At 62.5% G+C, this 56,079-nt stretch carries 54 protein-coding genes and 1 pseudogene (1 of these 55 cut by a window edge); 17 read left to right on the top strand and 38 right to left on the bottom strand.

Features of this window, described 5'->3' with window-relative positions; translation table 11 throughout:
• A protein-coding gene (locus tag AC07OO_RS13495) for a hypothetical protein (protein WP_495082616.1) crosses the window boundary here: on the bottom strand, window positions 1-393 show its 5' portion. The gene continues 54 nt to the left of window position 1, outside the view; the window shows 393 of its 447 coding nt (coding positions 1-393); the start codon lies at window positions 391-393; its stop codon lies off the left edge, out of view.
• Window positions 394-498: 105 nt separating this feature from the next.
• On the opposite strand from AC07OO_RS13495, the gene AC07OO_RS13490 reads away from it, so the two are divergent.
• From AC07OO_RS13490 to AC07OO_RS13470, 5 genes are all read left to right on the top strand, one after another.
• Window positions 499-1,896 carry an ammonium transporter gene (locus tag AC07OO_RS13490; RefSeq protein ID WP_495082615.1) on the top strand — a complete coding sequence of 466 codons (1,398 nt, stop codon included), beginning with the start codon at window positions 499-501 and terminating at the stop codon, window positions 1,894-1,896.
• Between the two features lie 15 nt (window positions 1,897-1,911).
• Entirely contained in the window at window positions 1,912-2,265 is a 354-nt protein-coding gene (locus AC07OO_RS13485; RefSeq protein ID WP_495082614.1) for a hypothetical protein, read from the top strand.
• 103 nt (window positions 2,266-2,368) lie between these two features.
• Window positions 2,369-3,433 (top strand): sensor histidine kinase, encoded by a 1,065-nt coding sequence (locus tag AC07OO_RS13480; protein ID WP_495082613.1) that lies wholly within the window; start codon window positions 2,369-2,371, stop codon window positions 3,431-3,433.
• Between the two features lies 1 nt (window position 3,434).
• Window positions 3,435-4,223, top strand: a complete 789-nt coding sequence (locus AC07OO_RS13475; protein WP_495082612.1) for a LytR/AlgR family response regulator transcription factor — start codon at window positions 3,435-3,437, stop codon at window positions 4,221-4,223.
• An 89-nt stretch (window positions 4,224-4,312) separates the two neighbouring features.
• Entirely contained in the window at window positions 4,313-5,899 is a 1,587-nt protein-coding gene (locus AC07OO_RS13470; RefSeq protein ID WP_495082611.1) for a sensor histidine kinase, read from the top strand.
• 61 nt (window positions 5,900-5,960) lie between these two features.
• On the opposite strand, the gene priA is transcribed toward AC07OO_RS13470, so the two are convergent.
• The 4 genes from priA to AC07OO_RS13450 form a co-directional block, all read right to left on the bottom strand.
• Complete coding sequence (priA, locus tag AC07OO_RS13465; RefSeq protein ID WP_495082610.1) at window positions 5,961-8,204, bottom strand: replication restart helicase PriA; 2,244 nt, start codon at window positions 8,202-8,204, stop codon at window positions 5,961-5,963.
• A 371-nt stretch (window positions 8,205-8,575) separates the two neighbouring features.
• The gene (gene hemE / locus AC07OO_RS13460) at window positions 8,576-9,721 is read right to left on the bottom strand and encodes a uroporphyrinogen decarboxylase (RefSeq protein ID WP_495082609.1); all 1,146 of its coding nucleotides are present in this window, start codon (window positions 9,719-9,721) and stop codon (window positions 8,576-8,578) included.
• Window positions 9,722-9,811: 90 nt separating this feature from the next.
• Entirely contained in the window at window positions 9,812-12,097 is a 2,286-nt protein-coding gene (locus AC07OO_RS13455) for a protein-disulfide reductase DsbD family protein (protein ID WP_495082608.1), read from the bottom strand.
• 130 nt (window positions 12,098-12,227) lie between these two features.
• Window positions 12,228-12,542: a DUF167 domain-containing protein gene (locus tag AC07OO_RS13450; protein WP_495082607.1), complete on the bottom strand. Its 315-nt coding sequence runs from the start codon at window positions 12,540-12,542 to the stop codon at window positions 12,228-12,230.
• Between the two features lie 87 nt (window positions 12,543-12,629).
• On the opposite strand from AC07OO_RS13450, the gene AC07OO_RS13445 reads away from it, so the two are divergent.
• A complete protein-coding gene (locus AC07OO_RS13445; protein WP_495082606.1) occupies window positions 12,630-13,505 on the top strand; it encodes a creatininase family protein in 876 nt (291 codons plus the stop codon).
• Window positions 13,506-13,523: 18 nt separating this feature from the next.
• Complete coding sequence (locus tag AC07OO_RS13440; protein WP_495082605.1) at window positions 13,524-14,807, top strand: sensor histidine kinase; 1,284 nt, start codon at window positions 13,524-13,526, stop codon at window positions 14,805-14,807.
• A gap of 45 nt (window positions 14,808-14,852) precedes the next feature.
• Here AC07OO_RS13440 and AC07OO_RS13435 read toward each other — a convergent pair whose 3' ends face one another.
• From AC07OO_RS13435 to AC07OO_RS13395, 9 genes are all read right to left on the bottom strand, one after another.
• Complete coding sequence (locus tag AC07OO_RS13435) at window positions 14,853-15,911, bottom strand: formylglycine-generating enzyme family protein (protein ID WP_495082604.1); 1,059 nt, start codon at window positions 15,909-15,911, stop codon at window positions 14,853-14,855.
• A complete protein-coding gene (locus tag AC07OO_RS13430; RefSeq protein ID WP_495082603.1) occupies window positions 15,893-16,561 on the bottom strand; it encodes a histidine phosphatase family protein in 669 nt (222 codons plus the stop codon). Before AC07OO_RS13430 ends, AC07OO_RS13435 begins: the two co-directional genes overlap by 19 nt.
• A 62-nt stretch (window positions 16,562-16,623) precedes the next feature.
• Window positions 16,624-17,586 (bottom strand): threonine dehydratase, encoded by a 963-nt coding sequence (locus AC07OO_RS13425; RefSeq protein WP_495082602.1) that lies wholly within the window; start codon window positions 17,584-17,586, stop codon window positions 16,624-16,626.
• Window positions 17,583-18,266 carry a VOC family protein gene (locus tag AC07OO_RS13420; protein ID WP_495082601.1) on the bottom strand — a complete coding sequence of 228 codons (684 nt, stop codon included), beginning with the start codon at window positions 18,264-18,266 and terminating at the stop codon, window positions 17,583-17,585. Before AC07OO_RS13420 ends, AC07OO_RS13425 begins: the two co-directional genes overlap by 4 nt.
• A 2-nt stretch (window positions 18,267-18,268) precedes the next feature.
• Window positions 18,269-19,234 carry a PhzF family phenazine biosynthesis protein gene (locus AC07OO_RS13415; RefSeq protein WP_495082600.1) on the bottom strand — a complete coding sequence of 322 codons (966 nt, stop codon included), beginning with the start codon at window positions 19,232-19,234 and terminating at the stop codon, window positions 18,269-18,271.
• Between the two features lie 2 nt (window positions 19,235-19,236).
• The gene (locus AC07OO_RS13410) at window positions 19,237-19,893 is read right to left on the bottom strand and encodes a glutathione S-transferase family protein (protein WP_495083345.1); all 657 of its coding nucleotides are present in this window, start codon (window positions 19,891-19,893) and stop codon (window positions 19,237-19,239) included.
• A gap of 104 nt (window positions 19,894-19,997) precedes the next feature.
• Window positions 19,998-21,197: an aminotransferase-like domain-containing protein gene (locus AC07OO_RS13405; RefSeq protein ID WP_495082599.1), complete on the bottom strand. Its 1,200-nt coding sequence runs from the start codon at window positions 21,195-21,197 to the stop codon at window positions 19,998-20,000.
• 70 nt (window positions 21,198-21,267) lie between these two features.
• Window positions 21,268-22,203 (bottom strand): DMT family transporter, encoded by a 936-nt coding sequence (locus AC07OO_RS13400; protein WP_495082598.1) that lies wholly within the window; start codon window positions 22,201-22,203, stop codon window positions 21,268-21,270.
• The gene (locus AC07OO_RS13395; RefSeq protein ID WP_495082597.1) at window positions 22,200-22,799 is read right to left on the bottom strand and encodes a LysE family translocator; all 600 of its coding nucleotides are present in this window, start codon (window positions 22,797-22,799) and stop codon (window positions 22,200-22,202) included. The genes AC07OO_RS13400 and AC07OO_RS13395 overlap by 4 nt, the downstream gene beginning before the upstream one ends.
• A gap of 205 nt (window positions 22,800-23,004) precedes the next feature.
• Between AC07OO_RS13395 and AC07OO_RS13390 the strand changes: the two genes are divergently transcribed.
• Window positions 23,005-24,444, top strand: a complete 1,440-nt coding sequence (locus tag AC07OO_RS13390) for an aminotransferase-like domain-containing protein (protein WP_495082596.1) — start codon at window positions 23,005-23,007, stop codon at window positions 24,442-24,444.
• 35 nt (window positions 24,445-24,479) lie between these two features.
• On the opposite strand, the gene flgL is transcribed toward AC07OO_RS13390, so the two are convergent.
• The 11 genes from flgL to flgB all read right to left on the bottom strand — a co-directional run bounded on the left by flgL (window position 24,480) and on the right by flgB (window position 35,038).
• Window positions 24,480-25,730: a flagellar hook-associated protein FlgL gene (gene flgL / locus AC07OO_RS13385; RefSeq protein ID WP_495082595.1), complete on the bottom strand. Its 1,251-nt coding sequence runs from the start codon at window positions 25,728-25,730 to the stop codon at window positions 24,480-24,482.
• 23 nt (window positions 25,731-25,753) lie between these two features.
• Entirely contained in the window at window positions 25,754-27,721 is a 1,968-nt protein-coding gene (gene flgK / locus AC07OO_RS13380) for a flagellar hook-associated protein FlgK (protein ID WP_495082594.1), read from the bottom strand.
• 22 nt (window positions 27,722-27,743) lie between these two features.
• Complete coding sequence (gene flgJ, locus AC07OO_RS13375; RefSeq protein WP_495082593.1) at window positions 27,744-28,670, bottom strand: flagellar assembly peptidoglycan hydrolase FlgJ; 927 nt, start codon at window positions 28,668-28,670, stop codon at window positions 27,744-27,746.
• Between the two features lies 1 nt (window position 28,671).
• The gene (locus AC07OO_RS13370; protein WP_495082592.1) at window positions 28,672-29,832 is read right to left on the bottom strand and encodes a flagellar basal body P-ring protein FlgI; all 1,161 of its coding nucleotides are present in this window, start codon (window positions 29,830-29,832) and stop codon (window positions 28,672-28,674) included.
• Window positions 29,833-29,898: 66 nt separating this feature from the next.
• Window positions 29,899-30,603 carry a flagellar basal body L-ring protein FlgH gene (locus AC07OO_RS13365; protein WP_495082591.1) on the bottom strand — a complete coding sequence of 235 codons (705 nt, stop codon included), beginning with the start codon at window positions 30,601-30,603 and terminating at the stop codon, window positions 29,899-29,901.
• A 10-nt stretch (window positions 30,604-30,613) separates the two neighbouring features.
• On the bottom strand, window positions 30,614-31,396 hold the full coding sequence (gene flgG / locus AC07OO_RS13360) for a flagellar basal-body rod protein FlgG (RefSeq protein WP_495082590.1): 783 nt from the start codon (window positions 31,394-31,396) through the stop codon (window positions 30,614-30,616).
• Between the two features lie 45 nt (window positions 31,397-31,441).
• Entirely contained in the window at window positions 31,442-32,182 is a 741-nt protein-coding gene (locus tag AC07OO_RS13355; protein WP_495082589.1) for a flagellar basal body rod protein FlgF, read from the bottom strand.
• Window positions 32,183-32,208: 26 nt separating this feature from the next.
• The gene (gene flgE / locus AC07OO_RS13350; protein ID WP_495082588.1) at window positions 32,209-33,435 is read right to left on the bottom strand and encodes a flagellar hook protein FlgE; all 1,227 of its coding nucleotides are present in this window, start codon (window positions 33,433-33,435) and stop codon (window positions 32,209-32,211) included.
• Between the two features lie 44 nt (window positions 33,436-33,479).
• A complete protein-coding gene (locus tag AC07OO_RS13345) occupies window positions 33,480-34,136 on the bottom strand; it encodes a flagellar hook assembly protein FlgD (protein ID WP_495082587.1) in 657 nt (218 codons plus the stop codon).
• Between the two features lie 17 nt (window positions 34,137-34,153).
• Window positions 34,154-34,558 (bottom strand): flagellar basal body rod protein FlgC, encoded by a 405-nt coding sequence (flgC, locus tag AC07OO_RS13340; RefSeq protein WP_495082586.1) that lies wholly within the window; start codon window positions 34,556-34,558, stop codon window positions 34,154-34,156.
• Window positions 34,559-34,621: 63 nt separating this feature from the next.
• Complete coding sequence (gene flgB, locus AC07OO_RS13335) at window positions 34,622-35,038, bottom strand: flagellar basal body rod protein FlgB (RefSeq protein WP_495082585.1); 417 nt, start codon at window positions 35,036-35,038, stop codon at window positions 34,622-34,624.
• 219 nt (window positions 35,039-35,257) lie between these two features.
• On the opposite strand from flgB, the gene flgA reads away from it, so the two are divergent.
• The 3 genes from flgA to AC07OO_RS13320 all read left to right on the top strand — a co-directional run bounded on the left by flgA (window position 35,258) and on the right by AC07OO_RS13320 (window position 36,867).
• Window positions 35,258-36,001, top strand: a complete 744-nt coding sequence (flgA, locus tag AC07OO_RS13330; RefSeq protein WP_495082584.1) for a flagellar basal body P-ring formation chaperone FlgA — start codon at window positions 35,258-35,260, stop codon at window positions 35,999-36,001.
• A 106-nt stretch (window positions 36,002-36,107) separates the two neighbouring features.
• Complete coding sequence (gene flgM, locus AC07OO_RS13325; protein ID WP_495082583.1) at window positions 36,108-36,440, top strand: flagellar biosynthesis anti-sigma factor FlgM; 333 nt, start codon at window positions 36,108-36,110, stop codon at window positions 36,438-36,440.
• A gap of 46 nt (window positions 36,441-36,486) precedes the next feature.
• Entirely contained in the window at window positions 36,487-36,867 is a 381-nt protein-coding gene (locus tag AC07OO_RS13320) for a hypothetical protein (protein WP_495082582.1), read from the top strand.
• Between the two features lie 83 nt (window positions 36,868-36,950).
• Here the strand turns inward: AC07OO_RS13320 and AC07OO_RS13315 are convergent, their stop codons facing one another.
• Genes AC07OO_RS13315 through AC07OO_RS13295 form a run of 5 tightly spaced genes read right to left on the bottom strand, consistent with a single transcriptional unit; the run spans window position 36,951 to window position 43,146 of the window.
• Entirely contained in the window at window positions 36,951-37,667 is a 717-nt protein-coding gene (locus AC07OO_RS13315) for an RNA polymerase sigma factor FliA (RefSeq protein ID WP_495082581.1), read from the bottom strand.
• A complete protein-coding gene (locus tag AC07OO_RS13310; protein ID WP_495082580.1) occupies window positions 37,667-38,473 on the bottom strand; it encodes a hypothetical protein in 807 nt (268 codons plus the stop codon). Before AC07OO_RS13310 ends, AC07OO_RS13315 begins: the two co-directional genes overlap by 1 nt.
• A complete protein-coding gene (flhF, locus tag AC07OO_RS13305; protein ID WP_495082579.1) occupies window positions 38,466-39,917 on the bottom strand; it encodes a flagellar biosynthesis GTPase FlhF in 1,452 nt (483 codons plus the stop codon). Before flhF ends, AC07OO_RS13310 begins: the two co-directional genes overlap by 8 nt.
• Complete coding sequence (gene flhA / locus AC07OO_RS13300; protein WP_495082578.1) at window positions 39,914-41,995, bottom strand: flagellar biosynthesis protein FlhA; 2,082 nt, start codon at window positions 41,993-41,995, stop codon at window positions 39,914-39,916. Before flhA ends, flhF begins: the two co-directional genes overlap by 4 nt.
• A gap of 2 nt (window positions 41,996-41,997) precedes the next feature.
• Window positions 41,998-43,146 (bottom strand): EscU/YscU/HrcU family type III secretion system export apparatus switch protein, encoded by a 1,149-nt coding sequence (locus AC07OO_RS13295; RefSeq protein WP_495082577.1) that lies wholly within the window; start codon window positions 43,144-43,146, stop codon window positions 41,998-42,000.
• A 167-nt stretch (window positions 43,147-43,313) separates the two neighbouring features.
• Between AC07OO_RS13295 and AC07OO_RS13290 the strand changes: the two genes are divergently transcribed.
• Window positions 43,314-44,363, top strand: coding sequence for a glycosyltransferase (locus tag AC07OO_RS13290; RefSeq protein WP_495082576.1), 1,050 nt, complete (start codon window positions 43,314-43,316; stop codon window positions 44,361-44,363).
• Here the strand turns inward: AC07OO_RS13290 and AC07OO_RS13285 are convergent.
• The 7 genes from AC07OO_RS13285 to AC07OO_RS13255 form a co-directional block, all read right to left on the bottom strand.
• Complete coding sequence (locus tag AC07OO_RS13285) at window positions 44,350-45,042, bottom strand: class I SAM-dependent methyltransferase (RefSeq protein WP_495082575.1); 693 nt, start codon at window positions 45,040-45,042, stop codon at window positions 44,350-44,352. The two genes, AC07OO_RS13290 and AC07OO_RS13285, sit on opposite strands and share 14 nt — an antisense overlap.
• Before the next feature lie 184 nt (window positions 45,043-45,226).
• The gene (gene cheY, locus AC07OO_RS13280; protein WP_495082574.1) at window positions 45,227-45,616 is read right to left on the bottom strand and encodes a chemotaxis response regulator CheY; all 390 of its coding nucleotides are present in this window, start codon (window positions 45,614-45,616) and stop codon (window positions 45,227-45,229) included.
• A 61-nt stretch (window positions 45,617-45,677) separates the two neighbouring features.
• Window positions 45,678-46,622 carry a flagellar motor protein MotB gene (gene motB / locus AC07OO_RS13275; protein WP_495082573.1) on the bottom strand — a complete coding sequence of 315 codons (945 nt, stop codon included), beginning with the start codon at window positions 46,620-46,622 and terminating at the stop codon, window positions 45,678-45,680.
• 18 nt (window positions 46,623-46,640) lie between these two features.
• Window positions 46,641-47,501: a flagellar motor stator protein MotA gene (motA, locus tag AC07OO_RS13270; RefSeq protein WP_495082572.1), complete on the bottom strand. Its 861-nt coding sequence runs from the start codon at window positions 47,499-47,501 to the stop codon at window positions 46,641-46,643.
• A gap of 220 nt (window positions 47,502-47,721) precedes the next feature.
• A complete protein-coding gene (gene flhC, locus AC07OO_RS13265) occupies window positions 47,722-48,258 on the bottom strand; it encodes a flagellar transcriptional regulator FlhC (protein WP_495082571.1) in 537 nt (178 codons plus the stop codon).
• A gap of 33 nt (window positions 48,259-48,291) precedes the next feature.
• Entirely contained in the window at window positions 48,292-48,618 is a 327-nt protein-coding gene (gene flhD, locus AC07OO_RS13260) for a flagellar transcriptional regulator FlhD (protein WP_479608414.1), read from the bottom strand.
• A 401-nt stretch (window positions 48,619-49,019) separates the two neighbouring features.
• A complete protein-coding gene (locus AC07OO_RS13255; RefSeq protein WP_495082570.1) occupies window positions 49,020-49,829 on the bottom strand; it encodes a flagellin N-terminal helical domain-containing protein in 810 nt (269 codons plus the stop codon).
• Between the two features lie 344 nt (window positions 49,830-50,173).
• On the opposite strand from AC07OO_RS13255, the gene AC07OO_RS13250 reads away from it, so the two are divergent.
• The 4 genes from AC07OO_RS13250 (at window position 50,174) to AC07OO_RS13235 (ending at window position 53,396) form a co-directional block, all read left to right on the top strand.
• Complete coding sequence (locus tag AC07OO_RS13250; RefSeq protein ID WP_495082569.1) at window positions 50,174-50,971, top strand: flagellin N-terminal helical domain-containing protein; 798 nt, start codon at window positions 50,174-50,176, stop codon at window positions 50,969-50,971.
• Between the two features lie 129 nt (window positions 50,972-51,100).
• Entirely contained in the window at window positions 51,101-52,534 is a 1,434-nt protein-coding gene (fliD, locus tag AC07OO_RS13245; protein ID WP_495082568.1) for a flagellar filament capping protein FliD, read from the top strand.
• A 144-nt stretch (window positions 52,535-52,678) separates the two neighbouring features.
• Complete coding sequence (gene fliS, locus AC07OO_RS13240; RefSeq protein ID WP_495082567.1) at window positions 52,679-53,095, top strand: flagellar export chaperone FliS; 417 nt, start codon at window positions 52,679-52,681, stop codon at window positions 53,093-53,095.
• A gap of 1 nt (window position 53,096) precedes the next feature.
• Complete coding sequence (locus tag AC07OO_RS13235) at window positions 53,097-53,396, top strand: flagellar protein FliT (RefSeq protein WP_495082566.1); 300 nt, start codon at window positions 53,097-53,099, stop codon at window positions 53,394-53,396.
• A 1-nt stretch (window position 53,397) separates the two neighbouring features.
• On the opposite strand, the gene fliB is transcribed toward AC07OO_RS13235, so the two are convergent.
• Window positions 53,398-54,636 (bottom strand): flagellin lysine-N-methylase, encoded by a 1,239-nt coding sequence (gene fliB, locus AC07OO_RS13230; RefSeq protein ID WP_495082565.1) that lies wholly within the window; start codon window positions 54,634-54,636, stop codon window positions 53,398-53,400.
• Window positions 54,637-54,934: 298 nt separating this feature from the next.
• On the opposite strand from fliB, the pseudogene AC07OO_RS13225 reads away from it, so the two are divergent.
• Window positions 54,935-56,079, top strand: a pseudogene (locus AC07OO_RS13225) (heme utilization protein); the annotation flags it as partial.

The following is a 56,079-nucleotide window of genomic DNA, read 5'->3' as shown; positions in this document are numbered from 1 at the left end:
CAAGGTCTTGGCCTCTACCGGCGGTGGCTCCACGATACTCGGCGGTGGGCGCCGCGTGCGCGCCGGTCGCGGGCGTTCGGGTGCAGTAGCCGCGGAGGCATGGGTTTGGCGGGCCTGCAACTGTTCCAGCTTCGCCTCAATGCGGCGTACGGCCATGGCCAGTTCACCGACCTCTTGGCGGCTGGGTAAATTCAAGCGCCGCAACACCGCACCGCTGGCCGACTCGAACAGATGTTGCAAGGCGAAGGACAGCGTTGCCAGCTCGTTCAGTGTCCGCGCCACTTTTTCCGACCGCATCCCGGTGTTGGCCAGCGCATTGAGCCGAGCCTCCAGTGTGTTGACCAATTGCCGCACCGTTTGCAGCGGGTCCGGGATGAACGAAAAAAGTGCCATGGGCGGTCTCCAGCGTCGATCAATCTGCGTCGAAGGATACACCTTTCGCCCATGTGGCACGCCTTGTGCTAATGGACACAAGGTTGGATGTCACCAAGGAACACGATGCACCGATTTCAATCGAAGTGGCTGCTGGTCTGCGCGCTGTGCCTCAGTCTTTCCGCCTGGGCGCAAGCACCTGTTGCAGACGGCGCCAGTGCACCAACGCAGACGGTGTCGCCGCCGGTTGTGCCAACGGTGGCTCCAGTGCCCACACCACTGGTCCGCCCCGGCTTGGTGCCCCAGGACAGCATCAGTGCTGCCGACACCGCCTGGATGATGACCAGCACCGCCCTGGTGCTGTTGATGACGCTGCCCGGCATTGCTTTGTTCTATGGCGGCATGGTGCGCAAGAAGAATGTGCTCAACACCATGGCCAGCGTGGTCGCTGTTGCCGCGTTGGTGAGTCTGCTGTGGTTTGCGGTGGGTTACTCCATTGCGTTCACTCCTGGCAATGGCTGGCTGGGTGGCGACACGCGGCTGTGGTTCAGCGGCCTGGACTACTTGAAGGAATCCGGCAAAGTGGCCGCGAGTCACGTGGCACCCAATGTGCCGGAGTCGGTGTACGCGATGTTCCAGTTGACGTTCGCCATCATCACCGCAGCGCTGATCGTGGGCGCGGTGGTGGAGCGGCTGCGGTTCTCTGCGCTGCTATGGTTTATTGGCTTGTGGTCGGTGCTGGTCTATGCACCGATTGCGCATTGGGTGTGGGAGCCCGGTGGTTGGCTGGCGCAGCGTGGTGTGCTGGACTTTGCCGGTGGTGCTGTAGTGCATATCAACGCCGGTGTTTCCGGTTTGGTGTGTGCCTATATGCTGGGCGCTCGCAAGGGTTATGGGCGCGAGTCTTTCGAGCCTTTCAACCTGGGCCTGACCATGGCCGGTGCCGGTCTGCTGTGGGTGGGCTGGTTTGGCTTCAACGCCGGATCGGCCGTAGCCGCAGATGGCCGTGCAGGCCTGGCCATGGCAGTGACGCACATTGCTGCATCGGCCGGCGCCATCACCTGGATGCTGGGGGAGTGGACTGTGCGCGGTCGACCCTCGCTACTGGGGTTGTGCTCCGGTCTGGTAGCGGGGCTGGTCGCCATCACCCCTGCTGCTGGCTTCGTGACACCGCTCTCGGCCTTGCTGATCGGTGCCGTGGCCGGGCTGGCCTGTTATTGGGGGGCTACCGGGCTCAAGCGCCTGCTCAATGCCGATGACTCGTTGGACGTGTTTGGCGTGCACGGCATCGGCGGCATTGTCGGGGCGTTGATGACGGGGCTGTTGGCCAGCAAGACGGTGTCGGGCATGCAGGGCGACGTGGGCGTGCAGTTGCTGGGGGTGGTCGTGGTCATGGGCTATAGCGCCGGCATGAGCGCAGCCGTACTGTGGTTCACCAAGCTGATGGTGGGCCTGCGTGTGGAGGACGGCGCCGAGCTGACAGGCCTGGACATCACCCAGCACCGCGAACACATGGGAACCTGAAAGGAAACCATACTTATGCTTGCCAGTGAAAAACTTGCCATTGCGGCCCACCTGCACGTGCTGTTGCGCCGCAAGACCGGCCGTGTGACCGACACCCAGTGGATGGCCGACAACCTGGAATACGCGGCCGAAATGGTGCGCTTTGCCCGCCGCAGTGCCGAGGAAGACGGCCATGCGGACCTCGCAGAATGGGCGGGCAAACTGGAGCAGGCCATGTTCCCCGCCCCCGCGCAACGCCCCAAACAGGCCCGCACGGCCGAACCCATGGTGGTGCCCACGTTGCGCACCTTGTTGGCGACCAATGCCTCGCAGGCCGACGCGGACGATTCGCAGTTTGACGGCGCACGCTATGTGCGCGGATTGCGGTAGAGCCGCCACGCTCCCCGCCGTTCACCCCTCCATTCCCGCGCCCTATCGCGCCAAGGCGGGGCTCTGGCTTGACCCGCCCTGTGCCGGTTAGTATGGTCCCGGCATGCACCCCATTTCCCTGATTCGACGCTTTTGGCAGTGGCACTCACGACCCGTGCTGGTGGCGGCGGGCGCTGCCTTGATCGCTGCGCCGATCTTCAAGATGATGTTCCGCGACTCGTTCGTGGCCATCCTCGTCGAAACCACGCTGGTATCCGCGATACTGCTGACCGCCTTCCTGATGGCCGGCGCCTGGCGCCAGACCTGGGTGCCACGCTGGCTGGCGCAGGTCTTGTGCGTGCTGGCCGTGGCGCCGCTGGGGCCGCTGATCGTCCATATGGTCGAGGTGCAGGGCGATCTGCATGCCTTCACCAACTCACGTCCCCGCGTGGTCGGCTTCTGGTGGGTGACCATCTGCGCCGCTGTCGTGGGTCTGCTGGTCACTTTGGCGGCTCTGGTGCGCGAGCGTGACGCACAGACCCGCGCCCAGGCCCTGCAGTTCGCGTTGGAGCGCGAAACGCTGATGCGCCAGTCCACCGACGCCCGGCTCAACCTGCTCCAGGCGCAGATCGAGCCCCATTTTTTGCTGAACACCCTGGCCAATGTGCAGGAGCTGGTGGAGAGCGGCTCGCCCCAAGCCGCGCCGGTATTCAAGAGTCTGATCGCCTACCTTCGGGCCACGATGCCGCAGCTCCACCAGGAGGGCGCCACGCTGGGCCAGGAGACCGATCTGGTGCGCGCCTACTTGGAACTGATGCTGATGCGCATGCCCGACCGACTTCAGTTCAGCGTGGACATAGACCCCGGCCTGCGTACCTTGCGCTTTCCGGCCATGGCCTTGCTGACGCTGGTGGAGAACGCCATCCACCATGGCATCGACCCCAGTTGCGATGGCGGGCAGATCACGGTGGGCGCGCAGTCGGTCGCCGCCGCGGGCGGTGGCAAGACCCTGCATCTTTGGGTGGCCGATACCGGCCTGGGCATGTCGGAGTCTGCCCAACCGGGCATAGGCCTGGCCAACCTGCGTGACCGTCTGCAGGCCTTTTACGGTGGCAGCGCGCGCCTGGAGCTCAGCGAGCAGCAACCCCACGGCGTCAAGGCCGAAATCATTGTGGAAGGTCAAGTTTGATATGGCAACGGTAACGACCGCTTTGGTGGCCGACGACGAGCCCCTGCTGCGCGATCGCCTGGTGGCTCTGTTGCAGCGCAATTGGCCCGACCTGGAGATTGTGGCGATCGCCCGCAATGGCCGGGAGGCGGTGGAGCTGTTCGATGCCCACCAGCCCCAGGTCGCATTTCTGGATGTGCACATGCCCGGCATGAACGGCATTGAGGCCGCACGCTGTATCGGGGAACGTGCAGCGTTGGTATTTGTCACCGCGCATGAGCAATATGCGGTCGAAGCCTTCCGCCAGGGCGCCATCGACTACATCGTCAAACCGCTGGACGAAGAGCGCCTGCAAGAGACAGTGCGGCGCCTGCGCCAGCGCCTGGAGGCACCTGCCACGCTGGGCTTGCCTGCCAATGCGGCGTTGACGACCGACGTGCTGGACAAGTTGTCGGCCCATATCCGGTCCCAGATTTTGCCGGTGCGCTACCTGCAGTGGATCAAGGCCTCGGTGGGCAGCACGGTGCGCCTGATCCCGGTGGAGCAGATCCGCTACATCAAGTCGGATACCAAATACACGCTGGTCGTGTGGGAGGGTGGCGAGGCCCTGATACGCAAAACCATTCGGGAGCTGGCCGACGAGCTGGACCCTAGCCAGTTCCTGCAGATCCACCGCTCGGCCATCGTCAATCTGCACCAGGTCCAGCAGTTCAGCCACGGCAGCAGCGATGGTGGTGAGGTGCAGATCAAGGGCAGTGGTGAGTGCCTGCCGGTGAGCCGCAGCTTCGTGCACCTGTTCCGCCAGATGTAAAGTGGTTTATCAGCGACTGCATCGGCCCTGAGATGGGCCCAAATGGGGCGCTTTGCGTTACAGTGGCGCAAACTCCACTCGTCCAAAAGATGCGGATACCCGAGCCCCTGTTAGTTCGCTTTCGCAAGCTGTGGTTGCGGCTGCATTCCTTGCGGGTGGCCATTGCGCTGACCGTGGTGGTGGGCGTGTTGTTGGCCTCGTTCCTGTCCTATGTGGAGCAGACCTCGGACCTGCGCGAACAGCACATCGCGCAGATCCACACCGAGATGGACCACTTGGGCGCGTTGACCGCACTGGCCCTGCGTGAGCCGCTGTGGCAGTTCGAAGCCGAGCAGGCCAACTCCATCATGGAGGCGGCCTTTGTGAACCCCGATGTCGTCTCCATCGCCATATGGGATGACAAAGGCACACCGTTTGCAACCCGCGTGCGCAGCCCCGAAGACCCCAAGTTGGTGGACGCCACGACCCATGTTGTGGAGCGCAACAAGACCATGGTGGGCAAGCTGACAATTCAAATGTCCACGGCCGGCTACCTGCGCAAGGTCAATGAGGTGCGCTTGCAATATGTCAAGCACGGCGTGCAAATTTCCATCGGCGCCCTGATCGTCATCTTGTTGTTGATGCATTGGCGCCTGGTGCGCCCGCTGGAGGAATTGGCCAAGGCCTCGGGGCGTATTGAAAAGGGGCAGTTGGATGTGCCAATCCGCCCGGTGTTTCGCGACGAGGTCGGCGCCCTAGCCGATAGCATGGAGGCAACCCGACAAGCCCTGCTGCACCTGATCGCCCAGCTGGAAAGCCGCAACGTGGAGTTGACCGACGCCAACGAGCATCTGGAGCAGCGCGTGGCCGAGCGCACCGAGTCGCTGGAGAAAACCCTGCTGACGCTGGAGCGGGCGCAAGAGGAAATCGTGCAGACCGAAAAACTGGCATCGCTGGGCCGCGTGGTCGCTGGTGTCGCCCACGAACTCAACACGCCCATTGGCAATGCGCTGACAGTGGCTTCCACGATCCAGTCCGAACTATTGGAACTGAAGGCCGAGCTCGCGGGGGGCTCCATGCGGCGCTCGGCTTTGAACCAGTTCATCGAGCGGGCCGACGAGGGCCTGGCCCTGTCGCTAAGCAATCTGCAGCGTGCCGCGCACCTGATCTCAGACTTCAAACAGGTGGCCGTCGACCAGACCAGTGACCAGCGCCGCGAGTTCGACCTGGCGGAGGTTACGACCGAAATTCTGAATATGCTGCAGCCCACGTTGCGCAAGTCGGGCTGCGAGATCAAGAAGACGCTGAGTACCGGCCTGGTCTGCGACAGTTTTCCGGGTCGCTATGGGCAGGTGCTGACCAATTTGGTGATGAATGCCACCATCCATGCCTTTGATGCAGGCGCCGCCGGGCGCATTTCGGTGAGCATTGGTGCGGCCGACGCCCAGACGGTGGAACTGGTCGTGGCGGACAACGGGGTGGGTATGGAAGAGGACGTGCGGGCCCGCATCTTCGACCCCTTCTTCACGACCAAGATGGGGCGCGGTGGCACTGGCCTGGGCATGAACATCGTGCACGGCATTGTGACCCGCATCTTGGGCGGCCAGATCACGGTGCACAGCACGCCGGGCGAGGGCAGCCGCATCCGCGTGCTGTTTCCGCGCGTGGCCAGCGGGGCCAGTGACAGCGTCATGTAAATGTGACCCGGCGCGGATTTGCTGCCCCCCACGCTCCATCGCCAGGCGGGGTTATTGCCCCTCAAATCGCCAGGGGGTCCACGTCCACGGCCCAGCGTATCAATCCCTTGCCCTCGGGCCCTTGGCGGGTGGCGTGCAGCACGGCCTGCCAGGCCGTCAGAAACTGCTGCAGGGCCGCGCGTGATGGACTTTCCACCAGCATCTGGGCGCGTTCAATATTGGCCACGCGCTGGATGCTCATGGGCACGGCCGGGTACAGCGTGACCTGGTCCAGCACCGGTGCCCAGCCCTCCCACTGCGCCATGTCGCTTCGGGCTGCGTTGCTGGCAGTATTCAAAAAGCCTTGTGCCACCTCTTGCGTGCGGGCTTCGGCACGCACCAGTGCTTGGGCGGTGAAGGGTGGCAGTCCGGCCTGTGCGCGCTCTTGCAATTGCGCGTTTGCAAACCCCGGGTAGTCGTGGCGCTTGAGTGCCGCATACAGGGGGTGGGCGGGCTGGAAGCTTTGGATCCAGACCTCGCTGCGCTCACCCAGGGTCGCGTCGCGCCCGGCCCGCCCGGCCGCCTGCATCAGCAGGCTAAATAAGCGCTCGGGCGCGCGGAAGTCGCTGGAGAACAGCGCGCCATCTGGGTTGACGGCGGCCACCAGTGTGATACGCCGGAAGTCGTGGCCCTTCGCAATCATCTGCGTGCCGACCAGCACGTCCACATCGCCGGCATGCACGGCGGCCAACTGGCTTTGCAGCTCGCCCTTGAGCCGGGTGGTGTCGGCGTCGATGCGGGCCACCCGCACCGGCTCCCCGTCGGGAAATTGTTCGCTCGCGGTATTGGGTCGGCGCACATCCGCCAGCAGTTCGGCCAGGTGTTCTTCCAGCCGCTCCGTGCCACGGCCCAGCGGCGCGATATCGGGGTTGCCGCAGGTGGGGCAGGCGCGGGGCACGCGCTCGGTGAAACCACAGTGGTGGCAGCGCAGCGTGCGGTCAATTTTGTGGAAGACGCGGAAGGCGCTGCAGTGCGGGCACTCGCTCTTCCAGCCGCAATCGGTGCAGTGCAGCACCGGCGCGTAGCCGCGCCGGTTCAGGAAAACCATGCTTTGTTCGCCACGGGCCACACGCTCCTTGATGGCTTCCAGCAGCGGGAGGGAGAACACGGCGTTGCGCGGCTGGTGGTTCATGTCCACGCGGCGCACCAGCGGTAGGCCGTCGGGCGTGGCTGCGGTGGCGCGCATGGTCTGCAAGGCCGTGGGGGGCGCATTGCCCATGGAACTGACGGTGTCACCGGACGGTGCGCCTATGCGGCTGGGCATGTGCAGCCGCAGGTAGCGCCCACCCTCCGCCGCGGGTCGGCTGTGGTGCCAGCTCTCCAGCGACGGGGTGGCAGAGCCCAGTACGACCTTGGCACCTTCCAGCCGGCCGCGGTAGACCGCCAGGTCACGGGCTGAATAGCGGGCGCCTTCGCCGCTTTTGTAGCTGGGGTCGTGTTCTTCATCGACAACGATGAGCCGTAACTGCGGCATGGACGCAAATACCGCCATGCGTGTGCCCAACACGATGCGGGCTTGGCCGCTGTGCGCGGCGAGCCAGCTTTTGAGCCGCTGCGGGTTGGTCATGCCACTGTGCAGGGAGACCACGGCGTTGTCGCCATACAGGGGTGCAAAGCGCGCCTTGAAGCGGGCCTCCAACTGCGGCGTCAGGTTGATCTCGGGCACCATCACCAGGGCCTGCGATTGCGGGTCTTGCGCCAGCAGGGTCTGTACGCTGTGCAGGTAGACCTCGGTCTTGCCGCTGCCTGTGGCTCCGAATAGCAAAAAGGGGCCGGTCTGGGCTTGTATCTGGTTGACCACTGCTGCCTGCTCGGGGCTGAGCAAGGGAGACTGGCCAGTCTCTGCCGTTGCCTCTGGAGCGCTGTCTTGTTGCTTGACGGTCCTCTTCTTGCCCCCGCGTTGCAGGCGGCGTTGCATTTGCGCCGCGGACAGTTCCCGCAGTTGTGGCGGTAGCGCGGCCAATGCCACTTCGCCCAGCGAGCGCTGGTAATACTGCGCCGCAAATGTAAGCAATTGTTGCCAGCTTGCGCTGAGCGGCGCGATGCCTTCCAGCGTTCCGGCAATGGCGCGAACCTTCCCCGGGTCGACCTCGCCGGTGGCCTGGGCACCGTCGGCATCCCACACCAGGCCCAGGGTTTCGCGCTGCCCCAGGGGCACCCGTACCAGCGTCCCCGGCGCGAGTGGCGACTCACTTTTATAGCTCAGCACGGACCCCAAGGATGCATGGGCCGGGGTCTGTACGAGCACGCACAACCAGTGGCTCATGGGGTCCAGGCGCAGGTCTGGCGCCGCAAAAGTGGGAGAGGGTGTACTTGAGCCAATGTATTGATGTGAACTTGCGAAATGAGGGCTAAGTACTTGATTTAACTGAGCTTTAGGTGCTACCCAATGATTTTGTGGATAACTTTGTTGATATCTAGGCCTGGGACTTCGCCAAGCCTTGAAAATCAAGGCTTTAGCTGGAATGCCCAGAAAAAAAGCAAAGTTCAAAGTCCTTATAAATCAACCACTTACAACCGCTATTGCTTTAATAGCGCCGATTGCCCGAATCAGGGATTGCCCGTATAGCGGCACCCTATTTTTGTGCATAAGTGCGGGCACGGTGCCGAAATCGAGCCAAAAAAATGGTAGGAAACTTATGCCCGCAAAGCACGGGAATGGCGGTGCACGGCGTCCACCAAAGCGGCCACGTTTTCAGGTGGCGTGTGCTGGCTGATGCCATGGCCCAGATTGAAGATATGCGTGGGGCCGGTGCCCGTGCCTTGGTAGGGTTTGCCAAAGCTGTCTAGCACGCTGGCCACCTGGGTTGTGATCTGCTCGGGCTGGGCAAACAGCACATTGGGATCGATGTTGCCCTGCAGAGCCTTGCCCGGACCATCCTCGACGCCACCAATGGCGGCGCGCGCCTTGCCCAGGTTGACGGTCCAATCCAGGCCCAGCACTTCGCAGTCCAACGCCGCCATCTCCTGCAGCCACAGCCCGCCACCCTTGGTGAACACGATGCGCGGAATGCGGATGGTGTTGCCTGCGGCATCGGTGTGGGTCTTCTTCAGTTGTGCCAGCACGCGGGCCGTGTAGGCCAGGCTGAATTCCTGAAAGGCGCCATCGGCCAGTACACCGCCCCAGCTGTCAAAAATCATCACGGCCTGGGCGCCAGCATCTATCTGCGCGTTGAGATAGGCGGCGACGGCATCGGCATTGGTGGCCAGGACGCGGTGCATAAGATCCGGCCGGCTGTACAGCATGGTCTTGACCAGGCGGTAGTCGGTAGATCCCGCGCCTTCGACCATGTAGCAGGCCAGCGTCCAGGGGCTGCCCGAGAAGCCGATCAGCGGCACGCGGCTCTTGCCATCGGCTTGGGTCAGCGCTTTGCGGATAGACGACACGGCGTCAAACACGTAGCGCAGCTTGTTTAAATCGGGCACGGCCAGTTGGGCCACGGCGGCTTCGTCGCGCACGGGGGACGCAAAGCGCGGGCCTTCACCGGCGCCAAAGCTCAGGCCTAGGCCCATGGCGTCGGGAATGGTCAGGATGTCGCTGAACAGGATGGCGGCGTCCAGCGGGTAGCGGTCCAGCGGCTGCAGCGTGACCTCGGTGGCGTAGTCCACATTGGTCGCCAAGCCCATGAAGCTGTTGCCGGCCTTGACCCGTGTTGCCAGGTATTCGGGCAGGTAGCGGCCGGCCTGGCGCATCAGCCATACGGGGGTGTGGGGGGTAGCTTGGCGCAGGCAGGCTTGCAGGAAGGTGGGGTTTTGGTGGTTGGCGAAGGTGGTGTCGGTCATGGTTCTGATTGTCGCAGGACTCATCTTTTGGCTTAGTGGCTTGTCCAAAAAGCGAGGTGCCGCAAACACCCAAGCAACTACGGTCCAGAGCTATAGCGTTGCCAATGCCGACCGCAACGCCTGCGCGTCCAGAATCTCCGAGAACACGACGGGAGGCTTGCCAGCCTGGTGCAATACATACACCGGCACGCCGCTGCGGCCCAGGGCTTCCAGCGCTACAGTGATGGCAGGGTCGCGACGTGTCCAGTCGGCACGCAGCATGCTCACGTTGTGCGCACGCATATCGGCCAACACGGCGGCATTGCCCAGCGTGGTCTTCTTGTTGTACTGGCAGGTGATGCACCATGCCGCGGTGAAGTCCACAAAAACGGGCCGGCCGGCTGCCAATTCGGCCTCCACCTTGCCTGGTGCCCAGGCCTGCCAGGGGGAATTGGATGTGCCACCGGTGGACCAAGCCGTACTGACCGCCCCGTCCTCCACCATCAAGACCAATGGGCCAATAGACCCCGTCAAACCTAGCAATGCTGCTATGGAAATAGAAGCAAACACGGTGCGGCTGCGGCCATTCAGATTCAGCGACCAGACCAGCAGGCTCAGTGTCAACAGCAGCGCCAGCAAAGCGGCCGCGCCATTGATGCCCGTCAGATGGCCCAACACCCAGACCAGCCAGATGACGGTAGCCAGCATGGGGAAGGCCATGAAGCGGCGCATGGTGTCCATCCAGGCGCCGGGGCGGGGCAGCCAACGGCCTACGGCCGGCACCCAGGCCGCTGCCAGGAAGGGCAGGGCCAGGCCCAAGCCCAGTGTGGCAAAGATGCTCAGCGCCTGGAAGCCTGGCAGGCTGATGGCGTAGCCCAGCGACGCGCCCATGAACGGGGCGGTGCAGGGTGATGCAATGGCCACGGCCAGCACGCCTGACAAGAATGCATCTCCCACCGGGTGGCGTGCCTGCATGCACGCGATGCGGTGGGGCAGCACGCTGCCTATTTCAAACAGTCCGGCCAGGTTCAGGCCCAGCAAGGTGAACAGCGTGGCCAGCACCGCCAGCACGGCGGGCGACTGCAGTTGGAAGCCCCAGCCCAGCTGTTCGCCACTGGCCCGTAGCGCGAGCATCAGGCCGCCCAGGGCCACAAAAGACAGCACCACACCCAGCGTATAGGCAACGCCTTGGGCGCGGTGTGACGCGCGGCTTTGTGTGCTGTGGCTGGCAAAGCTCAGCACCTTGATGGCCAGCACCGGCAGCACGCAGGGCATCAGGTTCAGTATCAGCCCGCCCAGCAACGCCGCCACCAGGGCCATGACCCAACTCGTGCTGACGGTGGTATCGCCCGCAGGGGTGCGCGCGCCGCCGCCGCTTGGCTGGCCCGCTGTGGCCGGGGCTGCCGCAGTGCTCGGTGCGCCGGCATTGGGTAAGGCGGGCCAGGTGCCGCTGATGGCGGGCACGCTGCGCAGGCTTTGCTTGCCGAGCGCCAGCACCACGGGCAGGCTGGTAGGCGCGGATTCGCGTTGCACCGATAGCGCGAAGCGGCCGGTCCAGACGCCATTGCTCCATTCCTGGGTGGCAGGCTTTTGGGCGGTCCCGGTCAGGGCATCGCTGGGCTGGGGGGCGCTGACCGGTTCGACAACATTGGCAGTCTCGGGAAAGGCCTGCAACGCGCGGCCATTCCAATCGGCGGGCAGGCCGCTGACGGTGACTGTCAAGACGTCGCCCTGGACTTTGGCCTGGGCTGTGCCGCCATGGGCCTGGGGGCCGGCTGCACGGGCAGCGTCAAAATCGGCACCCCGCAAGGCGGTGGAACCCCGCGCCGGCAGCTTCAGCACGAAATTGCCCTCTTGCGGAATGCATTCCTGGCGGCAGACCAGCCAGTTGGCCGCCAGGCCGATCTCCAGCATGCCGCCGGCCGAAGCCTTGAAGTCCTTGCCCACCGTCAGCGGCACGGGCAGCAGCACCGTGTCGTCGTAGCCAAAATTGGCCAGGCTGCCGATGGCAATGCGGTGCGGAGTAGGCCAGGCGATGTCGCCTGCGGTCACACCGGCCGGCAGGGTCCACTGCAGCGTGGTGGGCAGGCCGGAGTCGCCGGGATTCTTCCAATAGGTGTGCCACTGGGGCAGGTGTTTGAGCTCCAGCCCGACCCAGATGGTCTTGCCCGCATCCACGCCGTCGGGCGCATGGGCCAGCAGTTCTGCACGCACCTGCTCGGTCTGTACCACGGCAGACGCGGCACCGCCCTGGGTCGAACCCCTTTGGAGAATTTGAGCGCTAGCCCCCGTCCACGCTGCGCAAGCAGCTATCAAAAAAGTAGCGATTCGCAGGCTGGTGGAGGATGGTCGCATGGCGGCGGCGCGGCGCGCCAGGGGTGTGAAGGCGTAGGTCATTGCAAATTGGGAGCTTGTGGCAGCCTAAAAGTTCCGCCCCGGCGCGGTACACCGCAGGCGAGCCCCCCATTGTGGCATCGCCGCAGGCAGCCGCGCAGTAGGGTAGGCGACAGGTGGCGCCTGTGGAGCGCTAAGCGGTGAACACCGCCGGCAGCTTCTTGGGCGACTTGATCCGCAATTGCTTGTGGATGCTCTCCTGGCCAAAGACAACCTCGATGTCCGCCACGGCCACCCCAAACTGGGGTGCCAGGAAGCGGACCATGTGGTCCGTGGCTTTGCCATCCTTGGGCGTGGCCGTTACGCTGATCTTGAGCTGCGTGCCCATGGGTTTGCCAATGGCGTCTTTGCTGGCGGCGGGTTTGCCCAGGATGTTGACGACCAGGGTGTCGCCGTCCCAGGTAAAAAAAGAGTCGCCGGTGGCGTTGCGGGGGCGGCGGGCAGGCATGGGGCCATGATAGCGCCCGTGGTTTTTGGCACCCAAGCGGGTTACCATGGCTGGTCTGTTGGACCGCCTACTTTTCGACAAACAACAATGCCGCAAGCCTCTCCGTCTTCCCCCGAGCCCATGCTGCCCCAGCCCTCGCGCTTCTGGGCCGACTGGAGCACTTTGGACTTCGCCCGGTGCAAGACCAGCGGTGTACTGGAGCAAATGATCGCCGTACTGCCGGTGGCTGCCACCGAGCAGCACGGGCCGCACCTGCCGCTGAAGGTGGACAGCGCGCTGGTGGACGGCGTCATCGCGGCCGCGCTGCCCCACCTGGGTGCTGATGTGCCGGCCCTGTTTCTGCCCACGCAGGCCGTGGGCCTCAGCCCCGAACACGCCCGCTTTGCCGGCACGCTGACGCTCAAAGCCGAGACCACGATACGCCTGTGGACCGACATAGGCGAGAGCATCGCCGCCAGCGGTGTCAAGAAACTGGTGCTGCTCAATTCCCACGGCGGCCAGGTGGGGGTCATGGACATCGTGGCCCGCGACCTGCGCGCGCGCTTGGGCATGCTGGTCTACAGCGTCAACTGGTTTGGCCTGCCGCTGTTGGGCCCACAGGGCGAGGACGTCAATGCGCTCTTCAGCGCACACGAACACCGCTTCGGCATCCATGCGGGCGAGATCGAGACCTCGATGATGCTGGCCCTGGCGCCTGAGCATGTGGACATGGCACAGGCACAGAACTTTGCGTCTACCTCCGAAGACCGTGCCGCGCGCTTTGACATCCTGGGCAATGGCAAGAGTGCCAAGCTGGGCTGGCAGATGCAAGACTACAACCCCCACGGCGCGGTCGGCAACGCGGCCCAGGCCAGTGCCGACAAGGGGCGGGCCGTGCTGGATGCGGCCGGCCGCGCGTTGGCGCGCCTGTTGGCCGAGCTGCACCAACTGCCTCTGGACACTCTGACGGACCGGGTCGCCTAGTTGGGTCGGGGGTAGGCGATGCGCACGGTTTTCCACAGTCTGGTTCTGAACCGCATGGATGCGTGGGTGGCCTGGTTCATCCCGCACCAGGCGGATCTGGACGAACACGCACTCAGCGCCGCGCGCATGTTTGTCTACATCTGCCTGATCAATGCCGGGTTTTCGGTGCTGTATGCGCTGACCTCGCTGGTCATTGGTTTTTCGATCGGCGCGGCCTTGATGACTACCGGCATCGTGTTCTTGTTCACCGCACTGTTCTACTTCCGCGCCACCGGGCAGTTCCGGCGCAGCGTGAACTGGTACATGGCCAATGTCGCTTTCGTGGCGGTCATGGGCTGCAGCTTTTTCTCGGGCGGCCTGCATTCGCCGGTGCTGCCCTGGTTCACGCTGATACCGGTGGCGGCCGTGCTGTTGCTGGGCTATAGCGTGGACGCCCTGGTCTGGTTTCTGGTGTGTTTTGCCATATCGGTGTCCTATGGCGCGGCCAGCCTGCAGGGCTATGCCTTTCCGCAGATGTACCGCCTGGAATACGCAACCGCCTTCAGCATGGTCTGCACCGGGGGGCTGGTGGCCGTGCTGTTCTTGTTTGCCCTGACCTTTGACCATATCAGCGGCACGGCTGTGCAGGCTGTGCTGGACAGCCGCAAGGAACTGGAGCACTTGGCCCGCAGCCAGGAGCGCATGGCTGAGCGTGGCCGCATCCTGCGCAATATGCACGACGGCGTGGGCTCTCACATCAGCTCGGCGATGCGCCAGCTGCAAGTCGACGACCAGGCCTACAACGCCCATGCCCGCAGTGAAGTCTTGCAGACGCTGCGCGATGGCCTGGACCAGCTCAAACTGTCCATCGACTCCATCCACCTGGCACCGGGTGATGTGACGGCCCTGCTGGCCAATATGCGCTACCGGCTGGGCCCGCGCTTTGCCGGCATGGGTATTGAGTTGCAATGGGACGTGGACCTGCTGCCCCTGTGCGAGAAGCTCGACGCTAGCGCCATGAGCGAGTTGCAGTTCATGCTGTTCGAGGCCTTGTCCAATGTGCTGCAGCACGCCCGGGCGCAGGTGCTGCGTGTGGAGGGCCATGCCCGCGCCAGCGGTGCATGCCCGCCGCCCCACGCCGAAGGGGCACACATCGATCAGGTCTTTGTGCGCTTGGTGGACGATGGCTGTGGCTTCGACCCCACGCTGCAGCAGCGCAACGGCTTGGCCAGCATGCGCGAACGCGCCGGGGCGATTGGCGCACAACTGCGCATCAGCAGCCAGCCCGGCAATACCGTTGTCGAGATCCAGCTAGCTGTGTAGCCCCCACGCTCCACCGCTGCGCGGGTCGCTGCCCCACCGAGGGGGCTAATCCCCCTTGGGGCGGCCCTGCGGGGGATTGCCGTCGCCATGCGATACGGCTTCCATCACCAGCCGCATGCCCACCAGCGTGTAGCGGGTCTGCGGCGAATTCCAGTTGCGGTAGCTGGAGCGCAGGTACAGCGGCCAGCTGTGCCAGGAGCCGCCGCGGCGCACATAGACCGAGCCTTCGCTGGGCCCCTGTGGATCATCGACCGGTGATCGTGCGTAGTAGTGTTCGTCGTGCAGGTCGCTGGTCCATTCCCAGGCATTGCCATGCATGTCATACAGGCCGAAGGCATTGGGTGCGAAGCTGGCCACCGGCGCGGTAAAGGCATAGCCATCGTCACCCGGCAGGGCATGGGCTGCAAAGGCCGGCCAGAGTGGGCGTGCGGAGGCATCGAAGGCGTTGGCGACCTGGGGCAGGCCCTCCGGGTCGTCACCATGCTGGTAGCGGCTGCGCGTGCCGGCACGGGCCGCGTATTCCCATTCGGCCTCGGTCGGCAGACGGTAGTGGCGACCCTCGGTCTGACTCAGCCAGCGGGCCAGGGCCTGAGCGTCGTTCCAGGTGATGTTGACGACCGGGTGGTCATCCGTCTGCGCAAAGCCGGGATCGCGCCAACTGTAGCGCGGGTTGCGTCCCTCGAACTGTTCGCCGCGCGGCCCCTTGTTTGGAACATACTGGGCGTTGTAGCCATAGCCCCCCGTGCCATCGGCCACCGATTCGGGCACATAGCCCGATGCGGCCAGGAAGCGGCGGAACTGGCCCACGGTGACCTCGGTACGACCCAGGTAAAAGTGCTTGGTGATGCGCACGCGGTGCACCGGCGCTTCGTCACTCAATTCCTCCAGCCGCTGGCGCTCCATCAGCGGAAAGGCCTTCTCCAGGCTGGCGATGGACTCGTCGCTGCCCATCAGGAATTCGCCGGCCGGGATGCGCACCATCACCATGCCCAGGGTGTTGACCAGATCGCCGGGCCGTGGTTCCTTCGGGTGAACGGGGGCTGTTTGCGCCGCAAGGCCGGTACAGATGCCGGTCAGCAACAGACTCAGGAGTAGGTGATCCATGGTGCATATTCTGCACCGTCCAAATGGGCCAGGGAGTTGAAGGTCAGCAGCAAATGGCGCTTGGGTGTGAACAAGAATTCGGTCACCGCGCTGTTGCGGATCTGCATATTGAGTTCGATGGTCTTTTCCGGCCCGGTGCCCAGGATGTGGCCGATGGCGGTGGAGATGGGGCCTCCGCTGCTGACCAAGAGCACATCACCGGTGTGCTGCTTGCGCACGTGGTCCAGCGCGCTGATGATGCCGTGCACGAAGTCGTCGTAGCTGGGCATGCCCTTGGGGCTGAGCACGCCGTTCATCCACTGGGTCAGGCCGTCGCGCAGCAGGCGGAAATGCAGCTTGTAGGATTCGGGCGTGTTGGGCGGCGCCAGCGGGCCGGGGTGGATGGCGGCGATCACCGCGTCGGCGTCGTATTCGTTGAGGCCGGGCCACAACGTGGGCTGCAGGTCCATGGCCGCGCCTTCGGCAATGCCGGCATAGGTCTGCGCATGGCGTTTCAATGTGCCCGTCAGCACTGCCTCAAAGCGCGTGCCCTTGGCGGCCAAGTACTGGCCCAGGCGCACACTCTGTCGGTGCCCCAGTTCGCTCAAGTTGTCGTAATCCTCGGCCCCGAAAGAGGCCTGCCCGTGTCGTACCAGATAGAGTTTTCCCATGGCAGGAATCTAAGGCACAGCGGGCCTTTGCCTTTGTCATGGTGGGGACAGCTCTTGGCCTGTTACGTCTCCGAAAGGACACGTGCAAACAGAGCGCTATCGACGTTGCCGCCCGACAGCGCCAAGCCCACAGTCTGCCCCTTGAGCGTATGGCGCTCCTGCATGGCGGCGGCAAAGCTGGCGGCGCCCGCGCCTTCGGCCACGTTGTGGGTGCAGGCAAAGAGGTCACGCATGGCCTGGGCCACCTCGGCGTCGGTGACCTGCACGATGTGGTCTATCTCGCCTTGCAGGATGTGCAGCGCTTCGGCATCGGCCACGCGGCAGGCCATGCCGTCGGCCAGGCGCGTGGTTACGGTGGCCTCGACCACGCGGCCGGCCATCAGCGAATCTGCATAGGTGGTGGCATGGGCGCTGACGACGCCGACGATGCGCATGCGGTGGCCCAGCGCGCGCTTGGCCGCGATGGCCGAGCAGGCGCCCGAGCCCTGGCCTATGGGCACGTAGACCACATCCAGCTGCGGCACGGCCTTGAACAGCTCCCACCAGTAGGTGCTGACACCACGCAACAGGTCCGCATGGAAGCTGGGCACCATGTGCGCGCCTCTTTCGCGGGCCAAGGCGATGGCGTGCTCGCGGCTCTCCTGGAAGTCCGTGCCGTGCTCGATCAGCGTGACGCCCAGCGAACGCATGGCGGCGTTCTTCTCCACCGAATTGCCATGCGGCACGACGATGGTGCAGCGCACGCCGTGGGCGCGTGCGGCCCAGCCAATGCTTTGGCCGTGGTTGCCGCGTGTGGCGCTGATCACTTCGGTCGGCAGGGCCTTGTTGCGCGCCAATTGCTCGAAATAGGTCAGCCCGCCGCGGATCTTGAAGGCGCCCACCGGCGTGTGGTTCTCATGCTTGAGCCAGCAGGTGGTGCCCAGCTTCTCGGCGAGCAGCGGCCAGGCGTACTGCGGCGTGGCGGCAAAGGCGCGGTAGACGACGCTGGCGCTGTCTTCAATGTCGTGCAGGCTGGGCAGGTTCATGGCGAGGGTGAGTGGAGGGTGACGAGGCCCTTGGGCGTTTGCAGTTGGGCGCAGAGGCGCGCAGGGCCGGTGTCTGCGACGGCGGCAGACAGGTTCAGCGACTGGTAGGCCGCTTTCAGTGCCGCGGCTTGCGGGTGCTGCACCTGCAGTTCCACAAGGGTGATGCCGCTGGCGGGCATGGTGTCCGTGGGGTGGGTGCTGCCCCATTGGATCAGCGTGGGCAGGCAACCATCGAACAGGCGCTGGCCATCGTCGCGTACGCTGATTTGCCACTGCAGCAGGCCGGATGGCGTGGGGCGCGAGGCCTGCAACGCCGTGCCCCGGTCTATGCCCTGGCCGGCCAGCGTCTGCAGGGCGGCGGCCAGGTCAGGTACGCTGGCTACCCAGTGCGTCAGCATGGGACCGTGCTCCGCTACATAGGCCTGCAGCGCCGGGGCGTCCATGTCAAACCAGCGTCTAGCCCTCGTCGGAATTGCATGGGGTGCTCCTGGATTGATAGCAATGATCTCCAGATAGGCCGTGCGGTGCTGGTCCGTGGCGATCTTCAGCAGGCGGTTGTGGGTGCCCATCAGTGGGTGCTCACCGCCAGGCCCGGGCGTGACACCCAGCGTGGCTTCGCACCAGGCCACACCCTGGGCCAGGTCGCGGGCCATCACCACCAGGTGGTCTATGGACGCCATGCCTACAACAGCACGCTACCGTTGACGCAGGTGACAGCGTTGCCGCCCACCCAGACCTGGCCGCTGGCGTCTTGCTGGATGTGGACGCGGCCCAGCACGCCCAGGCAGGTGCCTTGCGCCGCCACATAGCGCGCCGGCGCGTGGCCCTCGGCGATCAGCCACTGTGCCAGGCTGGCATTGAAGCTGCCGGTGACCGGGTCTTCGCCAATACCCTTGCCGTGGTCGAAGAAGAAGCGCACTTCGACCGTGGGCTCGTCGCTGGTGTCGCCTGGGGCTGTGTTGGCTCCGCCACCCGCAAAGGCCCGTGCCTCGCGGTTGGAGCGGCCGATCAGACCTGTGTTGGGCGCTGTGTCGGCTTGCTGCACGGTGGCCACACCCACGCCGCTGATGCCGGCCGCGCTGAGCACAGCGTTGAGCTTGGCGCCGTCGGGCTCCAGGCCCAGCAGCACGGCGTGGTCGTCAATGAGGATGCCGAAGTGGGAAGGGCCGTTGTTCTGGTGTTGGCTGGCCACGATGTGGGCCGGGGGCAGGCCTAGCGCATCGGCCAGAGCCGCCACCAGCTCGGGCGTGGCATCGCTGCGGCGCAGCGGGGGCGCGGCAAAGGCCGGGCGGCCACCGGCCTGGCTGATCTGGATCAGACCGACTTTGCATTGTTGGACCACCATGCCGGGCTTCTTCGGTGCGCCACCGTGCTCCAGCCAGGCGTGGCAACTGCCCAGCGTGGGGTGGCCGGCGAACGGCATCTCGTAGCCGGGCGTGAAGATGCGCACCTGGTAGTCCGCGCCCTGGGCCGCGGCCTCGGGCGTGGGGGGCAGCAGGAAGGTGGTTTCGGACAAATTGGTCCAGCGGGCAAATTGCTGCATCTCTTCGGTGCTGAGACCGGTGCCGTCCAACACCACGGCCAGCGGGTTGCCGCGGTAGGCCTGGGCGGTGAATACATCGACTTGTTTGAAGGGTCTTTGCTGCATAACTAGCTTAGGGTGATATCGAGTACGCCGCGGCTGGCCGGGCGTTGCAGCAATTGGCCAAACCAACGCTGCACATGGGGAAATGCTTGCAGTTCCTGGCGCTGCACACCGCAGGCCTCGAACTGTGCGGTGCGCATGCCCCACCAGCGGTGCATCTCGCAACCCAGCGGGATGTCGGCCATGCCAAAGCTGTCGCCACCCATATAGGCACGGCGCTTCAGATGGACATCCAGCAAGGCCAACAAGGGCTCGGTGGCAGCGACCGATTGGCGCACCACCTCGGCATTGCGCTGTTCGGCCGCGGTGCGCACCAGTTGGATGAAGGCAGGGCCACCGGCGCGGTTGAAGGTGGTCTGCTGCCAGTCCATCCAGCGCTCGGCGTCAAAGCGGACCGTTAGCTCCGTGGGGTAGAACTTGTGCTCGGCGCCGTAGCGTGCGCACAGGTAGCGCACGATGACGTTGGACTCCCACAGCACACAGTCGCCGTCTTCCAACAGGGGCACCAGCGCATTGGGGTTCTTGCGCTGGTACTCCGGTGTGGTGGTCACGCCAAAGGCCATGCCGGCGTCGGTGCGCTGGAAGGCAATGCCCAGCTCCTGTGCGGCCCATACGGCCTTGCGCACATTCAGGGAGCTGATGCGGCCCCACAGGTGGACGATATGGTCGTCCACGGTTAGACGCCGCCGCCGGGCCGCCCCAAGGCGGCGAGCGCCCCCTTGGGGGGCAGCGCAGTACACGCAGTGACAAGCGTGGGGGCCATATTTCAGCGGTGTTCGCGGATGGCGGCGGCCAAGGCGGCCACGCCGGTACGGATCTCATCCACATTGGGGGTCACGAACGACAGGCGCATGGTGCGCGGGTCGCCATGGTCGTTGTAGAAGGCGGCGCCTGGCACAAAGGCCACACCCTTGTCCACGGCCTTGGGCAGCAGCTCTTGCGCGTTCATGCCTTCAGGCAGGCGGGCCCACAGGAACATGCCGCCATCGGGGGTGTTCCAGGTCACGTCGCTGGGCATGTCTTGCTTCAGCGCGGCCAGCATGGCGTCGCGTTGCGACTTGTACAGCGCACGGATGGTGGGGATATGGCGGTCCAGGAAGCCGTCTTTCATGACCTCGGCAATCATGCGCTGGTTGAAGCCGGGACTGTGCAGATCGGCGGCTTGTTTGGCCTGCAGCAGCTTGGGGTACATCTGCTTGGGCGCCACGATGAAACCCAGGCGCAGGCCGGGTGCCAGCACCTTGGAGAACGAGCCCAGGTAGATGCAGCCATCGGGGTTGCGCGCGGTCAAGGGTGCAGCCGGCTCCTTGTCGAACCACAGGTCGCCATAGGGGTTGTCTTCGATCAGCGGCAGGCCCAGTTCGGCGGCCTTGGCCACCAGCGCGGCGCGGCGTGCTTCGCTCATTGTGCGGCCGGTGGGGTTCTGGAAGTTGGGCAGTACGTAGAGGAAACGGGCCTTGCTGGCACCGGTGCCAACCTTGGAAGCCAGGTCGGCCACATCCACCCCTTCGTCGTCGCTGGCCACGCTGACCACTTCGGGTTCCATCGGCGTGAAGGCCTGCAGCGCGCCCAGGTAGGTGGGGGTTTCGACCAGCACGCGGCTGTCAGCGTCGATCAAGATTTTTGCGACCAGGTCCAGGCCCTGCTGCGAGCCGGTGGTGATCAGGATTTGTGCCGGGTCCACCTTCCAGGGCAGGCGGGCTGCGACCATTTCACGCAGTGGACCAAAGCCTTCGCTGGCGGCGTATTGCAGCGCGGCCTGGGGCTCCTTGGTCAGCACGGCGGTACAGGCCGCTGTGAATTCGCTGACCGGGAAGGTCTTGGCCGAGGGAAGGCCTCCGGCAAAACTGATGATGCCGGGCTTCTCGGTGACCTTGAGAATTTCGCGGATCACGGAAGGGTTCATGCGCGCGGCGCGGCGGGCCATTGTCCAGGGGCTGGTGGTGGGGAGGTCGTTGGGTTTCATGCGGTTATGCCTCTTTCTATGGGAATTACGGATTTTGCTCTTTGTTGTATCTTGGTACGCTTGCGTGGCGTCATGCCGCCGCACGTTGAGATACCGGCATCTTCTTGCCAATAAACACCGTGGCGATGACGGCTACGCCGAAGCCGACTGTCACGGCATCCAGCTTCTCGCCCAGCAGTGGCACGGCGGCCAGCATACTCAAAAAGGGTTGCACCAATTGCACCTGGCTCACGCGCACCGTGCCGCCCAGTGCCAGGCCGCGGTACCAGGCAAAAAAGCCCAGCCACATCGAAAACACGGCCACATAGGCAAAGCCCCACCAGGCACTGCTGCGCACGGGCACGGCCGGCCAGTTGTAGGCAGCCAGCGGCAAGGTCAATGGTAGGGCGATGACCAAAGCCCAGCAGATCACATGCTCGGCCCGCATGCGTTGCGACAGGCGAGCACCGTAGCCATAGCCCACGGCGGCGCACAGCATGGCGGCGACCAATAACAGATCCGCCGCATGCACGGACACGCCTGCGGTCGCCGCGGTGGTGCTCGTTGTACCCCCATGCAGCATCGCAAACACCGCGACCAGCACGCTGCCGAAAGCCGCGCACAGCCAGAACCCGGTGGACGGTCGCTGGCGGTGCAGCAGCGCGCCCACGGCAGCGGTGGCCAAGGGCAGCACCCCCACAATCACGCTGGCGTGCATGGCCTCTACATAGCGCATGGCGATGGAGGTGAACAGCGGAAAACCAAACACCACGCCACCGGCGGTGACGGCCAGCGGCAACCAATCTGCGCGGCTGGGGAGGGGCGCGCGGGTCAGCAGCAGGAATGCGCCCGACAGCGCGGCGGCCACGACGGCACGGCCCATGGCAATGAAGAAACCCGACATCTGTGGCGCGTCTGCTGTGCCGACCGCCATGCGGGTCATCGGCAGCGTCACCGAGAAGATGACGATGCCCAACAGGCCCAGCCACAGGCCCTGGTTGATCTGGCGTTGGTTTGTGCCTGTCATACGCTGAGCATCCATACGGCCGTGACCACCAGCACCAGGGCCATGAGACGGTTAAAGGCCAGCAACCGGTGTCCGGTACTCAGCCAGTCCCGCAACAGCGAGCCCAGTGTGGCGTACAGCATATTGCTGGCAAAGGCGAAGACCACCATGACAGGAATGACGACGGCCAGGCGCAGCGCGGGGTCTGCACGGCCGGCGATCCAGCCGCTGACGATGGCCAGGGCCAGCATCCAGGCCTTGATATTGACAAACTGCAGCGCCACGCCCTGCCAGAAACCGATCTGCAAACGGGCGGCATCTGCCTCGCCCAACTGGCGGGCCTGGCTCAGTTTGAAGGCCATCCACAGCAAGTAGGTCACGCCCAGCAGCTTGACGGCCAGAGTCAGCATGGGTGCAGCCAGCAGCAAGGCGCCCAGGCCCAGGGCGCAGAGCAGCAGCAGGGCGCTCCAACCCAGCGGTACGGCGCAGACAAAAGGCATAGCGCGGCGCAGGCCGCCATTGGCCGCCAACGCCGTGGACATGGTGGTATTGGGCCCTGGCGTGAAACTCATCGCCGTGGCCAGTACCAGTAAAGCCGTAAATTCTTGCCAACCCATGCACCACACTTTATAGTTGAAGTCAGCACACGACCAGTACAGTTTTTAATTCATTAACCTGAACTGTATTGTTGATGGAAGCGACACAGACCAACGACCCGCCCCTAGGTTTCCCCGCCGGGCCGTTCCAAGGGGAAATGCGCCCCCTCGGGGGGCAGCGACCCGCGTAGCGGCGTAGCGTGGGGGCTTACACGAGACTCCCGCCATGCTGATGAAGACCGCATCCCAATCGCTTGCCGAGCAGTTGTGCAACCGCTTTGCCGAGCGCATTCGCACCCGCCTGCTGGCGCCGGGAGCGCGCCTGCCCTCGGTGCGCCAGTGCGCGCAGCAGCAGGGCGTGAGTCCGTCCACCGTGGTGGCGGCCTACGACCAGTTGCTGGCCCAGGGGCTGGTGGAGGCCCGCAAGAACCGCGGGTTCTATGTGCGGGAAATGGGACCAGCCCTCGAAAACAATACGCATGCTGCTCCTGTTTTGGGAGCAAAACGCAATACGACGACCGCTGGTGGCTTCCAGGCTCAGCATGTGCCGGTGAACGCTACGGCCTTGATACGCGGCATGTTCCATGGCAGCACCGACAAACCGCAGCCTGGCATGGGCGTGTTCCCGCCGGACTGGCTGGAGACCACGTTCATGCCCGCAGCCGTGCGCAAGGTCACCGGCAACCCCATGCTGCAATCCTTTTCGCTGCAATACGGGGAGCCGGCCGGAGACGGTGGTCTGCGCCAGGCACTGTCCCACAAGCTGGTGGCCTACAACGTGCACGCCGCGCCCGCGCAAATCGTCACCACCGTCGGAGCCACCCACGCGCTGGACATCGTCAGTCGCACCCTGCTGCGTGCGGGCGACTATGTGATGGTCGAAGAGCCGGGCTGGGCCATCGAATTCGCCCGCCTGGCCGCCCTGGGCATGCGCATACTGCCGGTGCCGCGCCGCGCCGATGGGCCGGATCTGGAGGTGATGGCGCGCTACTGCGAACTGCATGCGCCCAAGCTGTTTGTCAGCGTCAGCGTGTTCCACAATCCCACGGGCTATTGCCTGACACCCGGCAGTGCGCACCGGGTATTGCAGTTGGCCAATGCGCACAACTTCCACATCGTGGAGGACGACACCTACAGCCACATTGCGCCCGACCACGCCACGCGCCTCAGCGCGCTGGACGGCTTGCAGCGCACCATCTACGTCAGCGGTTTCGCCAAGATACTGGCGCCGGGCTGGCGGGTCGGTTTTCTGGCGGCACCGGCCTCGCTGGTGGAGGCCTTTGTCGACACCAAGCTGCTGGCCACGCTGACCACGCCGGCGCTGCTGGAAAAGGCCCTGGCCTGGTGCATAGACCAAGGCCAGCTGCGCCGCCATGCCGAGCGCATCCGCACCCGGCTGGACCAGGCCCGCAGCCGCAGCGTGCAACTGGCACTGGCCCATGGCTGCAGCTTTGCGACGCCGCCGGCCGGTTTGTTTGGTTGGGTAGAAACCGGTGTGGATACCGACGCGCTGTCGCAGCGCATGCTGGACGAAGGCTACCTGCTGGCCCCCGGCGCCCTGTTCCACGCCGAACGCCAGCCCAGCACGCTGATGCGCATCAATTTTGCGACGACCCAGGACGCGCATTTCTGGGGGACGTTTGAGCGGTTGCGGGCGGAGCAGTGAATGCCTTCACGGGGCATGCGCCTGCGCGTTGCCAGCTAGCTGATGTAGTTGAACAGCGACAGCTTCTGCACCTGCGCGTAGGACTGCAGGGCAGCTTGGTAACCGGTTTGCTGGTTCTGGAAGTCGGACACGCCCTTGACCATGTCCAGGTCTTCGGCACGCGAGCGGTCGCCTTCGACCTGGATGCTGCGCTTCTCCTGGTTGGACGAGATGCGGTCCGCGCGGTTCAGCAGGTCACCGGCCTGGCCGCGTACCGATGTGATGCGCGACATGCCGATGTCAATATTGTTCAGGGCCTGGCCTACGGCTTGCGTGGCGGCGTTGTTGTTGGCGGCGCTGCCAATGTCACGGATGGCATCGTCCATCACGCTGAACACGCTGGGCCTGGGGTCTATGCTCATGGTGTCGCCCACGGCGGGAGCCCCCAGGATGCTGATGGACAGGCCAGGGATGGCCGTCACAGCAATATTGGCGGAGGTGTTGCTGGGGTAACTGGCCGTGCCGCTGAAGGGGCCGGAAACATTGGGGTTCTCGGCGATGTCGTAGGTCACGGTGGTCGTGCCCGGCACGCTCGTGGTGTCCACTCCCGTGATGTTGATGCTATAGGCAGAGCCGCTGACCAGGGCAGGGTTGGTCAGCGTGATGCCGCTGGTGCGGATCTCGTGCGGAGGTGCGGTCACATTGGTCAGCGTGACATTGAAGACGCCGTCGCGCGCGGGCAGATGCATGAAGGCGCGGTCGCCGTCGAGCGCAAAGGGGATGGAGACTTCGTTGCTGGCCACTTGGCCGGGCGTGCCGTTGAAGGTGTAGTCCTGCGGCAGGGCCTGTGGGCCGACGAAGGGCGTCAGGGCGCTGCCCAAGGCGCTGAACAGCGGCAGGCCATTGGTGTCCTTGCGGTTGGCCAGTGCGAAGATCTGGTCGCGGTAGCCCTTGAGCTGGTTGGCAATGGCTTGCCGCTCTAGCGTGGTGTGCGAGGCATTGCCAGCGGTAGCCGCCAGCTCTCGGAAATTCTGTAAGGCCTCGTTGACATCGCCCAGCGTACCTTCTGCTTGGGTGATGGAGTCGCGCTGGGCCTCCAAGGCGCGTTGGTCGGTCTGAATGCGGGCCAGGCGGGTGATGGCCCGCTCGGCCTGGGCGGCGGCCGTGGGGTCGTCGCTGGCGCGCACCACCCGCTTGCCGGAGGTCAGGTTCTCCTGCAGATTGGCCAGCGAAGACTGGCGGTTCATGATGTTGGCCAAGGCGGTGTCGTAGGCGTTGGCGGACCCGAGTCGTACAAAGTTTGCCATGTCATGCCTCCCCTCGATCCGCGTCAGCGGCTCAGGTTCTGTATAAGGGTGTCAAAAATATTCTGCGCGATCTGGATCATCTTGGCAGAGGCCTGGTAGGCCTGCTGGAACTGCAGCAGGCTGGAGGCTTCCTCGTCCAGGTTGACGCCCGAGACACCGGCGCGGTCACGCTCCACATTGGTCGCGATGGACGCAGACACCTGCGACGCATAGTCGGCGCTTTGCGTGCGTATGCCAATCTGCGAGATCAGGCCCGCGTAGCCGTCGGTCATGGCAGCGCCGTCAAACATGGCCACGTCGCGCAGGTCCATCATGGCGGTCGCGTTGCCGCCCGAGATGCCTGGGTAGAGGTTGGTGTTGACGGTGACGGTATCGCCAGCCTTGGGCGTTCCCTGCAGTGTCAGCGACCAATCGGCCAAGGGTGGACCGGTGACCGTGGCTTCGATGGCTTGGCCCGGTGTGTAGTTGAATACGGTGGCACCCTGGTCGCTGCGCGTGTAGGTGTTGGGCCCGGTAAAGGTCAGTGTCACACCCAATGCCGCCGGTGCGATAGGGTTGCTGCGTGCTGTGACCGACACCTGCTGCAGACTGCCGGTATTGGCCGTGCCCATCGTGGCCGCCACCGGGCTGGCCACAGCCAGTGCCCGTGGCGTAGAGAACATGCTGGTGATGTTGCTGGCCGACGTGCTGAAGGGCTTGAACAGGAAGCGGTCGCCCGGGTTGGCCGCGCCACCCAAGGGGTTGTGGATTTGCAGGCCGTCGATCTCGGCAAATACGTCCGGAGCAGCCGATGCAGAAGGCGTCACCTGTGCCTGTGTGAAGACCACGCCATCGGAGCGGCGGGTGATGGTGAAGCCGGTGGCGCTGAACTGCATTTCGTAGTCGGACGCCACCAGCTTGGTGGGGTCGGAGACGGTCAGTGTGGGGGCCGCAGCACCGGTCATCGAGCCGGTGTTCAGCGGGGATGGTGCCTTGGGTTCCAGCACATTGTTGGTGCCCATCACCGTGGGGCTGAACAGGTCGCCGCCCACATTGCCGTCCAGGTCCAGGCCCAGTTTGTGTTGGGCATTGATCGCGGTTGTTGTGGCCAAGGTCAAGCGGCCCAACAGGTTGCGGCCTTCATTCAGGTCGCTGTTCTGGAAACGCAAAAGTCCCGAGACTTCGCCGCCGCCCAGCAGGTTCTCGTCCACAGTCAGTGGCTGGCCGGCGCGTATCAGTGCGAGTTTGCTGCTGCGGGAGTCGCCAAAGTCGTCACTGACAATGGCCACCTTGGATGCATTGGTGCCCAGCACCAATTCCTGACTGCCGGCGATGTAGATACCGATCGAGCCGTCGTCTGCCTTGATGGACGTGGTCTGTACGTACTGGTTGAGGTCTTTGATCAACTGGTCACGGCGGTCCAGTAAGTCATTGGGCGGTTGGCCTGTGCCATTGGTCCTTGTGATCTGCTCGTTCACTGCAGCAATACTGGCGGCCAGGCTGTTGATGTTGGTGACCTTCTGAGACAGCTCCTGGGCCACGCCGGTTTGCAGGTCGTCCAGCTGCTGGGACGCGGCTCGCATGCGTGAAGCGGTCTCATCGATGCGGGTCAGCACCACGGTGCGCGCGGTCATGTCGGTAGGCGCGCTGGCGACGTCGGAGAAGGCATTCAGCATGTCGCTGATGGATGCGCCCAGGCCCTGGGTGCCGCCCTGGAACACGGCTTCGAGTTGGCGCAGCTTGTCGGAGCGGGTGGAATCGGCTGATTGGGCCGATGCGGCCAGCGCAGACTGGCGTGTCAAGAATTCGCTGAAGTTGCGCTGTATGGATTGGACCGTAACGCCCTGGCCGATATAGCCAACACTGGAGAACTGACCCGGTACCGTGGTCAGTACCACCTTTTGGCGCGAATAGCCGGCCACGTTGGCATTGGCAATATTGTTGCCAGCCGTTTGCAAGGCGGCCTGGTTGGCTTGCAGTGCCCGGGTTCCGACGTTGAGTAAGCTGCCCATGGTCGTGTTCCTTCAGCCCTGCTCAGGCCTGCGCACGCCGTATTTGCAGCGTGGTATTGATGGCGCGGCTGAGCTTGGCGGCGTACTCCGGATCGGTTGCGTAGCCGGCCTTTTGCAGGCCACTGGCAAAGGACTGGGCCGACCCGGCCTGGGCCTTGGCTTTGGCGTAGCGTGGGCTCTCGGTGATCATGCGTGCATAGTCCTTGAAGGCATCTGCGTACGAGTCGTAGGCGCGGAATTTGGCCAGCTTCTTGGTGGCCACGCCATCCACAAATTCGGTGGTGGTCACTTCGGCAACCTTGCCGGCCCAACCCGCACCGGCCTTGATACCAAAAAGATTATGCGACGAAGCGCCGCCTTTATGCTTAATTTCGAATTTGCCCCAACCGGTTTCGTGTCCGGCCTGCCCCAGCATGAAGCTGGCCGGTATGCCGGTGGCCTTTTCTACTTCGTTCGCAACTTGGCTGTGCTGCTGCACAAAGCTGGCCTGGCTCTCCGTGGGCGCGCGGGCGGTCTTGCCCAGGCCTGTCGGGGCGTGGGCAGCCGCTGCTGTATGCGTCTTGCCGGATTTAGCGGTGCCTACCGTGGTGGTGCTCTGCCCAGTGGCCGCGTCCGAGGCATCCTTGGTGGTGCCGGCCATTTGGCGGGTCAGCTGCAGCGCGATCATGTCCGACAGGCCGCCGGGCTGGCCGGACATTTGGACGGCGAACTGCTGGTCCAGCAGATCGGCACCCAGGTCGCTGCCGGGGCTGTCCAGCATGCCGGACTTCATCGTCGCTTCGCGCATGCTTTTCATCAGCTCGCGCATGAACAGGGACTCGAATTGCTTGGCCGTCTCGCGGATGGCGGTGGGTGTGCTTTTGCCGGCTTCCAGCTTCAGATTGCCCAGCGACTGGGCGTCGGCCGCCAGCGACTGGGCGGTGGAGGAAGAGATGGATCCGTAGCCCATATTAGATGACCTCCAGTTCCGCGTTCAGGGCGCCAGCTGACTTGATGGCTTGCAGAATGGCCAACAGATCCTGGGGTGTGGCCCCCAGCGCATTGAGTGCTTTGACGACATCGGTCAACTGGGCCGCCGCAGGGAGCTGGATCAGCTTGCCGGAATCCTGTTTGATCTCGATATTGGACTTCTCGGCCACCACGGTTTGCCCGCCGGTGGACAGGGCATTGGGCTGGCTGATGATGGGCGTCGTCGAGATGCTGATGGACAAATTGCCGTGCGCAATGGCGCAGGCCCCCAGCGACACGGCCTGGTTCAGTACGATGGAGCCGGTGCGGGCATTGATGATGACCTTGGCCGCGGCGACGGAATTCTGGATGGGTAGCTCTTCCATCTCGGCCAGGAAATTGACTCGGTCATTGGGGTTCATCGGGGCTTTGACTTTGACGGTGCGGCCATCCAGCGCCTGCGCTACGTCTGGGCCGAACTTGCCATTGATGGCGGACGCGACCTTGCGTGCGGTTTGAAAGTCGGATGCGTTCAGGCTGAGACTGATCGTGGGGCCTTCTTGCAGCGCCGTGGGTACGATACGTTCTACCTGGGCTCCATCGGGAATCCGCCCGGCGCTGAGGTGGTTGACGGTGACCTTGCTGCCACCGGCGGCGGCACCGGCACCGGCCACGATCAGATTGCCCTGGGCCAGCGCATAGATTTCACCATCGGCGCCCTTGAGTGGCGTTGCGATCAGCGTGCCGCCCTTTAAAGATTTGGCGTTTCCGACCGAAGATACATTCACGTCCACCAACTGGCCGGGGCGGGCAAAGGCTGGGAGTTGGGCGGTGACCAGTACGGCGGCCACGTTTTTCATCTGCAACTGGGCCAGCGTAGTGCTCGTCAGGGAGATGCCCATTTGCTGCAGGTAGTTGCTCAGGCCCTGGGTGGTGTAGGGCATTTGTGTGGTCTGGTCGCCGGTGCCGTCCAGGCCCACGACCAGACCAAAGCCGGTCAGTTGGTTGCTGCGCACGCCTTCGACGCTGGCCACCTCTTTGATGCGCATGGCCTGCGCCAGGTTGGGGCTGAGGACGAGAGAGGCCGTCAGACCCAGAACCAGGCAAGCCCGGCCCCATAGCCTCAGGCTAGCGGTTTTTGCCAGTTGGGTCCAGGGTGTCATGTGCGGAGTTGGTTTGTGGGCAGATCCGGGTGGATCTGATACCCCTCGGCACTATTCTGGATAACTTTAGAACGGCTGAAAGCTTAAAAAGAACCTGGAAAGCCAGCCAACTGTCTGGGCCTCGCCTTGGGCGCCCCGGCCGCGCGACTCTACCCGCACATTGGCCACCTGGGTCGAGCTGATGACGCTGCCTGGCTGCATCAAGCGCGGGTCTACCGTGCCCGAAAAGCGCATGACGTCCACATTTTGGTTGACGCCGATTTGTTTCTCACCGGCCACGACCATATGGCCGTTGGGCAGGACTTCGATGACGGTGGCGGTGATGGAGCCCGAGAAGGTGTTCGTGGCCTGTGTGCCGCCCTTGCCCGAGAAGTCGTTGTTGGTCTTGGCGCCTATGCCCAGCTTGCCCAAGCCTTCGACACTGTTGAAGGGCAAAGCTGTAATGCCGGAGTCGATGGAGGTATTGCGATTGCTGGTCGATGCGGATACCTGGCTGGCCGTCAAAGCCTCGACGATCTGGATGGTGACGGTGTCGCCCACCACGCGGGCGCGACGGTCTTCGAAGCCCGGGCGATAGCCCGCTGCCTGGAACAGGCTACCCGTAGCGGGCCGGGTGGCCGCCGGTGTGGCCATGGGCGCGGGGCTGACCTTGGGCTCGGCAAAGTCCACAACCACTTTTTGCGGGATTTGCTGGCAGGCGCTGCACAGGCTGGCGACGGCCAGCGCGCAAGCGACGTTCCGTGCCGTGCGGGGTGGAGTGGGATGGGTCATACGCTACCTCTTACAACTGGCCAAGCTTCTGCAACATCTGATCGGATGTCTGGATGGCCTTGGAATTCATTTCGTAGGCGCGCTGGGTCTGGATCATCGTGACCAGTTCCTGCACGATGTTGACGTTGGACGTCTCCACAAAGCCCTGCATCACTGTGCCCAGGCCGTTGGCGCCGGCAGTGCCAACATTGGGCTGCCCGGAGGCTGCGCTTTCGGCATAGATGTTTTGCCCTTTGGGCTCCAGGCCGGCCGGGTTCACGAAGTTGGCTAGCGTGATCGTGCCTATGCTTTGCGGTGCGGTGGTGCCGGGAATGCTGGCCGACACTGCGCCGTCTGCTGCAATGCTGACGGCCGTCGCCGTGGCCGGCACCGTGATGCTGCCCACCAGCGGCAGGCCACCGGCGGTCACCATGCGGCCCTGGTTGTCAATCTGGAAGGCTCCGTCGCGGGTGTAGCCAATCGTGCCATCGGGCATGGTGACCTGGAAGAAGCCATTGCCTTGAACAGCCACGTCCAGGTTATTGCTGGTCTGTTGCAAATTGCCCTGCGCAAAGCTACGGCTGGTGGCCACGGCACGCACACCCAGGCCCACTTGCAAGCCGGTCGGCAGAGTAGATTGCTCGGATGTGGCCGAACCCACTTGGCGCAGGTTCTGGTACATCAGGTCTTCAAAAACCGCATGGGATTTCTTGAAACCATTGGTTGAAACATTGGCCAGATTGTTGGAAATGACATCCAGCTGCATTTGCTGGGCTTCCATGCCGGTCTTGGAGATCCACAGTGAGTTGATCATGGTGTCAGTATCCTGTTGGTGTGGGGCCGCTACGGGCTTGCGTCATCATCCCTGCAGGCCCAGTAATTGGCCAGCGGAACGGTCATTGGATTCGGCGGTCTGCAAGAGGCGCATCTGGGTTTCAAACTGGCGCGCCGTCTGGATCATGCCCACCATGGTTTCGATGGGGTTGACGTTGGAGCCCTCCAGCACGCCGGTTTGCAACTTGGCGGTTTCGTCGTTGGGCAGCGGGTCGCCCGAGGCGGCGCGGAACAGACCATCGGCGCCGCGTTTGAGCGGGTCGTCTCCGTTGGGGGTCACCATCTTCAAGCGGCCAATGCTGTTGGCGGGTTGGGTTCCCACCTTGGCGCTGACCGTGCCGTCGCTGCCGATGGACAGCGTGGCGCCGGCAGGTGCCGTCATGGGCGCGCCACCGTTGGACAGAATGGGTAAGCCTGTACCAGAGACGACGGTTCCGTCGGTGGACACCTCCAGGTGGCCGTTGCGGCTATAGGCCTCGTTACCGTCCAACGCCTGCACCGCAAACCAGGCGCTGCCATTGGCCATGACGTCCAGGCTGCGATCGGTGCGTTGGGCTGGGCCCGGTCGGTCCAGATAGCCCGCGGTGGTTTCCACCGCAAAGACGCGGGTGGTTGCACCTTCGCCCTGCAGCGGCACGGCGCGGTAGGTCGATAGCTCGGCGCGGAACCCGTTCGTGGATGCATTGGCCAAATTGTTCGACAGGACGGCCTGGCGACTCGCGGCCGCGTTGGCGCCCGACATCGCGGTGTAGATAAGGCGGTCCATGGTGGGGTGACTCCGTTAGTGAGGGTTCAACGCAGATTGACCAGTGTTTGCAACACCGTGTCTTGCGTCTTGATGGTCTGAGCGTTGGCTTGGTAATCGCGCTGGGCGGTCATCATGGCCACCAGTTCAGCGGTCAGGTCCACGTTGGATGACTCCAGCGCTCCTGAGTTGATGGTGCCGAAGTTGCCTTGGCCGGGATTGCCCTGTATGGGTTGGCCCGAGGAATTGGTCTCCACCCAATTGCCCTGGCCGACGGGCCGCAGGCCTTGCACATTGCGGAAATCTGCCAATGCCAATTGGCCCGTAGCCTGGGTTTGCCCGTTCGAGTAGCGGGTGGTGATGACGCCCTGCTCGCTGATGGACAGGCCGGTCAGCGTGCCGGCGGTGTAGCCGTCCTGCTTCAGGTCCGATACCGCGAAGGACGTTCCATATTGCGTAGCCTTGCTGACGTCCAGCTGGGCGGTGAAGGTGCCGATGTTGGCGTTGGTGGAGGTAAGGGTCACGGGCACGGTGCCCACCGGGGCTGTCAGCTTGCCTGCGGTGTCGAATGCCAGGGAGGTCAGCAGGGTACCGGGTGTGGGAACACCGGCTGGGTCGCCGTCGTAAACATCCCAGGCGTCGGCAGCCGTCTTGATGAAGTACATCTTGATCGGTACAGCCACACCTTGGGAGTCGTACCCATTCATCGTCGTGCCATAGGTGGTATAGGGCGTGGGGGGAACGGCCGAGGCGGCGACGACGGCGCGGGCGTCCAGGTTGAAGGTGGCGTTAATCGTTGACGTGACCTTGGCCGGAATCGGTGCGCCGGCGGGAATCGATAGCGGGGATGTGGATGCACTGGTGGGGACGCCATTGATATCCGTCGTGAAGCCCATCACATTGGCGCCGGAATTGGTGATCAGGTTGCCATTGGTGTCGAGTTTGAACTGGCCGTCACGGGTGTAGGCCGCGCTCCCGTCCTTCAGCGTCAACTCGAAGAAGCCGCCGCCGTTGACGGCCACATCGAGGTTGTTGCCGGTGATGTTGATAGTCCCCTGTGAGAACTGCTGCGAGACCGTTGCAACCTCCACACCAATACCCCCGCCGCCCGTACCGCCGCCGCCGCTGGGGCCAATAGCGGATGCCACGACGGCCGCAAATTCCGCACGCGAAGCCTTGGCGCCCACGGTGTTGGCGTTGGCAATGTTGTTGCCGATCACATCGAGGTTTTTGGCGGATGCATTCAAGCCCGAAAGGCCGGTTTGGAAGCTCATGGTGTATTCCTTTGGATAGCGAGGATGGGGTCTTCGGGGAGGGGTTACAAAATGGCCTGGATGGCGCTGTAGGGAACCGCGGCGCGGCCTTTGAACTGCACATTCATGACGCCGTCGCTGTTGCCAATCGACGTGATGGTGTCCTGTGCCAAGGCCGTGGAGCCCACGGACTGTTTGCCATTGCTGGCCACGATCTTGAAGGTGGGGCTGGCGGTTCCGGTATAGGCGGACGCATTCCACTCAAAGGAATGGCGGCCGGCTGCCATGGGCCCCAGGTCCACCGTGTCCAGCAACTGCCCGCCGGGGCTCAGTATTTGTACTTTGACGCTGGATGCGTCGCCATCCAGATCCACCGCGCCGCGCGCCTTGCCGGCATCGATCGACAAGGTGTTGCTCTGCACCATCGCGCCGTGGCCGATCAAGGCCGCACTTTGCATGACCTGCATGGACGAGACCTGGGTTGCCAGGGATTTCATCGTCTCGTTGAGTTGCTGAATGCCAGACACCGTATTGATCTGCGCCATCTGGCTCGTCATCTGGGCGTTGTCCATGGGATTCATGGGGTCCTGGTTGTTCAACTGGGCTACCAGCAACTTCAGGAAACGGTCCTGCTGCGCATCGGCGCTGGTCTGTCCCGCAGACTTTGTGGCGGAGCCTGACCCTGTTAACGCGGGAGTGGTGTTGCTTACGCTGGCGACCATAGTGGAATCTCCTTAGCTCATTGCCCCATTTGCAGGGTCTTGAGCAGTAGCGTCTTGGCGGTGTTCATGACCTCGACGTTGTTTTGGTATGAGCGCGAGGCCGAGATCATGTTGACCATTTCCTCTACCGGGTTCACGTTGGACTGTGTGACATAGCCGTCCGCGTCGGCGGAAGGGTGGGCGGGGTTGTGCACGCGCCGCAGTGGTTCGTTGCTTTCGCGTATGCCATTGACCCGCACACCCGACGATGCATCCGAGCCCATGGGGGCGGTTTCAAAAACAACCTGCCGGCTCTTGTAACCCTGTCCGTCCGGTCCGGCGACGGCATCGGCGTTGGCCAGGTTGCTGGCAACGACGTTGAGCCGCTGCGACTGGGCGCTGATGGCGCTGCCGGATACGTTGAAGATGGAAAACATCGACATGTCATGCCTCCTGGCGAGCCGCCTCGGCTGGCAGTGAATGGATGGGGGCGTTGGGTTTCATGCTTACTGGCCTTGTATGGCACTCAAGATGGTCTTGCTCTGGCCGTTAATAAAGCGAAGCGTGGCTTCGTAGCGGACCGAGTTGTCGACAAAATTGGCCCGCTCACGGTCCATGTCCACACTATTGCCGTCCATGGCTGGCTGGGACTGCGTGGTGTAGCGCAACGCGGTGGAACCCAGGCTGCTGGTGCTGGCCTGCAGGGGGATATGGCGCGGGTCGCTGGTGCTGGCCGTGAGTGCGGGCGCTTGCGTGCTGGTGCCGGTGGCCGCGCTCATGGCTTCCTTGAAGTTGACGTCCCGCCCTGCATAGCCGGGCGTATCGGCATTGGCGATGTTGCTGGCAATCACGCGCTGCCGTTCGGCGCGCAGGACCAGCGCTTTGGAATGGAAGTCCAATGTGCTGGTTAGATTGGAAAGCATGGATCACCTCCGAAAGGGTTGGTGAACCCCCTGGTTGGGCCAGGTTGTTCGGCGTGAGGCAATTATGGGAAAAGCTTTAATTTTTTAGCGGAGGAATACGGGGGCTAAAACCCGTCATTTGGCTGTTTTGCCGTCGGGCCGACTGCCTATAGTTGATTGACCCCAAGTGCCTGCGAGACCGTATGGGCGCGAGGCGCTGGGGACGATTGGAGGAGTGCCATGCCGGGTCAGTTGTCTGCGTTGCCGTTTGTGCGGGGAGCCCGCCGGGTCTTGCTATGGCTGGGCTTGGTGCTGGCCGCCGCTTCGGCCCATGCGCAAAATGCGGGAACGTCAGACTTCCAAGTGCTCGCGCAGGATTGGCTGCGTGAGGCGACGGCTGCGCCGCAGACGGCGGGGCCTGCGTCGTTGCGCATGGAGGTTAAGGTCGGTAACCTGGACAGCCGCCTCAAGTTGGCCCCCTGCGGCAATGTGGAGCCCTACCTGCCGCCCGGTGCCCGCCTGTGGGGCCGCACGCGGGTTGGCCTGCGCTGTGTGGATGGCATGACGCGATGGAATGTGTCTTTGCCGGTGACGGTAAACGCCTATGGCAACGCCTGGGTGATCAAGTCGCCGGTGGCGTCGGGTGTCACTATTACGGAAGATGACGTGGTGGAGGCCGAGGTGAACTGGGCCGAAGAAAGCAGCCCCGTGGTCCGCGACCGGGCTTTGTGGCTGGGGCAAATCGCCACCCGCCAGTTGTCGACGGGGCAGACACTGCGCCAAGGCATGGTGCGGCCCGCCCAGGTTTTCCAGGCCGGCGCGCAGGTGAAGGTGGTAGCACAAGGGCCGGGTTTCCAGATTTCGTCGGAAGCGCAAGCCCTGTCGGCCGGGGTCGTGGGACAAATCGCCCGGGTCAAACTGGACAATGGACGGGTCTCTTCAGGCGTGGTGCTGGATACAAAGACAGTAAAAATCGACCTGTAAACCCCCAATTGGCCCAAAATCACCATGCAAATATCTCTAAAGTCAGTCATGATGCGGCCGATATCTAACGCACGAGACTACACATACCGTGGTTTTGGAGAACCCCATGAAAATCGGTCAACCGCCAGACAACTCGATCCAGATTCAGCTGAACAACGCGGCCAGTGCGCAAAAAACAGGGCAAAACGCCAGCGCCAGTACCACTGCGTCCAGCAATGCCAACCAAAGCACACGCTCAGCGGGTGTGGCGGTGACGGTGTCGACCTTGGCCCGTGGACTGGAGAAAACCGGGCGGGGCGAGACGGCCGATATCGACATGCAGAAAGTCGCGAGCGTGCGGGCTGCCATCGAGGATGGGACCTACGTGGTCAACCCCGAGGCCATCGCCGACAAACTCTTGTTCAACGCGCAGGAAATGCTCAATCGGACCACCAGCTGAGTTCGCATCGGGGCTGCGCATATTGCATGGATGCAAAGGCCCTGACATGACACATTCCGTTCTGGATACGCAAATAGACAGTCTTGAAGCACAAATCAAGGAACTGACGGCGAGCCTGGTTGGCAAAGATCCGGCTGCTTTGCAGGCGGGCAGTGCCAACCTGCAGCGCTTGGCCGTTCAAATGGTTCAAATGACAAACGGCTTGGGTGCCGACCAGTGGGGATCGCCAGAGCGGACGCTGCGCATCCGCAAGCTGGCTAGCGGTATCGCCAGCCTGCGTGAAAATCTGCTGCGCCAAATGGCCTACGTAGACAGAGCCCTGGAAATTGTGGTGCCTGTCACCCGCGAAAAATCCACCTATGCCAGTGGTGGTGCCTACGGCAAACCCGTACGCCAGTCAGGCGCCTTCTCGGTGCTTGCTGCCTGAAATTTCTCTTCTACAGTTGAATATGGCGAAGCGGCGTAGGCCGCAGCGCGCCGCGCGTTGCTTGCGCGAGGCCCCGTTCGCTGTCAGTGTGAGCGCATCTTGGCCCGGAGGCGGGCGATAGACTGGCTGTGGAGTTGGCAAATCCGGGATTCGGTGACGTCCAGAACCGCTGCAATTTCCTTCAGATTCATGTCCTGTTCGTAGTACATGCTCATGATGTATTGCTCCCGCTCCGGCAGCGATTTGATGGCGGCCACCAGGGACTCCCGCAAGCGGTGGTCCCGTAGCAGGTTCATTGGGTCGGCTTCGCTGTCGGCGACATGGTGGTCCAGGAAGTTGTCATCGTCCTCGCCGTTGCGCGACATATCTTCCAGGTACACCAACTGGGTACCGCGCACCTTGCCCAGCAGGTCTTGGTAGTCGGCTAGGCTCATTCCCATCTCGGCTGCAATTTCGGACTCAATGGGGCTGCGTCCCAAGCGATGCTCCAGTCGGCGCATCGTGGTTTCGATCTCTTTTTGGCTCTTACGCGACCCACGCGACATCCAATCGTTGCCGCGCAATTCGTCCAGCATGGCGCCGCGTATGCGCTGCGTGGCAAAGGTTTCGAATTGCACGCCCTGGGAGGCCTCGTAACGGGACAGCGCGTCGGCCAATCCGATCAGGCCGACCTGTATCAGGTCGTCCACCTCCACACTGGCGGGCAGTTTGGCCATCATATAGTGGGCCAGTCGCCGAACCAGGGGCTGGTATTGCTTGATCAGGGCGGAACGGTCAAGCTGCCCCTTCACGGTATACATCAATGGCTCCCCGCAAACTGGGCCACAGGGCCCCTGGTAGTGACCCGGTGCATCGCCCCCCGCTGGGTAGGTGGGGCACCCAAGGAGGCTGCGCTTTCCAACATGCGCAAGGCCAGGCGCTGCACGGCGTCGGAAGGGGCCCCATCGCCCTGTGGCTCGGCAATGTCCAAGGTCTTCAGTTCGTGGCCCAAAAACCGCTTCGCGCATTCGCTCAAGCCGGCGGAGGCGGGGGATGCTTGCTGCGCTGCGAACAGATGCGGGTCTTGTTGCATGTTGACGATGGTAGGCTTTAGTTTGCCAGTTATCAATAATCGTTTGAGTGCCATGTAGGCAGTAAGCAGGGAGGCTTTGGCCGGCGATACGGCCAACAAAGGCTCGGCGTGCAAGTCATCCATCAGGCGTGCCATCCATTCCACTCTACAGTACAAAACCACGATGCTCTCGGCCGGCAAAAATGCCCCCAATCCGCGCAGACGGTCGGCCCGTGAGCCAGGCCCATCCATCAGCGATTGAATGCCTTTGGCAGAGGGAAGAACCGTCCAGGCCGGTGTACCGTGCTGGCCCTCATCACCCCAGTGTGCGTGGCGCAGAAGCTGCTCAAGCCCCGGGTTGCCCTCGGATTCCAGCGTAGTGCCGTCCAGCACCTGGACCGAATAGCCAAAAGTGACCAAGGCCAGGCACAGTTGCCATAGCAGCGGCAGTTCCGCCCGTTCGTCGCCGTGGCTGACCATTGCAACCAGTCGCGGGCCGGGCTGGCAGCCCAGTCCTATCAAGCCAGATGCCTGGTTGGAAAAGTGGTCAAGCATCCAGGCGCCCCTTCGCGGCCGCCTGCCCCGATGGCTGGCCGAAATAGAAGCCCAGATCGCTGACCTTGGGGTCATAGGCGGAGATGCCAACGGTGCGCATGGATTGGCGCACCAGTTTGGCGGCGTGGGCCGTTTCCCAATCCTCGGGCACGCGCTGACCGGTTGTGATGCCGCGCAGCACCAATTGGTTGCGGATGGCGGCGTCGATCGCGGGGCCGAGTTTGACGGCTTCGTCCGTTTTGGAAAAGATGGCCTGTTGCACGCCGGCTGTCTTGAAGGCAGCGACGGCTTCATCCAGCGTGTCGCCGTGGCTGCCGGAATTGAGCACCAGCAGGCGTTTGACGTTGGGCAGATCCAGCAGCTCCATCATTTCATGCTTGCGGGGGTCGCGGGGGGCCAGGCCGGTGGTGTCGATCAGCACCATCTTCTTGTTGGCCAACAGACCCAGCAAGTCCTGTAAAGCGACCCGGTCATGGGCCAGGTGGGCGACAACGCCCAGCATCTTGCCGTACGCGCGCAATTGCTCGTGAGCGCCCACGCGGTAGGTGTCCAGCGTGATCAGGCCCACGCTGCCGGCGCCGTGGGTGCGGGCGCACAGACCGGCGAGCTTGGCAGTGGTCGTGGTCTTGCCGACGCCCGTGGCACCCACCAGTGCGAAGACTCCACCCTCCTCATGAACGGCAGGGCCATCGGCATCGGTGCGCAGGTTGCGCTCCAGCACATCCATGACCCAATGCATGGACTCGGACGCATTCATCTCCACCGGCATGCGCTCCAGTATCGTGCGGGACAGATTGGGGGAGTAGCCCGAGCGGATCAGCTTGAGCATCAGGTTGGCCTGAATGGGGTTCTGGCGTGCCTGACCCAGCCAGGCCAGGGTATTGAACCGGTCTTCCATCATCTCCTTCATCGCGTGCAACTCGTCCACGATGCCCTGTGGCAGTGCGGTCGCCTGGAATGCCAAAGCGGCTGGCTTGCTGGTGCTATCGCTCTTCAGTGCCGGAGCTTCCCGCTTGCTGACGGGGCGGTCGGCCATCGCCGTGCGGGGGCGCTCGGGGGTCGCGGCGGGCAGGGGCGGGTCCGCGGGGATGATGGTGCTGGTCTCATGGCGCTTGCGCAGCATCCGCTCACGGACATAGTCTTGGAAGGATAGCGTGCTCATCGCCAGTTCCGCGGCGTCATCCTCCACCTTGGAGGCTGCTATCTCTGGCGCGGGTGCGGGGAGCTTGGTGCTGCGTGCCTGTGGGCTGCCGCCACCGGTCTTGGCGATGGGCGCGCTGGGCGCCTGGTCCAGCGCGGCCAGTGTGTCTTCGGCGGTGGCCACCACTTCCACACCGTTTTCAGTAGGGCGGTTGGATAGGATCAGTGTGCCGTCGCCAAAGGTCATGCGGGCCTTGGCAAGCGCTTCACGGGAGGTCGGGGCGGTAAAGCGTTGGATGTTCATGGTGTTGCGCCTCTGAGGATCGGGCCGATCCGAATGGTGTGGGTTTCTGGAATTTCACTGTGCGCCAGCACTTGCAGACGGGGTGCCACGCGGCGCACCAGGCGGGCAATGGCGCCGCGGATCTGGTCGGGTACCAGCAAGCAGGCCGGCACGCCGATCTCTTCCTGCTTCATCGCGGTTTCTGCCGCGCTGCGGCTCAGCATGTCGGCCACGCCGGGGTCTAGCGCGGGGCCGGATGCGCTGCCCAGTGCCTGGACCAGCAAACGCTCCAGACCCGGGTCGATGGCGATCACGTTCAATTCGCGTGTGGGGCCATAGATTTGCTGCACGATGGCCGGCGACAGGGCCACGCGCACGCGCTTGGCCAACTCCACCGGATCGCTGGTCGTGGTGGCGTGCTCGGCAATGGATTCGATGATGGTGCGGATGTCGCGGATATGGACCGACTCATCCAGCAGCAGCTGCAGCACTTTCTGGAATATGGCGACGGAAACCATTTTGGGAACCACTTCCTCGATCAATTTGGGTGCCAGTTTTGCAACGTGTTCAACGAGCTGTTGGGTCTCTGTACGGCTCAGCAACTTGGAGGCCTGAACCTGCATCAAGTGTGACAAATGCGTGGCCATCACAGTCTCGGAATCAACCACGGTAAAACCGACCATTTGCGCCGTTTCCCGCTGCTGCTCGTCGATCCAGTGGGCGGGTAATCCAAAGGCTGGGTCGGTCGTCGCTGTGCCGATCAGCGGCGTGGTGATGCCGCCCGGGTTGATGGCCAGGTACATACCGGGGAAGGCTTCGCCTTCGCCCACAATGACGCCGCGCAACGTGATGCGGTAACCGCTGGGCTTGAGCTCCAGGTTGTCGCGGACATGCACGGGCGGGGGCAAGAAACCCACTTCTTGCGCAAATTTGCGGCGCACACCCTTGATGCGGGTTAGCAGGTCGCCCTGGCGTGTCTTGTCCACCAAGGCAATGAGCCGGTAGCCTAACTCCAGGCCCAGTTGGTCGACGGGTTGCAAGTCGTCCCACGACGCCTCGCCATCGGTGGCCACTGGCGTGGCCAATGTTTGTGGGTCCACCGGTGGCGGCTTGTGGGCCAGCATCCAGGCCCCATAGGCCAGCACTGAGGCAATCGTCAGAAACACAAAGTGCGGCATGTTGGGAATGACGCCCAGCACGAACATGATGGCCGCGGTAATGCCGAGCACCTTGGGCGAGACAAAGACCTGCCCGACGATCTGCTTGCCGATGTCATGCTCTTTGCCCACGCGGGACACGACCATGGCAGCTGCCACCGAGATCAACAAACCAGGAATCTGCGCGACCAGGGCATCACCCACCGCCAACAGAATGTACGTGTTGGCCGCTTGCGAGGCGCTGAGATCGTGCTGCAGGATGCCGATGGCGAAGCCGCCAAAGATATTGATCAACAGAATCAAGATCCCGGCCACGGCGTCGCCGCGCACAAACTTGGATGCACCGTCCATGGAACCGAAGAACTCGGCCTCTTCTCCCACCTCGGCCCGCCGGCGCTTGGCTTCCTTTTCGTCAATCAGGCCGGCATTGAGGTCGGCGTCGACGGCCATCTGCTTGCCGGGCATGGCATCCAATGTGAAGCGGGCCGACACTTCGGCAATGCGCTCGGAGCCCTTGGTGACCACGACGAAATTGATGACCACGAGGATGGCGAACACTATCAAGCCCACGGCAAAGTTGCCGCCAATCAGGAAGTGGCCAAAGGCCTCGATCACCGCACCGGCGGCGCCAGGTCCGGTGTGGCCGTCCAGCAGCACCACACGGGTCGATGCAACATTCAACGACAGGCGCATCAGCGTGGTCAGCAACAACACCGAAGGGAAGGCTGCAAAGTCCAACGGGCGGATCATGTAGGCGGCCACCATCATGACCATCAGCGCTACGGCGATGTTGATGGTGAAGAACGCATCCAGCAGCAGCGGCGGCAGAGGTAAGACCATCATCGCCAGAATGGCCACCACCAGTAGAGGCGCCGAGGCGCCCTGGATCACGGTGGTATTGTTGCCGAACCACTGCTGCAGCGATTTGAATGGGGCATTCATGTCTAAGCCGCCTTGATGGTTTTGCTAAAGGGATCAAGGTCTGGTGGTACAAAGGGTTGTGCCAGCTCACCCGGCATCGGCCCTTCGCCCCGCATGGCGGCCCGCAGACGGTAGACGTAAGCCAGGACCTGCGCCACGGCCGTGTACAGGCTGGAGGGAATGTCTTCGTTCAGTTCTGAGTTGGCATATAGCGCGCGTGCCAGCATGGGAGACTGCAGAACTGGAATGGCGTGGTGCTTGGCGATGTCGCGGATCTTCATGGCAAGCAGGTCGGAGCCCTTGGAGATGACCTGGGGCGCGGCCATAGTCTTTTCGTCGTAGCGGATGGCGACCGCAAAGTGGGTCGGGTTCATGACCACAAAGTCGGCCTTGGGGACTGCGTTGACGCTGTTCTTTTGGGCCAGCTCCCGCTGCTTCTGGCGTATCTTGGCCTTGATTTGCGGGTTGCCGTCGGATTCCTTGCCTTCTTCCTTGACTTCTTGGTGCGACATCTTCATTTCGCTCTTGTGCAGCAAGGTTTGCAAGGGCACATCGACCAGAGCCGCCAGGAACACGACTAGCAGCAGCAGACCCATGCCAGTGGTCAGCCAGTCGGTCAGGTGGCGTATGGCTGAACTGGACGGTTGCAGCACCAACGACGATACGGTTTGGATGCCCGAGCGCAGGAAGATGGCGGCGATGGTAAAGAGAATGGCCATCATGATGACCATCTTGGTCACAGACCACAGCTTCTTCTTCGTGAACAGATTGCCGAAGCCCGACAGTGGGTTGAGGCGGCTCAGATCGGGCATCAGCGGCTTCAAGCTGTTCACCCAGCCACCAGAGGCTACGGCAGCCAGGATGGCGGCCGCGGTGATGATGGTGGCGAAGGCAGCGCAGCCTGCGACGCCAATGCTGGTGGCGTCGGACAGGCGGGTCAGCATGCTGCCGGTCTGCATCACGGCAGCGGCATCGAACGACAGCTGTTTGCTGATGCTGTGCTGTAGGCGGTTAAAGAGGATAGGGGCCAGCAGCATGACGCTGACGGCGCCGGCACCCAGCACTGCCAGATGGGACAGGTCTTCCGAGCGGCCAACCTGACCGTCCTCGCGCGCCTTCCTCAGCTTGCGCTCGGAGGCTGGTAGGTTGCGATCTTGACTGCCTGATTCCATGGTGGGGCTTGAGAGTTCCCACCATTGTCGTGAGCAAGGCTTAAAACTAAAGGCTGAAAAGGGGGGGGATGCTCCCCCAATTTCCGCCACGGCGGTCGCACTCGTCAGTCCGATAATGGGTTGTCAAAACCCCGATTCGCCAAACCCGCGGGCTGGCTTACCTGTCTATGTTCTCCATTGCCCTGGTCATGATCGTCCGCGACGAAGCCGCGTCCATTCGGGGCTGCTTGGAAAGCGCCCGGCCCTGGGTGGATCGCATGGTCGTGGTTGATACCGGGTCCGTCGACGATACGGTGCGCCTTGCGCAGGCAGCTGGGGCTCAAGTTGGGAACTTCACGTGGGTGGATGATTTTTCGGCGGCCCGCAATCACGCCTTGTCTCTCGCGGGTGCCGATTGGAACGTCGTGCTGGATGCAGACGAGCTCGTTGTAGACGGTGGGCCAACGCTCGCAGCGCTGCGCACAATGCGTCCCGATTTTGTGGGGGCTATCCAGGTGGAGAGTGCCTTCGAGTCCAATGGTCGGGGATCCTCCGCGTCCAGCTGGATATCCCGTGTGTTGCCAAAGACGGTGCGCTATGTGGGACGCATCCACGAGGCCCCGGTGCACCAACTGGCGGTGCGCAAAATGGCAGTGCGCGTTTCCCATAGCGGCTACCGCCAGCAGGCCATGGCCGGAAAGAAAGGGCGCAATGCCAGGCTGCTGCAGATGGCGCTGGCTGAGAACCCGGGTGATGGTTACTTGATGTACCAGATCGGCAAGGACCATGCGGTCTATGAAGAGTTCGGCGCTGCGGCCCGCTACTTCGCGCAAGCGGACCAAGCCCTGCCGACGGGGCTTTCGCTGGCGCATGACTTGTTGCTGCGCTGGCTGTTTGCACTGAAGAAGACGGGGCAGCACGCCGAGGCGATGCAACTGGCCGAATCCCGTATGGCGCTGTGGGAGCATTCACCGGACTACTGGTTTGTGCTGGGGGACCTGCTGCTGGACTGGGCCTGCGAAATGCCGGCGCAGGCCGATGCGCTGATGCCACTCATAGAGGCCAGCTGGCTACGCTGTCTGGAAATTGGTGAGAACCCCGATCTGGAGGGGGCGGTCCATGGCCGGGGCAGCCACTTGGCGGCGACCAACCTTGCGGTCTTGTATGAAGGGTTGGGCCGGGGCGAAGATGCCAGGCGGTACCGGGAGCTTGCCGCTGGGTCGGCTAAACCCGCTTAGCGACGATTTCCATGCAGGATTTGTACCGTGGACTGATGCTGTAGTCCACTGGGTGAAAGCCTTCCTGGGCCAGCAGGCGCATCAGAGAGGCACGGCTGAAGTTGTGGTGGTGCTCAATTTCGCCCCAATAAGGATTGATGCCCTCAGCATTGGATTTTCGCCAGGAACCGCAATCCAGATTAGGGCAGGACACCATCAGCAAGCCGCCTGGTTCCAAGGCTGCATGGACGCGCTTCAGTGCATCGCGGGGGAATGGGACATGTTCGAGCACGTCGGCTAACGAAACCACTTGCACCGGGTCGCTGACCTCCAGTGTGGAGAGGTCGCCTACGGTGGCGTTGTACCCTAGCGTGGTGAGGTTCTCAACGGCGGCTTGCCGTGTATCCATGCCGATGGCGACAAAGCCATACTCTGCGGCAGTGATCACCAGGCCTCCAGCGCCGCAGCCAACGTCCAGCCACACACTGGCGCCAGTGAGCCAAGCGGGCTCTGCCAAATGCTTCTGTACACGCTCTACGGAGGGAGCCCAACGGTAGCGCTCACGGTCCATATCTTGCACGCCGATTTGTGAGGCATTGCCTTGGCTGAAGAGCAGCGTCAGCCCCTCCGCATTGAAATAGTCTTCACTGTAGATGTGTTCGCACTGCGTGCAATGCATCCACCGAATCTGCGTGGGCAAGCCGCTTTGCCACAGCGGGTGCTGACTGCAGTCTGCCGTGCGCAGCAATTCAACAGCATGGCTGTTGCATAAGGGGCAAGACTGAAAGCGCGTGCAGAGCCGCGAAGGGGCCTGTGGCGGGTTGTGCATTGCGAAGGGTTGCGGACGTGCGTTCTGGCGACCCTGCTGACTAGTAGCTATTGGCTTACTTCAAACCGGTCTTGGTCAGGATATGGTTGACCTTGTCTTCCAGTGTGGCTTTGGTGAAGGGCTTGACGATATAGCCTGCAGCGCCCTGTTGGGCTGCCAGCACGATGTCTTCCTTGCGGGCCTCCGCCGTCACCATGAGCACGGGAAGGTGTTTGAGTTTGTCATCTTTCTTGATTTCGCCCAGCAACTGGAACCCGTTCATATTGGGCATATTGATGTCGCTGACGACAAAGTCAAAGGTGGAACTGCGCAGCTTCTGCAGGGCCACCAAGCCGTCTTCCGCTTCGTCTGCATCCACAAAACCGCTCTCCTTCAGGAGGTTGCGCACGATGCGCCGCATAGTGGAGAAGTCATCGACGACCAAAAAGCGCAGTTCTTTTGACATGGATTACCCTTTCCCGGGTGATTTTTGCATATTGCTAAGTATCACCGAATTTTGCATGGAATCAATGGGCTGGTTGCGCAACCGCAGCGGCCTGCGTTGTTTCCGTTTCCCCCCCATTGTCCACCGGCACGCGCAGGCCGCCCAGCAGCCTTTCTTCCGCGTCTTTGGTCATCACCAGGATGCTGATGCGGCGGTTGCTGGGGCTTAAGGGGTCTGCAGGATCCAGCAGCAGGCTGGACGCCATGCCCACCACCCTGGCCAGCTTGTCTTCGGGCATGCCGGCATTGGCCAGCTCGCGGCGTGATGCATTGGCGCGGTCCGCCGATAACTCCCAGTTGCTATAGCCCTTGCCCGCATTGCCGTAGGCGCTGCGGTCGGTATGGCCGTCCAGGCTGATTTTGTTTTCCACACCCAGCAAGGCCGTGCCGATTTCCCGCAGGATGTCGCGCATATAGGGCTTGAGCGTGGCGCTGCCGCTGTCGAACATGGGGCGCTTTTGGTCGTCCACGATCTGAATCTGCAGGCCATCGGGTGTGATCTCAAGCCGGATCTGCGACGCGAACTCGGCCATCTTGGGGTTATTCGATATGGCGCCGGCGATCTTGGCGCTGAGCTCAGCCAGCATCTTGGCGTCACGCTTGGCGGATTCAATCTTCTTTTGCTCGCCGGACATGCGCTTGGCCTTGCGGTCTGCGCCATCGCCGCGCTTGGCTTGGCCGGTGCTTTGGGTCAGGTCACTGCCACCGCCGTTGATGACGCTGCTGCTGGCGCCGGCACCGCTGCCGCCCTGCATGGCCACCTTCATCGGTGATTGGAAGTAGTCGGAGATGCCCTTCTTGTCGCCCTCCGACGTGCTACCCAGCAGCCACATCAGCAGAAAGAACGCCATCATGGCGGTCACAAAATCGGCGTAGGCAATCTTCCAGGCGCCCCCATGCGCAGCGTGGCCGCCTTTCTTGACCCGCTTGATGATGATGGGCTGTAGCTTTTTGGCGTCGCCAGCCATGATCAGGTGTCCATGGTCCTATTTCTTGCCCTTCACATAGCTTTCCAGCTCGACGAAGGTGGGGCGTTCCGTAGAGTACAGAACCTTGCGGCCAAATTCAATTGCGGTGGAGGGGTTGTAGCCCTGCATGCTGGCCAAGAGCGTGGTGCGTATGCACTGCAATTCCTTGCCGGCTTCTTCGACCTTTTGCTCCAGCACGCCGGCCAAGGGCTCGGCAAAGGCATAGGCCAGCAAAATGCCCAAAAAGGTGCCCACCAGCGCCGAGCCGATCATGCCGCCCAATACGGCTGGTGGTTGGCCCACGGAGCCCATGGTGTTCACCACGCCCAGCACGGCCGCGACGATACCGAAGGCCGGCAGACCGCCGGCGACCCGCTGGATGGCGGCCACGGCGGCGTGTTCTTCATGGTGGTGGGTTTCAATCTCGCTGTCCATCAAGGACTCGATTTCGTGGGCGTTCAGATTGCCCGAGACCATCATGCGCAGGTAGTCGGTGATGAATTCCACGACATGGTGGTCATGGCCGACGGCGGGGTATTTCTTGAACAGCTCGGATTCGTGGGGCTCCTCCACGTCTTTTTCAATCGCCATCAGCCCCTCTTTGCGGGCCTTCTGGAGGATGTCGTACATCAGCGCCATCAGCTCCATGTACCGGGCCTTGGTGTATTTGCTGCCCTTGAAGCAGGCGCCCAGACCTTTGACCGTGGCCTTGACCACCTTCATCTGGTTATTGGCCAGGAAGGCGCCGACCGTTGCACCGCCAATCGTGATCAATTCGAAGGGCAGGGCGTGCAGAATCACCATGATGTTGCCACCGTGGAAGATGTACACGCCGAAGACGCACACCAAAATGACGAGCCAGCCGACGATTACGAACATAGGCGCATTGTGACAGGGAAGCCGGTGGCTTCAAGGGTTGAATAGACGGGCTTTTGATGGCCTGTCACTATCATATCGGCGCAGTCCCAATGTGCTTGAGAAATTTGACCGGGCTTTGTGAGCCTATTTACCTAAAATGGGGTTTTTGCAAAGTTGTGCAAGAAAAATGGCCTTCTAGCCCTCGTCGTTATTGAGTATGTTGCTATTAATTATGTAGTAATCAGTGCAGCAATATGCCACCACCGGCAGCGCCCTTGCCGGCGCGGGCGGGTGGGCTGCACAGGCCGCACTCGAAGTGGCGGCTGTTCTCATAGGCTTCGCTGACGAAGTGGCCGCCGCACTTGCTGCATTTGGTCATGGACAGCATATTGTTGTCAATGAACTTGACCAGACGCCACGCCCGCGTCACCGACAGCAGGGGCTCTACGGCACAGGCCGAGATCTGCTCGGTGTACAGGCGGTAGGCTTTCATGATGGCGTCAATGTCATCCATGGCGCAGACCTTGGTCAGGTACTCATAGGTGTTCTGGAACAAGGAAGCATGGATATTGGGCTGCCAGGTCAAAAACCACTCGGTGGAAAAGGGGAGCTGGCCCTTGCTGGGCGAGCGGCCGGCCACTTCCTTGTACAGCCGCAACAGGCGTTCGTAGGAGAGGTCGGTTTCGCTCTCCAACACTTGCAAGCGGGCGCCCAATCGGATCAACGCGACGGCGCGCTCAACTTGCTTGGAATCGTTCAAAACGCTTTTGGTGGCCATGGTATTGCTCCGAGGGGAAAGGGGCGGTAGGTTTTACAGGGTTTCGGCGTAACGGCCGGCCATCAGGATGCTGGCATGCAGCTTGGTGGTGGCGTCGTTGTCGACCTTGTTGACAGAGTGGTTGGTCAACAAATTCCACACCATGTCGTCGTCCACACGGAAGCGGCACAGCAGCATATTGCCGGAGGCGATCTTCATGATCTGGGCGGGGGACAGCGCACCGATCAGATCGGCGGACTCTTCCGACATGCCCAGGCGGAACAGGGCTTCGGGCTTGTCTTGGCGGATCAGGTTTTGTGCCAGCATGAGATAGGTCATGTTGGCTTCGCGGATTTCGTTCAACAACTGTTCGTTGGTCATGTCGGGCTCCTGGTATGAGCGGCAATTCGTGTGAATCACCATGGAGCGAATTCTGGGCTGGAGTGCCAGAAACTTAAATCAGACTTCGGCTAATCCGGCCGTCGGAAAAGCACAAAATTCCTGTAGGAAGATGCCCTACAAGATGTAAGAAGACGCAGAGAAACGAACGCTCAACAAGCTGTACCGTGTAGCGCGATGGCGGGTCACTTCAAGCCTCTGTCTTGGCTCTCTATCGGCATGGGCGACAAGAACTTGAGTGCGAAATTTACGCACACAACCATCCAGTTCAGTGGGACCGCAGGCGGGCCAACTAATTAGATAGTGCAATAGCAAGCCTCTGGGGCTTGGCGGGTCTTGGGATCCGGCACCGAAGTGTCGGCTCTGCGACCGGGTTGCGGTACTTAGCCGTTGCGCAGCAGTGCCAGCACGCTTTGCGGCATTTGGTTGGCCTGGGCCACCATGGCCGTGCCTGCCTGTTGCAGGATGTTGGCGCGGGACAGGTTGGCGGTTTCCTGAGCATAGTCCGCGTCCATGATGCGGCCGCGGGAAGCAGCAGAGTTTTCTGCCGAAACGCGCAGGTTGGAGATGACCTGCTCGAACCGGTTTTGCGATGCACCCCAGGTGGCACGTATGCTGGTGACGGTATTGATGTCGGTGTCCAGGTTGGCGAGTTCGGCCGATGCGGTTGCATTGGTGGTGCCGAGCGTAGTTGATGTCGTGGTTGTGGTCGGCACGTTGACGGTGATCACATCCAGGGTATTGGCGCCCACCTGGAATTGCGCGGCAACCGCAGCGCTCAACAGGGGCTGTCCGTTGAAGGTGGTGGAGGCGATCACGCGGTCGTTTTCGGCCTTCAGCAGCGTGTATTCCTGGTCCAGTGAGGCGATGTCGGTCGCGGTATTGGTGCCATTGGCGGCCTGCACAGCCAGTTCGCGCATGCGCTGCAGATTGTTCGAAAGCGCTCCCAGGGCGCCTTCAGCCGTCTGCGCCATGGAGATGGCGTCGTTGCAGTTGCGGATGGCCACGTTCATTCCGCGGGTCTGCGCATCCATGCGCTCCGCGATCGCCAGGCCGGCAGCGTCGTCCTTGGCGCTGTTGACCCGCAGACCGGAGGACAGCCGCTGCATCGACGTGGTCAATGACAGTGCCGAACTCGACAAATTCCGCTGCGCGTTCAGCGACGCAACGTTGGTATTGATACTGCTTGACATAAGGCGCTCCTTAAAAGCTGTTGAGCCCGGGGTAATTCCCGGTTGGAGTCAGCTCACTTGCCGACTTGGCTACACGGTTAGCAAATTGTGGGGAAACTTGAATGTTTCATTTCCCGGATAAAACCGGGAAAACCAAGCCATTTCCGTTGCTCCAGACGCCTCTTTTGCAATTAATCCTTAAGTCTTGGCCCGGTTTGTCCGAAAACAAATCCAACGGGTTCTGGTTCAGGGGCTCGTCGACCAGAAGGTGTCTTTGCCGATGCCCCGGTCATGGCGACCAGCCTTGGGGTTGGCTATGTAAAGGGCAGTGATGCCTGGTTTTTAAGATTTTTAGGAGAATCAAAATGGCAGGAATCAACACCAATATCAACTCGATCAATGCCCAGCGCAACCTGGCATCGACGTCCATCAGTCTGGCTACTTCCATGCAGCGCCTCTCTTCAGGCTTGCGTGTCAATACCGCCAAGGACGACGCCGCCGGTCTGGCCATCGCCGAGCGTATGGATGCCCAGACCCGTGGCATGAACGTGGCCATCCGCAATGCCAACGACGCGATTTCGCTGGCGCAGACGGCTGAAGGCGCCTTGGGCGTTATCTCGCAAAACCTGCAACGCATGCGTGAGCTGGCAGTGCAGGCGTCCAACGGCACGAACACCACAACGGACGTTACCAATCTGGACGCTGAGTTCACTGTGCTGGTGGCTGAAAATACCCGTATCACCGGCGCTGCCAAATTCAACGGCAACGTAGTGATTGCGGCAACCACCTACGCATTCCAAGTGGGTGCCAACACCGCTGACCAGATCTCCGTGACTGGCGCGGCCTACACGGGAACATCCACTACGTTGGGTACCACGACCACGACGGCCAACGCCGAAATCGCCAAGATTGACACCGACATCGACGCAGTGACCACGGCACGCTCCACCTGGGGTGCTACGCAAAACCGGTTTGAAGGCGTGATCGCCAATCTGCGGGTCTCGGCAGAAAACTCGGCAGCTGCCCATGGCCGTATCGTCGATGCGGACTATGCGATGGAAACGGCCAACCTGACGCGAGCCCAGGTCTTGCAACAGGCTGGTACGGCGATGGTGGCGCAGGCCAACCAGGGACCCAGTGGTGTGCTGGCCTTGCTGCGGTAATCGCGGCGCAAGGGTGGGGGCTTTGCGCCCCTCCCGCTCGCGGCAGCGGCGTTTGGCACAGGCCAACGCCGCTTTTCTGCGTTTTGAAAATAGCGATATCGGGCTATAAACTGCCCATAGGAGGCCGCGATGGCAATTTCATCACCAGGCGTAGGGAGTGGGCTGGACGTCAACAGTATCGTGTCGCAGTTGGTTGCGATCGAGAAACAGCCTTTGCAGCCCTTGCAGACCAAGGCCACGGCACTGCAGAAGCAGTTGTCGCTGTACGGCACGATCAAATCCCAGGTTTCTGCGCTGCAGGATGCGGCCACCACCCTGGCCTCTGCCAGCAGTTGGTCTGCCCAGGCGGCCACATCATCCAATACGGCGGCTGTGACGGTTACCGCAGGGTCAACAGCCTCCACGACGGCTTTCGGTTTGGACGTGACCCGCCTGGCTCAGGCGCAGACCACGGCTTCGCGCAGCCTGGCCGTGGGGGCGTCGCTGGGTGCGGGCGCTGGGACCGGCGTGCTGACCATTCAGTTGGGCAGTTGGGGCGCCACGGGAGCGGGGCCTTTCGTGGCCGGAGCCTCTGCGGCCGTGACGGTCAATGTCAATGAGTCCGACAGCTATACCGCGATTGCCAACGCCATCAACGCCAAGAACGCCGGGGTAAAAGCTACCGTGCTGCGTAGCGGCAACACCGAACGCTTGTCGTTGCAATCCACCACCACCGGGAGCGATGCAGGGTTCACCATTTCATCGAACAGCGGGTTTGCGGCGCTGGATAGCCTGTCGTTTACCTCCTTGGCCAATGGTTCGGAGTCCGCCTCGGGCATGGAGTCCAGCCAGTCGGGCTTGAATGCGGCCTTCAAGATCAACGGGGTTGCCATTGAGTCGGCCACCAATGTGGTGAGCAATGTGGTGGCCGGTGTGACCTTCAATTTGCAGCAGACCACGGCGGTTGGCTCGCCGGTGCAAATCTCCGTGGCCCAAGACAAGACGGCCGTGCAGAAGAATATCCAGACCTTTGCGGATGCCTACTCGGCGCTGAGCAAGACCCTGGCGGATGCGACCAAGTATGTTCCTGGCGGTGTGTCCGGTGTTTTGCAGGGCGATTCGACGACCGTGGGCTTGCAAAGCCTGATGCGCAAAGTCATCAGTTCCAACAGCGTGGGGTCGACTTTTGCGCGTTTGTCCGAGGTGGGGCTGGAGCAGCAGGCGGACGGGTCGCTGAAACTCAACACGACCAAGCTCACGACCGCCATGTCAGATATGAGCAATCTGCAAAATTTGTTCACAGCCGACAACGCCAATAGCGCTACCAATGGCTTTGCGCTGAAGCTGCGCGATCTGACCAAAGGCCTGATCGCGTCGGATGGTAGGGTCACCAGCAAGTCCAGTGCATTGCAGGGTGCCATCACCCGCAATGGAGACGAGCAGGACAGGGTCAATGACCACGCAGCCGTGGTTGAAAAGCAGCTGCGCGCGCAGTATTCGGCCCTGGACGCGCAAATGGCCAAGATGACCAGCCTGAGTTCCTATGTAACAGCCCAACTGGCCCAGTGGAACAAGGCCAGCTAGTTCTTAAGTACCGTATTCCGGGTGTTTGCCGCGGCAAATTTCCCAACAAGCCTGTAAAGATAGCCCTTGAGTTGCGGGTGTGGCGGCCGATAGATACTGTATCAAGCAGCCACAAGAGACTCAAAAATGTACACATCCGTCAACATGCGTTCCGCAAATGCGTATAGAAATGTAGGGGTTGAAACTGCTGTGGCGGGCGCCGATCCGCACCAGCTGGTCGGGCTGTTGTACCAGGCGCTGATGCAGTCCCTGGGCGCCGCCAAGCTGTCCATGCAGGCCCGGGATATTCCCGGCAAGGGCAAGGCCATTTCACGCGCCGTACGACTGATTGAAGAAGGACTCAAGGCTGGCCTCAACGACGCCAAGGGTGGGGAGTTGGCCGCCAACCTGCGCGGGCTGTATGACTACTGCATCGTTGTGTTGTCCGAAGCTAATCTGCGCAATGACATCAACAAGGTGGAAGAGGTCATCCGCCTGATACAGCCCCTGGCACAGGCTTGGAGCGACATCAAGTCCGAAGTCGCCAATATGCCCCAATACGCCATGCAAGCGGGAGCCTGAGATGCCACAGATGCTGATTGACTATTACAAGTCTATCGAGGAAAGCAGCCTCAAAATGCTGGATGCGGCCAAGTCACAGGATTGGGAGCAGGTGGTGCGTTGTGAAGGTGTTTGCGCCGTGCTGATCGCGCAGTTGCGTGAGCGCAGCCGCTCAGAGCAATTGCTGCCCGAGCAGCGCAGCGAGAAAGCCCGCATCATGCGGCGCATTTTGTCCAATGATGCGCAGATCCGTTACCTGGCGGAGCCGTGGTTGGAGCAGTTGGACGCTGCAACGGCCGAGCATCCGCCCTACCTCCATTGAGTCAATGCAGCAGGGCGTAAAGCCGGTCTAGCTGCGTCCACTCGGACTTGACCAGAAGCCCTTCAGCCCGCTTGGCAAATGCCGCGTTGTGCTGGTAGATGCGGCAAAAGACCTGGATGGTTCGTATGATGTCTGGCGCGTCGAGCACGCTATTGTGATGCGCGGCGGCGCCGGCCAGCATCAGGCGCAAAATGCCATAGCGCGTCAACAGTCTGCGGTAGTGTTCCATGGCCGTTGCCTGGGTCCACGGGAATGTCTCGCGGATCAGATCGTTGAGCAGGTACTTGGAAACGAGTTTCTCGCAAACACCACCGTCTTGCGCCAACAGTTTTCTGCCACGCGCATAGTTGTCGGATATTTTGATAAGCGACAAATCGCCGGTGATTTCCAGCCCGGCGCGCACCTGGTCCAGTAGGTCGCGCTGGTTGCCGCGGGCTTCGTCCGGTGATTTCGTGCCGAACAAGACGGCGAACAGGGTCACGCTGGTGGCCTGCTGCTTGTTGAGCTGATCCACGGTGGCGTGGATGCTGCCACTCTCCACCATGGCCCGCATGTCGTCGAGCAGGGTCGCAACGTTCGCCTGGGTGCCCGCTGTGACAAGCGCGTCCAACTGCTGGCACAACCAGCCTGCGGTAACCAGGCGCTCAGTGTTCGACAGATCCGGCGTTTGAAAGAGTTGAATCAAGAACACGCGGACTTCGTCCATGGCCTCCAAAGAGTAGCCTCTGACCGAACTCACAACCGGTGTGGTGGCTAGCCGGGTTGTGAAGTCTGCGCTCACAAACTCAAAGGCGTCTTCTTGTGTCAATGCCAGTCGGGCTGCCTCTGGGCAGGAGAAGGTCAGGCTTTGTTCGAAGCGGTCTCCAAACTGCACGACATAGCGCGGATAGATGTAACAGGTGTCGGACAGCGCATCCTCCCCCAGCGTCTGCTGAATGGGGCATAGGCCGTCGCTGGAGTGCAAGCCGCAGTGGGAGTCCGATGGCCTGAGGCTGAGTTTGCCGTGTCGGGCGTAGGAGTCCTTGTCCTCTTGCACCAGGTACTGCTTCAGCAGAGGTTTGAGTGCGGGATGCACTTCGCGGCGGTAGCGTTGAAAAGTGTCTTTGTCCACGTGGATGGACCAGGTGGAGCAGCAGGTGTCTGGACACTCCCCGCCCAGGCATTGGAATTGGGTCACGTACTTGGGGACCAGCATGGCACTGGTCAGGTACTTGGGGGGCTGCGTAGTGTTGTGGGTCACGTTTTGAGTCCGAGATGCCATGTGATCCACCCATGGTAGGGCTGAACGTCCTTGCCAGGGGCCCCGAATTGGCAGCTGAACCGAGCGCTTTTTCGGTTTGTTGGCAAAACCTAGGGTTTACCCTTGTATTTACCAGCTGCAAGCACGCTGGGGGTATTTCGAATCCAGGAAATAACACCGACTAGTTGTTTAATTTTGTAACGCTCTTGCCGATAGTTCTTGGATACTGGTATTCCGTTAGTGGCTTTGTGGGCTTGCTTATTTCGTGTAGGCACAGCTCCTCGTAGGAGAATTTTTCATGTCCTCACCTTTCCTGGGAATGAGTACTGCGAACATCGCAGTTTTGACCACGACCCAACTCAATAGTTTGACGACGTCAGACTACCAGGTGCTCACGACGGATCAGATGCGAGCGTTTACAACGGATCAGCTCTCATCCCTTCAAACCAAGTTCATTGCGGTGCTCACGACAAATGATGTCGCGGCACTCACGACCGACCAGGTCGTCGCGCTACGCACGGATCAGGCGGCGGCCTTCAAGACGGATCAGGTGGTGGCGCTGACCACCAGCCAAATCGCTGCGTTGGAAACCAACGACCTTGCGGCACTGAGCACGGCCGGTGTTGGTGCCATGAGCACCAACCAGATCAGCAAGGGTCTGACGACGGACCAAATTGTTGCTCTGCGCACAGACCAAGTGGCTGCCCTCAAGACGGGCCAGGTCGTGGCGCTGACCACCGACCAAGTGGCCGCCATGGAAACCCGTGACGTGGCTGCACTGACCTCGGCCAGCATAGGTTCTTTGACCACTGACCAGGTTGGCAAGGGCCTGACCACCAGCCAGATCGCTGCGTTGACTACGGCCGGTGTCACTGCGTTGACCACGGCCGGCGTTGCCGCCCTGACCACCGACCAGGTCGTGGCCTTGCGCACAGACCAGGTTGTCTCCCTCAAGACGAACCAAGTTGCGGCAATTACCACCGATGGCATCGCTGCCATGGAAACCCGCGACGTGGCGGCACTGACATCGGCCAGCATAGGCGCGTTGAGCACCAACCAGATCAGCAAGGGCCTGACGACGGACCAAATTGCTGCACTGACAACCGCTGGAACCGCTGCACTGACAACTGCTGGGGTGGCAGCGCTGACCACGGACCAGGTTGTCGCCTTGCGTACGGACCAAGTCGCAACATTGAAGACCGATCAGGTCGCCGCGTTGAGCACCGATGGCGTCGCCGCCATGGAAACCCGCGACGTAGCGGCCCTGACGACTGCCGGTGTGGCAGCGCTCTCCACCAACCAGATCAACAAAGGCCTGACCACAGACCAGGTCGTTGCCCTGCGTACCGACCAAGTGGCTGGGCTCAAGACCAACCAGGTCGCCTCGCTGACCACCGACCAAGTGGCCGCCATGGAAACCCGTGATGTGGCTGCACTGACCTC

The sequence above is a fragment of the Rhodoferax sp. GW821-FHT07G04 genome (assembly GCF_059418585.1).
The sequence above is the reverse complement of the archived record's forward strand: the minus strand, read 5'-3'. Positions and strand labels throughout refer to the sequence as shown.

Coding starts and splice junctions, on each gene's coding strand:
- flgA (WP_495082584.1), top strand. CDS start 35,258: ATGCCGGGTCAGTTGTCTGCGTTGCCGTTTGTGCGGGGAGCCCGCCGG.
- AC07OO_RS13440 (WP_495082605.1), top strand. CDS start 13,524: ATGCGCACGGTTTTCCACAGTCTGGTTCTGAACCGCATGGATGCGTGG.
- AC07OO_RS13470 (WP_495082611.1), top strand. CDS start 4,313: ATGCGGATACCCGAGCCCCTGTTAGTTCGCTTTCGCAAGCTGTGGTTG.
- AC07OO_RS13255 (WP_495082570.1), bottom strand. CDS start 49,829: ATGTCAAGCAGTATCAATACCAACGTTGCGTCGCTGAACGCGCAGCGG.
- AC07OO_RS13315 (WP_495082581.1), bottom strand. CDS start 37,667: ATGTATACCGTGAAGGGGCAGCTTGACCGTTCCGCCCTGATCAAGCAA.
- motA (WP_495082572.1), bottom strand. CDS start 47,501: ATGTTCGTAATCGTCGGCTGGCTCGTCATTTTGGTGTGCGTCTTCGGC.
- flgG (WP_495082590.1), bottom strand. CDS start 31,396: ATGATCAACTCACTGTGGATCTCCAAGACCGGCATGGAAGCCCAGCAA.
- flgL (WP_495082595.1), bottom strand. CDS start 25,730: ATGGCAAACTTTGTACGACTCGGGTCCGCCAACGCCTACGACACCGCC.
- AC07OO_RS13425 (WP_495082602.1), bottom strand. CDS start 17,586: ATGAACCTGCCCAGCCTGCACGACATTGAAGACAGCGCCAGCGTCGTC.
- priA (WP_495082610.1), bottom strand. CDS start 8,204: ATGAGCCACTGGTTGTGCGTGCTCGTACAGACCCCGGCCCATGCATCC.
- hemE (WP_495082609.1), bottom strand. CDS start 9,721: ATGACCGACACCACCTTCGCCAACCACCAAAACCCCACCTTCCTGCAA.
- AC07OO_RS13455 (WP_495082608.1), bottom strand. CDS start 12,097: ATGACCTACGCCTTCACACCCCTGGCGCGCCGCGCCGCCGCCATGCGA.
- AC07OO_RS13400 (WP_495082598.1), bottom strand. CDS start 22,203: ATGACAGGCACAAACCAACGCCAGATCAACCAGGGCCTGTGGCTGGGC.
- AC07OO_RS13420 (WP_495082601.1), bottom strand. CDS start 18,266: ATGGCGTCCATAGACCACCTGGTGGTGATGGCCCGCGACCTGGCCCAG.
- AC07OO_RS13320 (WP_495082582.1), top strand. CDS start 36,487: ATGACACATTCCGTTCTGGATACGCAAATAGACAGTCTTGAAGCACAA.
- AC07OO_RS13370 (WP_495082592.1), bottom strand. CDS start 29,832: ATGACACCCTGGACCCAACTGGCAAAAACCGCTAGCCTGAGGCTATGG.
- AC07OO_RS13355 (WP_495082589.1), bottom strand. CDS start 32,182: ATGGACCGCCTTATCTACACCGCGATGTCGGGCGCCAACGCGGCCGCG.
- flgE (WP_495082588.1), bottom strand. CDS start 33,435: ATGAGCTTCCAAACCGGCCTTTCGGGCTTGAATGCATCCGCCAAAAAC.
- AC07OO_RS13490 (WP_495082615.1), top strand. CDS start 499: ATGCACCGATTTCAATCGAAGTGGCTGCTGGTCTGCGCGCTGTGCCTC.
- flgM (WP_495082583.1), top strand. CDS start 36,108: ATGAAAATCGGTCAACCGCCAGACAACTCGATCCAGATTCAGCTGAAC.
- flgJ (WP_495082593.1), bottom strand. CDS start 28,670: ATGGGCTACGGATCCATCTCTTCCTCCACCGCCCAGTCGCTGGCGGCC.
- flgC (WP_495082586.1), bottom strand. CDS start 34,558: ATGTCGATGTTTTCCATCTTCAACGTATCCGGCAGCGCCATCAGCGCC.
- AC07OO_RS13475 (WP_495082612.1), top strand. CDS start 3,435: ATGGCAACGGTAACGACCGCTTTGGTGGCCGACGACGAGCCCCTGCTG.
- flhF (WP_495082579.1), bottom strand. CDS start 39,917: ATGAACATCCAACGCTTTACCGCCCCGACCTCCCGTGAAGCGCTTGCC.
- AC07OO_RS13250 (WP_495082569.1), top strand. CDS start 50,174: ATGGCAGGAATCAACACCAATATCAACTCGATCAATGCCCAGCGCAAC.
- fliD (WP_495082568.1), top strand. CDS start 51,101: ATGGCAATTTCATCACCAGGCGTAGGGAGTGGGCTGGACGTCAACAGT.
- AC07OO_RS13480 (WP_495082613.1), top strand. CDS start 2,369: ATGCACCCCATTTCCCTGATTCGACGCTTTTGGCAGTGGCACTCACGA.
- AC07OO_RS13290 (WP_495082576.1), top strand. CDS start 43,314: ATGTTCTCCATTGCCCTGGTCATGATCGTCCGCGACGAAGCCGCGTCC.
- AC07OO_RS13310 (WP_495082580.1), bottom strand. CDS start 38,473: ATGCTTGACCACTTTTCCAACCAGGCATCTGGCTTGATAGGACTGGGC.
- AC07OO_RS13390 (WP_495082596.1), top strand. CDS start 23,005: ATGCTGATGAAGACCGCATCCCAATCGCTTGCCGAGCAGTTGTGCAAC.
- fliS (WP_495082567.1), top strand. CDS start 52,679: ATGCGTTCCGCAAATGCGTATAGAAATGTAGGGGTTGAAACTGCTGTG.
- AC07OO_RS13485 (WP_495082614.1), top strand. CDS start 1,912: ATGCTTGCCAGTGAAAAACTTGCCATTGCGGCCCACCTGCACGTGCTG.
- flhD (WP_479608414.1), bottom strand. CDS start 48,618: ATGACCAACGAACAGTTGTTGAACGAAATCCGCGAAGCCAACATGACC.
- flgB (WP_495082585.1), bottom strand. CDS start 35,038: ATGCTTTCCAATCTAACCAGCACATTGGACTTCCATTCCAAAGCGCTG.
- AC07OO_RS13450 (WP_495082607.1), bottom strand. CDS start 12,542: ATGCCTGCCCGCCGCCCCCGCAACGCCACCGGCGACTCTTTTTTTACC.
- AC07OO_RS13415 (WP_495082600.1), bottom strand. CDS start 19,234: ATGCAGCAAAGACCCTTCAAACAAGTCGATGTATTCACCGCCCAGGCC.
- flhC (WP_495082571.1), bottom strand. CDS start 48,258: ATGGCCACCAAAAGCGTTTTGAACGATTCCAAGCAAGTTGAGCGCGCC.
- cheY (WP_495082574.1), bottom strand. CDS start 45,616: ATGTCAAAAGAACTGCGCTTTTTGGTCGTCGATGACTTCTCCACTATG.
- AC07OO_RS13235 (WP_495082566.1), top strand. CDS start 53,097: ATGCCACAGATGCTGATTGACTATTACAAGTCTATCGAGGAAAGCAGC.
- AC07OO_RS13395 (WP_495082597.1), bottom strand. CDS start 22,799: ATGGGTTGGCAAGAATTTACGGCTTTACTGGTACTGGCCACGGCGATG.
- AC07OO_RS13435 (WP_495082604.1), bottom strand. CDS start 15,911: ATGGATCACCTACTCCTGAGTCTGTTGCTGACCGGCATCTGTACCGGC.
- AC07OO_RS13295 (WP_495082577.1), bottom strand. CDS start 43,146: ATGGAATCAGGCAGTCAAGATCGCAACCTACCAGCCTCCGAGCGCAAG.
- AC07OO_RS13430 (WP_495082603.1), bottom strand. CDS start 16,561: ATGGGAAAACTCTATCTGGTACGACACGGGCAGGCCTCTTTCGGGGCC.
- flgK (WP_495082594.1), bottom strand. CDS start 27,721: ATGGGCAGCTTACTCAACGTCGGAACCCGGGCACTGCAAGCCAACCAG.
- AC07OO_RS13445 (WP_495082606.1), top strand. CDS start 12,630: ATGCCGCAAGCCTCTCCGTCTTCCCCCGAGCCCATGCTGCCCCAGCCC.
- AC07OO_RS13365 (WP_495082591.1), bottom strand. CDS start 30,603: ATGACCCATCCCACTCCACCCCGCACGGCACGGAACGTCGCTTGCGCG.
- AC07OO_RS13345 (WP_495082587.1), bottom strand. CDS start 34,136: ATGGTCGCCAGCGTAAGCAACACCACTCCCGCGTTAACAGGGTCAGGC.
- AC07OO_RS13405 (WP_495082599.1), bottom strand. CDS start 21,197: ATGAAACCCAACGACCTCCCCACCACCAGCCCCTGGACAATGGCCCGC.
- flhA (WP_495082578.1), bottom strand. CDS start 41,995: ATGAATGCCCCATTCAAATCGCTGCAGCAGTGGTTCGGCAACAATACC.
- motB (WP_495082573.1), bottom strand. CDS start 46,622: ATGGCTGGCGACGCCAAAAAGCTACAGCCCATCATCATCAAGCGGGTC.